Here is a 55,291-nt window from a genome sequence, read left to right as displayed (position 1 = left end):
GTCGAGACATGACCCGACTTCCCCGATCGGATTTCTTATCCGGGCCGCATTTCCCCCTGCAGAAGGCAGCCGAAATGAAGCTATCTGCGCAATTTTGTGATTTCAACCTGCAATTCTATCAGGATCTTCTCGACGACGTGTCGAGCGAAGAGGAAATGATCCGTACTGTCTTATCGCCTTTCAAGGATGCGGAAAAACGCGCAAGACTGAGGGAACATCTCGGCTCGATCACCGCAGACGAATTTTCAGACGAAGACTTGAGGAAACTGTGGTGGTCCTCGTCCGCCGATATCGTGTTTCACGACGGCGCCGAGCTGAGAGGTTTTCTCAAACGGGTGCGGGACAGATTGTAACGCCCGCCTCGGGAGCCGGCAGGGCAGCTCGGAACCGGCGAAGGCTGACGATGACGGGGATGCGGTAGAAGTTCCGGCAGGTCGCCGAGGCCTGAAGCGTGCCATGGAAGCATGGTGATCGTTCGACGGTGAAGAACGGATCCTTCCCCGGACCCGTCCGGGTTTCGAAAGGCCCGAGATCTTTCGCGGGTGCGGGCCAGGGCCCTGCATGATCCTCGGGGCTCGGCCCCGAGCCCCCCGCCAAAGGGATGATCCCTTTGGAATCCCCCGGTTTGTGGTTCTATGATCAGGGGGGGATCGATCGTCGTCACGGTCAATCACGCCCCCTCGGAATGCGTTGCCGGTCGCTTTGGGACCCTGATCGTTCGAATCGGCGGATCGATCCATGCTCACCCTCGACCACCTTGTCATCGTCGCACCGGATCTCGCCGCGGGCGTGGCTCATGTCCGCGACGGCCTCGGTGTCGACATGCCCGAGGGCGGGCGCCACCGCGAGCTGGCGACCCGCAACCATCTGCTGCGCCTCGGCCCGGCGACCTTCCTCGAGGTGATCGCGGTGGACGCGGCGGCCGCGCCGCCCGGCCGCCCGCGCTGGTTCGGCCTCGACGACGGCGTCCGCGTGCGGGCCGACTGGGAGGCCGGCCGGCGCCTGCGCGGCTGGGTCGCCCGCACCGGCGACCTCGACGGCCTGCTCGGGCGCCATCCCGGCCTGTTCGGCGATGCGCTGGCCGTCAGCCGCGGCGCCCTGCGCTGGCGCTTCGCCGTGCGCCGCGACGGCGCCTGGCCCGAGGACGGCGCCCTGCCCTGCCCGATGACGTGGGGCGAAGGCCCGCACCCGGCCGGCGCGATGCCCGATCTCGGCTGCCGGCTGGCCGGCCTCACCCTCACGCACCCCGATCCCGACCGGATCGCCGCCCTGTACCGGACGCTTCGGCTCGCGGACGCGCCGGCGGTTCGGGCCGGGGCGTTCGGCTACCGCGCCGAGATCGCGACGCCCCACGGCCTGCGCGTGCTATCCTGACGGGCAGCGCGATCGGCGCGTCGTTCCGGCCCCCTGCAGGAGATTGTCCCATGGCCCTCGTCTGCCCGGTGATCCTCGGCTCCGTCCGCTCGGACCGGCAGGGTCTTCGCGTCGCGCGATTCCTGATCGCCGAGCTGGTGCGGCGCGGCTGGGAGGCGCCGCTGGTCGACCCCGCCGAGCTGCAGCTGCCGCTGCTCGACCGGATGTACAAGGAGCACCCGAAGGACGAGGCGCCGCCGAAGCTCGAGGCGCTGGCGGCGCTCTACCGCCGGGCCGACGCCTTCGCCGTGGTCTCGGCCGAGTACAACCATTCGGTGCCGCCGGCCCTGTCGAACACCCTCGACCACTTCCTGGAGGAGTATTACTGGCGGCCCTCGGCGATCTGCTGCTACTCGGCCGGGCAGTACGGCGGCGTGCGCGCGGCGATGCAGCTTCGGGCGATGCTGGCCGAGCTCGGCATGCCGAGCATCCCCTCGCTGCTGCCGGTGCCGCGGGTCGGCAAGGCGCTGGACGAGGCGGGCACGGCCGCCGAGCCGTGGCTGACCAAGGCCGCCGGCAAGTTCCTCGACGAGCTGGCCTGGTACGCCGAGGCGCTGAAGGCCCAGCGGCAGAAGGGCACGCCATACTGAGCGCCGAGTGGCACCGCGATTGCCACGCGCCGGGGACCGCGGGTCGCAGGACGGGCGTGGCATCAACGAGAGCTGGGCATGAACGAGAGCGTGGAACGGGTCCGGGACGCCCTGGCCGAGCTGATCAAGGCGGCGCTGATCTCCGACGACCGGACGAGCCTCGCCTGCCGCGACGCGGCGCGGGAGAAGCTCGCGGCGCTGGCGGCCGACCCGCCGGAGGCGGGATCGCTGCGCATCGACGGCGCCTGGACCCTGGCGATCAAGGCGGCCGAGGCGCCGGAGCTCCAGCCGGCCGAGGGCCAGGTGAACCTGACCCTGCCTCGGGCCGCGCCGTTCGCCCTCGAGGACCTGATCGCGCCGGGCTTCGACGTGGACGCCGCCGTCGAGACGATCCGCAAGTCGGCCTCCACCGGCTAGAGCATCGTCCGTGATCCAGGGATCGCGGACGATGCTCTGTCCTGTCGTGAGGCCGTATCGTCTTCACGCGGGCCGGGATCCACCCCGCTTGAAAATGCTCACCGAGCGGAGACCGGCGACCGACGCCTGTCGAGGGCCGGCGGCGCCGATGTTGCTCCGGATCGGGCGCAGCACCATGTTGGGGAACAGACGCGCGGTCCTCGATCGCGATCCCCGAACAGAACCGTCGCCGCGCGCGGCGCGAGCGAGCTGAACAGCCTTTGGCCAAACGCATCAACACCCAGGCGGGGGAGCCGTCCCTCCCCTCGCGCGAGCAGATCGTCGCCTTCATCGCGCAGGCGACCGACACGGTCGGCAAGCGCGAGATCGCGCAGGCCTTCGGCATCAAGGGCGCCGACAAGATCGGCCTGAAGCGCATCCTCAAGGAGATCGAGGAGGACGGCGACATCGCCCGCGGGCGCGGCGGCCTGTCGAAGGCCGGGCGCCTGCCGCCGGTGGTGCTGGCCGACATCCGCTCGCGCGACCGCAACGGCGACTTCCTGGCGTTTCCCGCCGAGTGGGATGCCGGCAAGGGCGATGGGACGGGCGACGGGACGGGCAAGCCGCCGACCATCGTGCTCCACGCGCCGCGCGGCGGCCGCAAGCCGCGGGGCCTGACCGCCGGCATCGGCGACCGCGCCCTGCTCAGGGTCGAGCCCGACGGCGCCGACGGGCGCTACACCGGCCGCGTCGTCAAGGTGATCGGAAAGAACAAGGCCGAGATCATCGGCGTGTTCCGCGAGGGCGCCCAAGGTGGCCGCATCGTGCCGGTGGAGAAGCGCTCGCAGGGCCGCGAGATCCTGATCCCGCCCGGCGAGGAGGGCGAGGCCCGCGAGGGCGACCTCGTCAGCGTCACGCTGGAGCGCGAGACCCGCTTCGGGCTGCCGCGCGGCCGGGTGCGCGAGCGCCTCGGCTCGCTCGGCTCCGAGAAGGCGGTGAGCCTGATTGCGCTGCACCTCCACCACATCCCGCACGTGTTCGCGGAGGCGACGCTGGCCGAGGCCGACGCGGCCAAGCCCGCGACGATGAAGGGCCGCGAGGATTGGCGCGACCGCCCGCTGCTGACCATCGATCCGCCCGACGCCAAGGACCACGACGACGCGGTGATGGCGCAAGCCGACGACGACGCCGGCAACCCCGGCGGCTTCGTCGTCACCGTGGCGATCGCCGACGTCGCGGCCTACGTCCGCCCCGGCTCGGCCCTCGACCGCGAGGCGCTGGAGCGCGGCAACTCGGTCTACTTCCCCGACCGGGTCGTGCCGATGCTGCCCGAGCGCATCTCCAACGACCTGTGCTCGCTCCGCGAGGGCGAGGACCGCCCGGCGCTGGCGGTGCGGATGGTGGTCGCCGCCGACGGGACGAAGCGCAAGCACACGTTCCACCGGGTGATGATGCGCTCGCGCGCCAAGCTCTCCTACGCCCAGGCGCAGGCCGCCATCGACGGGCACGGCGACGACGCCGCGAATGCGCTGCTCGACACGGCGCTCCGCCCGCTCTGGGCCGCCTACGCGGCGCTCCGCGAGGCGCGCGACCGGCGCGGCCCGCTGGCGCTCGACCTGCCGGAGCGCAAGGTGCTGCTGACCCCGGACGGCGCGGTCGACCGGGTGATCGTGCCGGAGCGCCTCGACGCGCACCGGCTGATCGAGGAGTTCATGATCCAGGCCAACGTCGCGGCGGCCGAGACGCTCGAGGGCGCGCGCCAGGTGCTGATCTACCGGGTGCACGACGAGCCGGCGATCGAGAAGATGCGCGCGCTCGGCGAGGTGCTCGCCTCGGTCGGCGTCAAGCTGCCGAAGGAGGGCGCGCTCCGGCCGGCCCTGTTCAACCGCATCCTCGCGGCGGTGGCCGAGACCGAGCACGCGCTGTTCATCAACGAGGTGGTGCTGCGCAGCCAGGCCCAGGCCGTCTACGGCTCGGAGAATCTCGGGCATTTCGGGCTGAACCTGCGCCGCTACGCCCACTTCACCTCGCCGATCCGGCGCTACGCCGACCTCATCGTCCACCGGGCGCTGATCGCTGCCGGGCGCATGGGCTCGGACGGGCTCTCGCCGGACGTGACGGCCGCCGACCTCGCGCAGGTCGGCGAGCAGATCTCGGCGGCCGAGCGCCGGGCCATGGCGGCCGAGCGCGAGACCATCGACCGGCTGATCGCCCACCACCTCGCCGACCGGGTCGGTGCGACCTTCCACGGCCAGATCGCCGGCGTGACGCGGGCCGGGCTGTTCATCAAGCTGGCCGATACCGGCGCGGACGGCTTCGTGCCGATCTCGACGCTGGGCGCCGACTACTTCCGCCACGAGGAGGGCCGCCACGCGCTAGTCGGCGAGCGCACCGGCGAGACCTTCCGGCTGGGCGACAAGGTCGAGGTGAAGCTCGTCGAGGCCGCCCCCGTCGCCGGCGCGCTGCGCTTCGAGCTTTTGTCGGAAGGGCGCACCCGGGCGGGAACCAAGGCCTCCGGCACCCAGGCGCCCGGCGGCCGCGCCTTCAAGGCCGCCCCGAGCGGCCGCCCCGCCGGCATCCGCAACGCGGGCACGCGTCACCGCGGCTCGCGCCGATGAGGCGGCAGGGTGTATGGTGACGGCATGATGCGCGAGCCCCCCACCCGTACCGGCCTGGTCCGCTCGATGGCGCGGGGCTTCGTCGGCCGCTGCCCGCATTGCGGGGAGGGCCGGATCTTCGGGCGCTACCTCAAGGTCCGGCCCGAATGCGACGCGTGCGGGCTCGAGCTGCACCATCACCGCGCCGACGACCTGCCGCCCTACCTGGTGATCTTCGTGGTCGCCCACGTGATCGGCTACCTGATCCTCGAATCGGAGCTGAACTACGACGTGCCGCTCTGGGTCTCGCTCAGCGTCTGGCCGGTGGTGACGCTGGCGCTGGCGCTCGGGCTGCTCCAGCCGGTGAAGGGCGCGGTGGTCGGGCTGCAATACGCGCTTGGCATGCACGGCTTCGCCACGCTACCGGGAGCTAAGCCCGACGCGGGGCCGGAGGACGCGCACCTTGACCGACCCGGCCTCGACGGCGCGTCCCCCCTCCGGCCCTAAGCCGAAACCGTCCGCGGCCTTGCGCCCGCGCGACGCCGCGACGCTGATCGTGCTCGACCGCCGCACCCGCGCGCCGAAGGTGCTGATGGGGCGGCGCAACGCCGGCCTCGCCTTCATGCCGGGCAAGTTCGTGTTTCCCGGCGGGCGGATCGAGGCGAGCGACAGGCGCATGCCGGTGGCCGGCGCGCTGCCCGACTACGCCGAGGCCGCGCTGACCCGGCAGGTGGCGCGCCCGCCCCACCATCTCGGCCGCGCGCTGGCGCTCGCCGCCATCCGCGAGACCTTCGAGGAGACCGGCCTGCTCGTCGGCACCCGCGAATACGGGCCGCCGGAGGAGGTGCCGGCCGGCTGGGAGGCCTTCGCCGCCTACGGCGTGCTGCCGGACCTCGAGGCGCTGCACTTCGTCGCCCGCGCGATCACGCCGCCGAAGCGCGTGCGCCGCTTCGACACCCGCTTCTTCACGGTCGACCGCCGCGCCATCGCCGCCGAGGAGCCGGGCCGGGTCTCGGAGGCGTCGGAACTCACCGAGCTCGCGTGGTTCACCTTCGCCGCCGCACGCAAGCTCGACCTGCCGACCATCACCGGCATGATCCTCGACGAGCTGGAAGCCCAGGTCGCGGTCGACTTCGCGCCCTACCGCCCGATCCCGTTCCACGCCGAGCGCCGCGGCCGGCGCGAGCGCACGGTGCTGTAGGGCTCGGGCCGCGGGGCGCCCGAGCGGGTCCCCACCTTGACGGCCCCGGCCCGATCGGGCATTCACCCGCCGGTATTCGGCCGGCCACGCCCGGCCCTTTTGCGTTTCGCGCTTGCGGAATGCCGCGAAGCCCCAGGAGCGCCCGCCATGGCCAAGGCCGTCACCGTCAAGATCAAGCTCGTCTCCACCGCCGACACGGGCTACTTCTACGTCACCAAGAAGAACTCCCGCACGCAGACCGAGAAGCTGACGCAGCGCAAGTACGACCCGGTCGTGCGCAAGCACGTCGACTTCAAGGAGTCGAAGATCAAGTAAGCGTTTCGGTCCGGCAGCCCGGATCGGACGACGAGGCCGCCCCTGACCGGGGCGGCCTTTTTCGTGCACGCCGGTGCAGCGCTCCTACAGGTCCGGCGCGTCGAGCGTCTTCGCCAATGTCCGCGCGATGGCGACCAGCGCCGTGATCATCGGGGTGGAGGGCTCGCGCCGCGGCGCCACCAGGCCGATCGTGTGCTCCAGCTCCGGCGCGACGATCGGGATCGCGCGCACACCGACCATCGGCCCGAGGGCGTCGGCGAGGATCGCCGGCATCACGCTCGCCCACTTGAGCGTGCGGACATGGGTCATCAGCACGATCATCGAGTTCGATTCGAGCGAGGCCGAGGGCTCGCCGCCCGCGTCGCGGATCTGCTGGTCGATGATGCGCCGGTTCTGCATGTTCGGCGTGAGCAGGCACAGCGGCAGGCGGCCGATCTCGGCCCAGGTCACCGAGGCGCGCGCGTCGAAGGCGCCGCCTTCCGCGGTCAGCAGCCGGTAGCGCTCGCGGTAGAGCGGCACCGAGATCACCCGGCCGAGCGGCTCGTTGTCGAGGTAGGTCAGGCCGGCATCGGCCTCCAGGTTCTCGATCAACGAGAAGATGTCGGCCGAGGTGGTCGATTCCACCGTCAGCCGCACGTCGGGGTGCTTCTCGCGGTAGGGCGTGGTGAGGTTGGCCACCATCGGCAGCGCGGTCGGGATCGCGGCGATGCGCAGGTGCCCGGTGAGGCCGCGGCGCAGGCCCGCCACGTCCTCGTGCATGGCGCGGCTGTCGGCGACGATGCGCCGGCCCCATTCGAGCACGCGCTCGCCCTCCGGGGTGAAGCCCTGGAAGCGCGAGCCGCGCCGCACCAGCTGCACCCCGAAGCGGTTCTCGAGCTGCTTCACCCCCGCCGACAGGGTCTGCTGGGTGACGCCGCAGGTCTCGGCGGCGCGCCCGAAATGCTGCTCCCGCGAGAGCGCGAGCAGGAAGTCGAGCTTGTCGATCATGGCACCCTCCCCGGCGGCGTGCCGGGAAGGCTATACCCATTCGGCCGGCCGCGCCCGCTCAGCGGAACAGGATCAGCGCCTTGGCCAGCGTCGTCCACACGCCCCAGGCGATCGGGATGCCGACGACGGCCCAGGCGGCGAGCGCCGCCAGGCCGAAGCCGCCGCGGCCGATGCCGAAGGAGCCCGAGGGGATCGTCCCCGCCGCGCCCCGGCTGTTCAGCGCCGCCACGTCGGCGTCCGACATGAACCACTTGGCCTTGAGCGGGCGCACCAGCAGGTTGGCGACGAAGCCGAGCGCCAGCATGCCGGCGAGGATGTACATGGTGCCGTCGTAGAGGCGCGAGCCGGCGACGCCGGCATCGACCTGCGCCTGGCGGATGTAGTTGACCACCACCGGCCCGACGATGCCGGCCGTCGACCACGCAGTGAGCAGCCGCCCGTGGATCGCGCCGACGAACTGCGTGCCGAAGATGTCGGCGAGATAGGCCGGCACCGTGGCGAAGCCGCCGCCGTACATCGACAGGATGACGCAGAATGCGAGCACGAACAGCGCCTGCGAGCCGGCGGCGGCGAAGGACGGCGCGCCGGCATAGAGCGCGATGCCGAGCGCGAAGAAGATCGCGTAGGTGGTCTTGCGCCCGAGCTTGTCCGACATCGAGGCCCAGAAGAAGCGGCCGCCGATGTTGAACAGCGACAGCAGCCCGACGAAGCCCGCCGCGATCGCGGCGACCTGCGCCTTCTGGCCGGCCTCGAGGGCGGAAAAGCCGACATCCGGCGCGCCGACGAGGCGGCCGCCGAAGATCTCCTGCAGCATCGGCGAGGCGATGCCGATGACGCCGATCCCGGCCGAGACGTTGAGGCACAGCACCGCCCAGATCAGCCAGAACTGCGCGGTCTTGTGCGCGTCGTCGAGGTGGACCTGGCCGTTGGTGATCATCCCCGCCTTGGCCGGCGCCGGGCTCCAGCCCTCGGGCTTCCAGCCGGCCGGCGGCACGCGGTAGCCGAGCGCGCCGGCCATCATGAACACGAAGTAGCCGGCGGCCATCACCAGGAAGGTCTGCCACACGCCGACCGAGGTCGGCGACTTGAACGCGTCCATCAGCATCGCCGCCAGCGGCGAGCCGATCAGCGCGCCGCCGCCGAACCCCATGATCGCCATGCCGGTGGCCATGCCGCGCCGGTCCGGGAACCACTTGATCAGGGTCGAGACCGGCGAAATGTAGCCGAGCCCGAGGCCGATGCCGCCGATCACGCCCGAGCCGAGCCACATCATCCAGAGCTGATGGGTGACGATGCCCAGCGCCGAGATCGCCATGCCGCCGCACCAGCACAAAGCCGCGGCGATGCCGGCCTTGCGCGGCCCCGCCCGCTCGAGCCAGCCGCCGAACACCGCGGCCGAGGCCCCGAGGAAAACGAAGAACAGGGTGTACATCCAGCCGAGATCGGCCACCCGCCAGTCGCAGGTGGTGGTCACCAGCGCGGTCGCCAGCGACATGTCCGGGCAGGCCTTCGACGCGGTGATGCCGAGGGCGCGCGAGAGCGGCAGCCAGAACACCGAGAAGCCGTAGGCCATGCCGATGCAGAGGTGGATCGCCAGGGCCGCCGGCGGCACGAGCCAGCGGTTGAACCCGGGTTTCGCGACGATGTATTCGCGCGACAACCAGGATGTCGGCCGCTCGCGCAGCAAGGTGACGTCGGCGGTCCGTGCGGTCATCGGTGAGGTTCCCCCGAAGCGGCCCTGTTGAGCGGGCCGTCAATCGAGGTGAATTCTAAGGATTGAATTCAAGCGCGACTATGCGCGGATGTCGACGAGTCGGACGTTTCATCCGTCCGATCATGACAAAACCGCGTCGGCGTCAACCGGCGTCGCTCGCACCTTCGCCGAGCTTCTGCGGATCGCGGGTAGCGGACCGTACCGGGCTCTCGGCCTCGGTCCGGCCCTCGCGCATCGCGCGGACCACGAGTGGGTCGACCCGCTCGCCCATCGCCGGCAGGCAGGCCTCGAGGCTCGCGAGCATCTTCGGGGTCCAGAACGCGACCACGTGCTTGTGGATGCCGGTCACCGCCTCGTCATCCGGGTAGGACCGGAAGAAGGACGCGATCTGGTTGGCCATCCGCACCAGCTTCTCGTCGCTCGTCAGCGCGCTCATCGAAAACCTTTGCTTGCCTGCGTTGCCGAACGATGCGCGAGCAGCGCGTGTCCCTCCCCCCGCAGAGGGGGGAGGGAAAGGCCTGCCGCTACTCCGCCGCGTCGAGCTGCTGCGCGATGCGGGTGAGCGAGAAGTCCTCCTCGTAGAACTTCGCCTGCCAGTCCGACGGGCGGTTGGTGCGCCGGACCTGCACCGCCGTGACCTTGTACTCGGGGCAGTTGGTCGCCCAGTCCGAGAAGTCCGTCGTGATGACGTTCGCGCCGGTCTTGGCGTGATGGAAGGTGGTGTAGACCACGCCCGGCTGCATCCGCTCGGTGATGCGCGCCTTGAGCGCGATGTCGCCGGACCGGCTCTCCAGCGAGACCAGGTCGCCGTCGACCACGCCGCGGACCTCGGCGTCGAACGGGTGGATCTCCAGCACGTCCTCCTCGTGCCAGCGCGAGTTCTCGGTGCGCCGGGTCTGCGCGCCGACATTGTACTGCGACAGGATCCGGCCGGTGGTGAGGATGAGCGGGAACTTCGCCCCCGTGCGCTCCTCGGTGGCCACGAACTCGGTGATCATGAACCGACCGAGGCCGCGCACGAACCGGTCGACGTGCATCATCGGCGTGCCCATCGGCGCCTTGTCGTTGCAGGGCCACTGCACCGAGCCGAGCTCGTCGAGCTTGGCGAAGGAGACGCCGGCGAAGCTCGGCGTCAGCGCCGCGATCTCGTCCATGATCTCCGACGGATGGCTGTAGTCCATCTCGTAGCCCAGCGCCTTGGAGAGCAGGATCGTGCCCTCCCAGTCGCCGTAGCCGCCCATCGGCGGCATCACCTTGCGCACGCGCGAGATCCGGCGCTCGGCGTTGGTGAAGGTGCCGTCCTTCTCCAGGAACGAGGCGCCCGGCAGGAAGACGTGGGCGTACTTGGCGGTCTCGTTCAGGAACAGGTCCTGGATGACGATGCACTCCATCGCCATCAGGCCGGACGTGACGTGGTGGGTGTCCGGGTCCGACTGGGCGATGTCCTCGCCCTGGATGTACATGCCCTTGAAGGCGCCATCGACGGCCTCGTCGAGCATGTTGGTGATGCGCAGGCCCGGCGCGTTGTCGAGCTTGGCCCCCCAGAGCGCCTCGAAGCTCTCGCGGGTGGCGTCGTCCGAGACGTGGCGGTAGCCCGGCAGCTCGTGCGGGAACGAGCCCATGTCGCAGGAGCCCTGGACGTTGTTCTGGCCGCGCAGCGGGTTCACGCCGGCGCCGAGCTTGCCGATGTTGCCGGTGGCCATGGCGATGTTGGCCATGCCCATCACCATGGTCGAGCCCTGGCTGTGCTCGGTGACGCCGAGGCCGTAGTAGATGCCGGCGTTGCCGCCGGTGGCGTAGAGCCGGGCGGCGGCGCGCAGCTCAACGGGGTCGATGCCGGTGTATTGCGCCTGCGCCTCCGGCGAGTGGCGCTCGTCGGCGATGAAGCGGGCCCAGGACTCGAACTCGGCGAGGTCGCAGCGCTCGCGCACGTAGGCCTCGTCGATCAGCCCCTCGGTGACGATCACGTGCGCCATCGAGTTGATGAAGGCGACGTTGGAGCCGGGCTTCAGCGGCAGGTGGTGCGTCGCCTTGATGTGGGGCGACTTCACCAGGTCGATCTTGCGCGGGTCGGCGACGATGAGCTTGGCGCCCTGGCGCAGGCGCCGCTTCATCCGCGAGCCGAAGACCGGGTGGCCGTCGGTCGGGTTGGCGCCGATCACCAGGATCACGTCGGACTGCTCGACCGACTTGAAGTCCTGCGTGCCGGCCGAGGTGCCGAGCGTCGACATCAGGCCGTAGCCGGTCGGCGAGTGGCAGACGCGGGCGCAGGTGTCGACGTTGTTGTTGCCGAAGGCGGCGCGCACCAGCTTCTGGACGAGGTAGGCCTCCTCGTTGGTGCAGCGCGACGAGGTGATGCCGCCGACCGAGTCCCGGCCGTAGGTCGCCTGGATGCGCTTGAACTCGGAGGCCGCGCGGCCGATCGCCTCCTCCCACGACACCTCGCGCCACGGATCCGTGATCTTCTCGCGGATCATCGGCTTGGTGATGCGGTCCTTGTGGGTGGCGTAGCCGTAGGCGAAGCGGCCCTTGACGCAGCTGTGGCCCTCGTTGGCCTTGCCGCCCTTGTAGGGCACCATGCGGATGATCTTGGTGCCCTGCATCTCCGCCTTGAACGAGCAGCCGACGCCGCAATAGGCGCAGGTCGTGACCTCCGAATGCTCGGGCTGGCCGTGCTCGTGGATCGACTTCTCCTGGAGCGTCGCGGTCGGGCAGGCCTGCACGCAGGCGCCGCAGGACACGCACTCGGATTCCATGAAGTTGGTGTTGCCGGCCGCCACGCGGCTGTCGAAGCCGCGGCCCTCGATGGTGAGCGCGAAGGTGCCCTGCACCTCCTCGCAGGCGCGGACGCAGCGGTTGCAGACGATGCACTTCGATGGATCGTAGGTGAAGTACGGGTTCGACTCGTCCTTCGGCAGGTACTTCTCGGCGGTGGGCACGACGTGGTTGTCGCCGTCGTAGCCGTAGCGCACGTCGCGCAGGCCCACGATCCCGGCCATGTCCTGCAGCTCGCAGTCGCCGTTGGCGGCGCAGGTCAGGCAGGTCAGCGGGTGGTCGGAGATGTAGAGCTCCATCACGCCCTTGCGGAGCTTGGCGAGCTTGTTGGTCTGCGTCCGCACCACCATGCCGTTCTCGGCCGGCGTGGTGCAGGAGGCCGGCGTGCCGCGCCGCCCCTCGATCTCCACGAGGCAGAGGCGGCAGGAGCCGAACGGCTCCAGCGAGTCCGTCGCGCACAGCTTCGGGATCTGCGTGCCCGCCGTCATCGCGGCGGCCATCACAGACGTTCCGGCCGGGACGGTGACGTCCATGCCGTCGATGCTCAGCGTCACCGTCTGATCGCTGACGCGGATCGGGGTGCCGTAGTCGATCTCTTTGATGAGGGCCATGGACGCCTCCCTATTCCGCCGCGACGGGCAGGTCGCCCGCGCGCGAAAAGTCTTCGGGGAAATGGGTGATCGCGCTCATCACGGGCATCGGCGTGAGCCCGCCCATGGCGCAGAGCGAACCGTCGGTCATGACCTCGCAGAGGTCGGCGATGACGGTGAGGTTCTTCTCCGGGCTGATCCCGGCGATGACCTTGTCCATCGTCTCGACGCCGCGGGTCGCGCCGATGCGGCACGGGGTGCACTTGCCGCAGGATTCCGTGGCGCAGAACTCGAAGGCGAAGCGGGCCTGCTTCGCCATGTCGACGGTGTCGTCGAACACGACGATGCCGCCGTGGCCGACGAGACCCTTGTTGGCCGCCATCGCCTCGTAATCGAGGGGCGTGTCGAGCAGGTGATCGGGGAAATAGGCCCCGAGCGGGCCGCCGACCTGCACCGCGCGGACCGGCCGGCCGGAGAAGGTGCCGCCGCCGTAGCCCTCGATCACCTCGCGCAGCGTGATGCCGAAGGCGGTCTCGATCAGGCCGCCGTGCTTCACGTTGCCGGCGAGCTGGATCGGCAGGGTGCCGAGCGAGCGGCCCATGCCGTAATCGGCGTAGGCCTTGGCGCCGTGCTCCAGCATCCAGGGCGTCGCCGTGAAGGTCATCACGTTGTTGACGAGCGTCGGCTGGCCGAGGAAGCCCTTCAGCGCCGGGATCGGCGGCTTGGCGCGGACGATGCCGCGCTTGCCCTCGAGGCTCTCCAGCAACGAGGTCTCCTCGCCGCAGATGTAGGCGCCGGCGCCGAGCCGGACCTCGAGGTGGAAGCTCTTGCCCGAGCCCATCACGTCGTCGCCGAGGACGCCCGCCGCGATGCCGTTGGCGATGGCCTCCTTCAGCGTCGCGAAGGCCTGCGGGTACTCGGAGCGCAGGTAGATGTAACCCCGCGTGGCGCCGACGGCGACGGCGGCGATGGTCATGCCCTCGATGAGGTTGAAGGGGTCGCCCTCCATCATCATCCGGTCGGCGAAGGTGCCGGAATCGCCCTCGTCGGCGTTGCAGACCACGTATTTCTGGTGCGACTGCGCCAGCATCACCGTGTTCCACTTGATGCCGGCGGGAAAGCCGGCGCCGCCGCGGCCGCGCAGGCCGGATTCGCGGACCTCGCCGACGGTGCCCTCGGGGCCGAGCCGCAACGCGGCCTCGAGGCCGCGATAGCCGCCATGGGCCTTGTAGTCGTCGACCGAGACCGGATCGATCACGCCGCATCGGTGGAAGGTGAGCCGCTGCTGGCGGGCCAGGAACGGGATCGCCTCCGGGTCGCCGAGGCGGAGCGGGTGGTCGCCGCCCTCCGCCAGGCCGGCATCGAGGAGCGCGTCGACGTCGGCGGGCGTCACCGGGCCGTAGGCGACGCGGCCCGCGGGGGTCGCGACCTCGATCATCGGCTCGAGCCAGAACAGGCCGCGCGAGCCGGTGCGGACGATCGACACGTCGAGGCCGCGGCGCTCGGCGCCGGAGAACAGCGCGCGGGCGACGCGGTTGGCGCCGAGGCCGAGGGCCACGGCGTCGCGGGGGACGTAGAGGGTGATGCTCATGGGGGTGCTCATGCGCGCGCCTCGCTGAGGGCCGCGTCGAGGCTGTCGGCGGTGAGGCGTGCGATCGGCTCGCCGTCCACCAGCGCCGCTGGGGCGTTGGAGCACAGGCCAAGGCAGTAGACCGGCTCGACCGTCGCGTTCCCGTCGGCGGTGGTGCCGTGCCAGCCGGTGCCGAGGCGCGACAGGATCTCGGCGTGCAGCCGGTCCGAGCCCATGGCCTGGCAGGCCTCGGCGCGGCACAGCTTCACCGCGTGCCGGCCGGTCGGGTGGGCGCGGAAGTCGTGGTAGAAGGTGATGCAGCCGTGGACCTCGGCCCGCGACAGGTTGAGCGCATCGGCGATCAGCGGCACCGCGCCGGCATCGACGTAGCCGAAGGTCTCCTGCAGCGCGTGCAGGATCGGAAGGGTGGCGCCTTCCAGGTGACGGTGCTCGGCGATGATCCCGGAAGCGCGCTGCGCATCCCAGGGCTCGAAACGCGGCATGATTTCCTGCCCAGATTGTTCCCGTTCTAAGTGGCGACTGGAACAGAAATGCCGATTGCATTCAATCGTGCAGATCGGTCGCTCGACAAAGGTCTTCTGTCGAAATCGAGGGTCCGGCCCTCTGCTTCCCTACGGACGAACCCGCGAGCGCGGCATTTTCAACGCGTCCGATTTGTCATGCTGCACCGCAACAGAACGGAGCGTCGGAGCGCACGTCATGCTGCCGTGCAATAAACTACCGGTTCGCATTCCGGCCTCAACCCTCGGATGGTTCGGCCCGCGTTCGTCTGCAACCATCGACGGGCACACCGAAACTTTCTTTTCGCCGGCATGAAACCCTGGACCAAAGCACGACTTGACAAGCCCTAAGGGCAGTCTTGGAGCTGTCCGTCAGGCTTACGACGGCGCTGGCAACGGGATGAATAGGGCGTCGAAGGTGACGAATTCCATGGTCAAGAGCGATCTCCACCCGCCGCATTCCGGGCCCGGGTCCGATCCGGTGCTCTACGGGGTGGCCGCCGGGCTCGCCGAGCTGTTCCCGCCGGTGACGGCGCACCCGCGCCCGGTCCACGATCGCGACCGGGCCGAGACCGACGAGCCCGACCAGGACTGAGGCGACGCGCCCCGAGCGCGAAACCCGACGCGTCTTCCGTCGGAGCGCGTCCCGCGGCGATCGTGATCAGAGCGCGTCCCGCGCCGTGTCCTGCCAGCGCACCAGCGGGGTCGTGAGCGCGACCAGCAAAGCGTCGGCGAGCTTGCCCGCCACCGCGAAGGCGATGATCGCGGCGAGGATCTGCTCGGGCTTGGAGAATTGCTGGCCGTCGATCAGCAGGTAGCCGAGACCTTCGGACGCCCCCATCAGCTCGGCCGCGACCACGAACAGGAAGCCGAGCCCGAGGCCGGTGCGCAAGGCCGTGACGGTGGCCGGCAGCACCGCGGGCAGCAGGATGCGCCGCACCTGCGCCGCCCGCGACAGCCGGAAGATCCGCCCGACCTCGACGAGCTTGCGGTCGACCGAGGCGATGGCGCCCGCGACCCCGACATAGACGGGGAAGAACACCCCGACCGCGATCAGCATCACCTTCGGCGTCTCGAGGATGCCGAACCACAGGATGAACAGCGGCACCCAGGCGAGCGACGGCACCGCGCGCAACGCCTGCAGGCTCGGGTCGACGAGCCGGCGCAGGGTCGGCAGGGTCGCGGTCAGCGCGCCCGCGACGATCCCCGCCGCCGCGCCGAGCGCGAAGCCGAGGCCGACGCGCACCAGCGTCGCGGAGACGTGCATCCACAGGTCGCCCGAGCGGGCGAGCTCCCACAGCGTCGCCGCGATCCGGCTCGGCGGCGGCAGCAGCCGCCCCTGCGCCAGGCCGGCACGGACCGCCGCCTCCCAGCCCAGCGCCAGCGCCAGCGGAAGCAGGAGGCCGAGGCCGGCCCGGCCCAAGCGCGGGGAGACCGCGCGTCCGGCCCGTGGAGCGGCGCTTGGCGCGAGGTTGGAAGCGGCGTTCGCCGCCGGAGCGGCCGCGGGTCCGGTCATCGGGCGTCGAGCTCGGAAAGGTGTGGCATCGGACCGTCGGGAGCTGGAGGGTCGGCGGCCCAATAGCACCGCCGCGGGCTCAGCGCCGCGCCTCGGTCGCCATCCGCACCGCGAGGCCGGCGAGCACGGTGCCCATCAGCCAGCGCTGCGCCACCATCCAGGCCGGGCGCCCGCCGAAAAAGGCGGCCACCGACCCGGCGGTGACGGCGAGCAGCGCGTTCACGCCGACGCTGATCCCGGTCTGCACCGACCCCAGCACCAGCGATTGCACCAGCACGCTGCCGTGCCCCGGCGTGATGAACTGCGGCAGCAGCGACAGGTACATCACCGCGATCTTCGGGTTGAGAAGGTTCGTCAGGAACCCCATCGCGAACAGCCGCCGCGGCCCGTCGGGCGGCAGCATCCGCGGCTGGAACGGCGAGCGCCCGCCCGGCCGCACCGCCTGCCAGGCCAGCCACATCAGGTAGAGCGCGCCGGAAAGGCGCAGGGCGTCGTAGGCGAAGGGCACGGCGAGCAGCAGCGCGGTGATGCCGAAGGCCGCCGCCAGCATGTAGACGAGATACCCCGCCGCGACCCCGCCGAGCGAGACCAGCCCGGCGCCCGCCCCCTGCGAGAGCGAGCGCGAGACCAGGTAGACCATGTTCGGCCCCGGCGTCAGCACCATGCCGAGGGAGACCAGCGCGAAGCCGAGGAGGTTCGTGATCTCGGGCATGCCTCCGGTCGCTCCTGCTGTGTGCGTCGACCGAACCGTGGGCATATCGCGGCGCGGGCCCCCTCTCCCAGGGGGAGAGGGACAGGGTGAGGGGTGTGACCTTTCCGTCTGAGGCACGCCCCTCATCCCACCCTTCTCCCCCTGGGAGAAGGGGCCGCGCTGCGGATCGCGCGGACGATACGGCTCTGCGACGAACGATGCGAGCGGGGCTCGATACGCCCTCGCCTACCGCGCCGGGTTGAAGCGCGTGTCGATCAGCCCGTCGACGGCGGCGGGGACGTCGGTGCCGGCGGGGATGATGCCGGCCTGCTGCAGGGCGAGGCCGGCCGCCTGGATCGAGGCCGCCTGGGCCTTGCCGACCGCCGGCTCGGAGAGGTCGGTGCGGGCGACCTGCCGGGCGATCACCGGCTCGGGCAGCTTCGTCGCGGCGACCAGGGCCGCCTTCAGCGCGTCCGGGTTCTGGATCGCGAACAGACGCGCCCGCTCGTAGGCGGCGATCACCGTGCGGACGAGCTCGGGGTTCTCCTGGGCGAACGCCTCGCGCACGTCGAGCAAGCCCCAGGTGTTGGCGCTCGCGTCGCGGAAGAACAGCACGTCGTCGTTCTCGATCTCGGCCGCGGCCATCATCGGGTCGAGGCCGGCCCAGGCGTCGACGTCGCCGCGGTCGAGCGCCGTGCGGCCGTCGGCGTGCTGGAGCAGGACGAGCTTGGCGTCGCGCTCGGTCAGGCCCGCGCCCTGGAGGGCGCGGATCAGGAAGATGTGCGGGTCGGTGCCGCGGGTCACGGCGATGCGCTTGCCCTTCAGGTCGGCGACCCGGGCGATGCCGCTGTCCTTGCGGGTGACGAGCGCGGTCCATTCCGGCCGCGAGAAGGCGTAGACCGCCTTGATCGGGTTGCCGTTGATGCGCGCCACGAGGGCGGCGGCGCCGGCCGAGGAGCCGAAGTCGATCGCGCCGGCATTGAGGAATTCGAGCGCCTTGTTGGAGCCGAGCGACTGGACCCAGCGCACGGTGATGCCCCTCGGCTTCAGCGCCTCCTCCAAAAACCCCTTGTCCTTCAGGACCAGCCCGACCGGATTGTAGGTCGCCCAGTCCAGGCGGACCTCCTTGACCTCGGCGGCGCCGGCGGGCGCGGACAAGGCGGTGGGCAGGGCGACCGGGAGAGCGAGCGCGAGGGCGGCACCGAGAAGCGCGCGGCGGGCAAGGCGCATGAGGACAGTCCTTTTCGGATCGGGCGTTTGATCCGAGCTAGGCCGGTGCGTTCTTTATGTCAAACGACAATTCCGCAATATAGGACGCACAGCCGTGGACGATCGGCATCAACCGAGTTGCAGGAACGCCGCGATCTTCGCCTTCACATCATCGATCACGGCCGCCCGCGCGACGTCGACGAAGCGCGCGTAGCGCTCGGCCCAGGCGAGCGGCTTGCCCTGGTCCGCAAGGACGAAGCCGTGGATCTTCAGCCCGGACGGCAGGACCACCTCGTAAGGGTAGCCACGTCCGCGGCTGGTGACCGGACACGCGAAGCAGCGCCCGACGAGGCCGTTGTAGGACCGCGGCGTGAGAACGAGCCCGGGCCGGGTGAAGCCCTGCTCGGTCCCAAGATGCGGACTGAACTCGAGAAAGATCAGGTCGCCGAGATCAGGGCAATAGGGCGGCTCACCAGATCTCGTCACCGACCGTCCGCCCCTCGAACTGGTCGTCGTGCAGGTTCTCTTTGGTGATGCCGGCAAGCAGGCCGTCGAAGGTGTAGCGCGGCGGCTCTGCGCGCGGCGCGATGACGATCCGCCCCTCCTCGACACTCAGTTCGGCCGTGCTGCCTTCCGCAGCGCCGACGTCTCGCAGGATCTGCGCCGGAATGCGGAGGGCGAGACTGTTGCCCCATCGGGAGAACTGAACGATCACGCGCACCTCTCCTGGCATGGCTGTGACCAAGCTTCGAACGGCACCGTGCCGCGCTCGCATCAACGTATCGCCTTCGTATATACGATCCCCGGGACGGCGCGTCAAAGCTCGCCCACCGGCACCCCGCCCGCTCCGGCGGATCCGGATCGAGCGTGGCTTCGGCGTGGCTCTTGCTCGCGGCCCCTCGCCCGAGGCCCTTCGTTGACGAGCCCCGGCTCGAGGACCCTGGCTCGACGCCGCGCGCCGGTCCGGAAGCCCGTCCCCGCTGGCAGCACCGGCAGTTCATGCTAACGGGTACCCATGTTCGATGCCGTCGCTGCCCTGGACAAGGTTCTGGATGCCCTGGATCGCGAGGCTCGTGAGCCGACGAAGCTCCGCGCCGTTCTGGTGCCGGAGCTGAAGCGGGTCATCGAGGCCGGCCACGCGGCGGCCGAGGCGCAGCTTCTGAAGGACCGGGACGGCATGCGCTGCGCCCGCGCCCTGTCGAACCTCACCGACGCGGTGGTGCGCGCGATCCACGACGCGGTGGTCTGGCGGCTCTATCCGAACGACAACCCCTCCACCGGCGAGCAGCTCGCGGTGGTGGCGACCGGCGGCTACGGCCGGGGCACGATGGCGCCGGGCTCCGACATCGATCTCCTGTTCCTGCTGCCCTACAAGCAGACCGCATGGTCGGAGAGCGTCGTCGAGGCGATGCTCTACGTGCTGTGGGACCTCAAGCTGAAGGTCGGCCACGCCACCCGCTCGGTCGAGGAATGCCTGCGCGAGGCCCGCGCCGACATGACGATCCGCACGGCGCTCCTGGAGGCGCGCTTCCTGTTCGGCACGCGGGTGCTGTTCGAGGAGCTGGTGACGCGCTTCGACGCCGAGCTGGTGATGGGCACCGCGCACGAGTTCGTCGAGGCCAAGCTGCGCGAGCGCGACGGCCGCATCACCAAGGCCGGCTCCTCGCGCTACCTGGTCGAGCCCAACGTCAAGGACGGCAAGGGCGGCCTGCGCGACCTCAACACCCTGTTCTGGATCGCCAAGTACACCTACCGGGTTCGCGACCAGGTCGAGCTCGTCGCCGCCGGCCTGTTCACGGCGGAGGAGTACCGCCTGTTCGAGCGCTGCGACGAGTTCCTGTGGCGGGTGCGCTGCCACCTGCACTTCGTCACGCGGCGCGCGGAGGAGCGGCTGTCCTTCGGGCTGCAGCCGAAGATCGCCGAGCGCCTCGGCTTCGGGCCGCGCGGCGGGCTGTCGGGCGTCGAGCGCTTCATGAAGGCGTACTTCCTGATCGCCAAGGACGTCGGCGACCTCACCGCCATCGTCTGCGCCGAGCTGGAGGCGCGCCACGCCAAGCGCACGCCGGTGCTCGACCGCTGGATCGGCAAGTTCCGCGACCGGTTCCGCGCCACCGCGATCGAGGCGGAGGATTTCTGGCTCGACCACGGCCGGGTCAACGTCCGCGCCGAGGACGCGTTCGAGCGCGATCCGGTCAACCTCCTGCGCCTGTTCTGGCTCGCCGACCGGCACAACCTCGCGATCCATCCCGACGCCAAGCGCCTGGCGAACCGCTCCCTGCGCCTGATCGGCCACGCGCTGCGCGCCGACGAGGAGGCCAACCGCCTCTTCCTCGAGATCCTGACCTCGAAGAACTCGCCGGAATCGGTGCTGCGGCAGATGAACGAGGCCGGCGTGCTCGGCCGCTTCATCCCGGATTTCGGCCGCATCGTCGCGATGATGCAGTTCAACATGTACCACCACTTCACGGTGGACGAGCACCTGCTGCGCTCGCTCGGCGTGCTCGCGGCGATCGATTCCGGGCGCACCGAGGAGCAGTTCCCGCTGGTCTCGCGCCTGGTCAACGCGATCCACAACCGGCGCGCGCTCTACGTGGCGATCCTGCTCCACGACATCGCCAAGGGCCGGCCCGAGGACCACTCGATCGCCGGCGCGGCGATCGCGCAGAAGCTGTGCCCGCGCTTCGGCCTGACCCAGGCCGAGACCGAGACGGTGGCCTGGCTCGTCGAGCACCATCTCCTGATGTCGATGACCGCCCAGAGCCGCGACCTTTCGGATCCGAAGACCATCGAGAAGTTCGCCGCCGTGGTGCAGACGCTGGAGCGCCTGCGCCTGCTGACGATCCTCACCGTCGCCGACATCACCGCCGTCGGCCCCGGCGTCTGGACCGCGTGGAAGGGCACGCTGATCCGCACCCTCTACGACGAGACCGAGGTGGTGCTGTCGGGCGGCCATTCCGAGATCGCCCGCACCGACCGCGTCCGGCTGATCCAGATGGGCCTGCGCGAGCAGCTGCCCGACTGGTCGTCGGAGGTGTTCGACGCCTACGCCGCGCGCCACAACCAGGCCTACTGGCTGAAGGTCGACGGCGTGCGCCAGTTCAAGAACGCCGGCTTCATCCGCCAGGCGATCGAGGCCGGCCGCACCAGCGCCACCGACGTCGAGACCGATCCGGTCCGCGGCGTCACCGAGCTGACGGTGTACTCGCCCGACCACCCGCGGCTGCTCGCCATCGTCACCGGGGCCTGCGCGGCGGCCGGCGGCAACATCGTCGACGCCCAGGCCTTCACCACCAGCGACGGCTTCGCCCTCGATTCGATCTTCATCTCCCGCGCCTTCGAGCGCGACGAGGACGAGATGCGCCGCGGCCGGCGCATCACCGCCTCGATCGAGCGCTCGCTCAAGGGCGAGATCAAGATCGCCGAGCTCGTGGCCGACAAGCACCCGCCCTCCACCGGCCGGGCCAAGACCTTCCTGGTCCCGCCGGACGTGGCGATCGACAACGCGCTGTCCAGCCGCGAGACGGTGGTCGAGGTCACCGGCCTCGACCGGCCGGGCCTGCTCTACGAGCTGACCACGGCGCTGAACCGCCTCAACCTCAACATCACCTCGGCGCATGTCGCGACCTTCGGCGAGCGGGCGGTGGACGTGTTCTACGTCACCGACCTGACCGGCACCCGCGTCACCCAGCCCGACCGCCAGGCGGCGATCCGCAGCGCGGTGATGGAGGTCTTCGCCGGCGACGTGGCGGTGATGAAGGCCGAAGGGCTCGAGGCGCTCGTCGCCGCGCCGCCGCCGCGGGAGGCGTGATGTGCTTCGCCGGGTTGATTTCGCGGCCCGCGCGCCTGATATCAACGCCGACCCCGAAATCACCCGGCGAGCCCTTTTCGCGATGACGAGCAACGACATGCAGCATGACGACCCGCGCCAGAGCACGGTCGAGGCCGGGGCCGGCGTGGCGCACGAGGCGCCGCACGACGCCCCCGCGTCCCAGGACGGGTCGGCCGCCGACGCGAAGCTCGCGGCGATGACCGCCGAGCGCGACGAGCTGAAGGACCGCACGCTGCGCACGCTGGCCGAGATGGAGAACCTGCGCCGCCGGACCGAGCGCGAGGTCGCCGACGGCCGGACCTACGCGGTCACCAACTTCGCCCGCGACGTGCTCAACGTCGCCGACAACATCCGCCGCGCGCTCGACAGCGTCCCGGCCGAGGCGCGGGCCTCGGCCGAGGGCGCCCTGAAGGGCCTGATCGACGGCATCGAGCTGACCGAGCGGGATCTCGCCAAGACCCTGGAGCGCCACGGCGTGAAGGTGGTCGAGCCCAAGGGCCAGCGCTTCGACCCGAACCGCCACCAGGCGATGTTCGAGGTGCCCGACCCGGAGGTGCCGGCCGGCACCGTCGTGCAGGTGGTCCAGTCCGGCTACGTCATCGGAGACCGGACCCTGCGCCCGGCCCTGGTCGGCGTCGCCAAGGGCGGCCCGAAGGCCGGCGCGCCGGCGGACGCCGCGCAGGCGTAAGGCGGCCGAGGCAGGCCGGGCCTCGTCCGGCCTGCGTCCCGCCTCGGGGGCGTCGCCGCGACGCCTTCCTGCCCGGCCCGTCGGTTCGCGGCTGCGCGGGGTCTCGGCGCCGGATCGATCGCGCCACGCACCGCGCCGCCTCTCTCGAACGGGAAAGGCGCCCTTCCCCCCGCCGGGCGGGAGGGACGGGCGATCGGGCGTCGCAGGACAGTCCGACAGCGGCCCGCGCGGGTCGGGCGCCGGCAGCGCACGCCATCCGGGAACGGCCACGCCATCGCCGTGCGCGAACGCACGGCGCGTCCGCCGAATCCTCGCCCGCACGGCTTCCGGATGCAGGCGACAGTTGAACATTCGGAAACGCTTGGGCCATAACTTCGCCATCGGCCGGGCGCATCCCGGACGAGTCGGCGCGGCGCGCGAAGCGTCGGGGCCGGGCTCGCGGGCGCATCGCCCCAGCGTCGCGCATCGGAATCGTCATGCAGGTCGTCGACGCGGTCGAGATGAACGGGTACGCCCAGGCGAGCGGTCGGACCGACCTGCGCCGCACCCGCGCCCATGCGCGCGCCCATCGCCACAGTGCCCAGGTGCGCACGCTGCGCCGGGTGCTGCCCCTGGTCGCGGGCGGCGCGGTGATCGCGCTCGGAGCCTGGCTGTTCAACCCGTTCGCGGCCGTCATCCCCGGCGTCAGCGTCGGGCCGGTGACGCTGTCGGGCACCAAGGTGCGGATGGAGAACCCGAAGCTCTCCGGCTTCCGCAAGGGCGACCGCGGCTACGAGGTCACCGCCACCGCCGCGCTGCAGGACATGCGCAAGCCGAGCCTGATCGAGCTCGAGGCGATGCGCGGCCACGTCGCCACCGACGACAAGGGCGGCCTCGCCTGGATCGAGGCGGCGACCGGGCTGTTCGACACCACCCGCGAGGCGCTCGACCTCAAGCAGGACATCCGGATCTGGACCGACAAGGGCGAGGAGGCGCGGCTGCAATCGGCCGCCGTCGACTTCAAGGCCGGCAGCGTGAAATCCGCCGAGACCGTCACCGTGTCGGTGCCGAGCGGCCAGGTGGTCGCCGACGGGCTCGACGTGGTCGAGAACGGCCGCGTGATCTCGTTCATCGGCAACGTCCACACCGTGTTCCACCAGGACAAGGCCAAGGACGCGAAGGCCGACGACAAGGCCGAGCCGGCCAAGGCGCCCCTGCGCGTCCTCACCTCCTCGGCCGAGCCGACGGACGGCCGCCCATGACCGGCCTGTCCGGTCTGCCGGCGCGGCTCGCCGCCGCCTTCGCGGCCGCGTCGCTTCTCTCCGTTGCGCTGCCGGTCGCGCCCGCCCGGGCCGAGAAGCCGGCCGTCGCGGCGGCGCCGAAGAAGGATCCGACCTCGCCGTTCGGATCGATGGGCGGCGGCAAGGAGCCGATCAAGATCGACGCCGACCGGCTCGACGTGTTCGACCGCGAGAGCAAGGCGATCTTCGCCGGCAACGTCGTGGCCGTGCAGGGCGAGAGCACCATCCGCTGCTCGACGATGACGGTCCACTACAAGCGCGGCAAGGACAAGGACGCCAAGGACAAGGCGAGCCCGGCCGCGGAGGCCGAGGACAAGCCGAAGGATGCGGCCGGCATGGGCGAGAACGGCATCCAGAAGGTGGAATGCGCCGGCCCGGTCACGGTGGTGCAGAAGGACCAGGTCGCCACCGGCGACAGCGCGGTGTTCGACCAGGCAGCCAAGCGCATCGTGCTCACCGGCAACGTCGTGCTGAGCCAGTGCCAGAACGTCACCCGCGGCCAACGCCTCGTCTACGACATGAACACCGGCCGCGCGAACATGGACCCGGTGCCGGGCGGGCGCGTCTCCGCCCTGTTCGTGCCGGGCGAGAAGGCCGAGAAGGACAAGCCCGCCAAGGGCTGCGCGCAGCCCGCCGGCATCGCCAGGACCGCGCCGAAGCCGGCCGACGCAGCCAAGGGTGACGCAGCCAAGACGGATGCCGCCAAGGGCGACGGCAAGTCCGACGGCAAGACGCGGGCCCAGGCCAATTGAGCGGTTCGATCGGCGTCCCCGGCGGTCAGGCCCTCTCCCCGCACCGGTCCGAGACCGCGAGCCCGCGCCCGTCCTGGCTCGGGCGGGTGCTCGGCCGCGCCCGGCCCGAGGCTGCGCCGTCCGAGGTCGAGGGCGGCCCCGGCATCCTCAGCGTCCGCGGCCTGCGCAAGAGCTACGGCGCGCGCACCGTCGTGCACGAGGCCGGGCTCACGGTGCGGACCGGCGAGGCGGTCGGCCTGCTCGGGCCGAACGGCGCCGGCAAGACCACGATCTTCTACATGATCACCGGGCTGGTGGCGGCCGACCGCGGCCACATCACGCTGGACGGCCTGGCGATCACCCACCTGCCGATGTACCAGCGCGCGCGCCTCGGCATCGGCTACCTGCCGCAGGAAGCCTCGATCTTCCGCGGGCTGACGGTGGAGGACAACATCCGCGCCGTGCTCGAGGTCGCCGAGCCCGACCGCAAGGCGCGGGCGAGGAAGCTCGATTCGCTGCTCGAGGAATTCGACATCGCGCGCCTGCGCAAGTCCCCGTCGATCGCGCTCTCGGGCGGCGAGCGGCGGCGCTGCGAGATCGCCCGGGCGCTGGCCTCGTCGCCGACCTTCATGCTGCTCGACGAGCCCTTCGCCGGCATCGACCCGATCGCGGTCGGCGACATCCAGGACCTCGTCAAGCACCTGAAGCAGCGCGGCATCGGCGTGCTGATCACCGACCACAACGTCCGCGAGACGCTCGGCCTGATCGACCGCGCCTACATCGCCCATTCCGGCCGCATCCTCACCGAGGGCACCCCGGAGGAAATCGTCGCCAACGCCGACGCGCGTCGGCTCTACCTCGGCGAGGATTTCCGGCTGTAGCGGCGGCGGCTCCGGTCGGGCCCGGTGTCGTGACCGGAAGGACGGCTCGGGGTGGGAAGCCTCATCCGGTCGGCTCCGTGAACGACGCGATGGCCGCGTCGACAAGAGGATTGCTGCGGGCGTCCGACCAGACCAGGGCCGCCGCGACGATCTCGACGTTCTCGGCCAGCGGTCGGATCACGACCTGGGGCGGGGCGAGCCCTTCGAAGCGCAGGGGCACCAGCGCAACACCCTGCCCGCAGGCCACGAAGGCGATCTGCGAGGTCACGGCGCGGACCTCGTGCACGATGCGCGGCGCGAACCCCGCCGCGTGGCAGGCTGCCGTCACCCGGTCGAAGTAGACCGGGCTGGAGCGGCAAGCGAACATCGCGAAATCCGCATCGGCCAGCAGCGCCAGCGGGACCGCCGCCATGCCGGTCAGCCGGTGATCGCGCGGCAGGGCGACGGCGAGACGATCGGTGGCGACCGGCCGCGAGCGGATGTTCGGGCCGAGTTCCCCTTCCAGGCGCGCGAAGGCGAGATCGATCTCGCCCGCCTCGATCAGCGGCACCGCCTCGACGCTGTCGATCTCGCGCACGGCGATCGTCAGCCCCGGCCGGGCCGCACGCAGGCGCGCCACCATCGGCGGCAAGTCCTCCAGAAGCGCCGAGTTGATCGCGCCGACGGTCAGCGTGCCGGTCCGGCCTGCGACCGCCTCGCGCACGGCCCGCTCCAAGCGCTCCACCTGGCCGGCGAAGACCTGCACCGCCGGCAGGATCGCGGCGCCCGCGGGCGTGAGCCGCACGCCGCGGCGGTCGCGGTCGAACAACCGCGCGCCCAGCATCCGCTCCAAGGTCTGGATGCCCTCGCTCAGCGGGGGCTGCGACATGCCGAGCCGCTGGGCGGCACGCCCGAAATGCCGTGCCTCGGCCACCGCCAGGAACAGCCAGAGGTGCCGGATCAACCGGACGTCCACGGTCACTTCGATAGCCCAGCCGTATCACAGGGATCTTGAGATGGTATTTTACCGATCGAAGGGCGGATGGGAAATCCGGGGCTGCGCCGCCACGAAGCGTGCGGCAGGAGCCCGACGATGCCCGACCATCCCACCCTCGTCGCCTACGGCGCGGTGATCCTCGGCTTGGCGATCACGCCGGGGCCGAACATGATCTACCTGATCTCGCGCTCGATCGCGCAGGGGCGCCGGGCCGGCTTGGTCTCGCTGGTGGGCAGCGCGCTAGGGTTTCTGCTCTACATGACCTGCGCCGCCTTCGGGATCACGGCACTGCTTGCGACGGTGCCCTACGCCCACGATGCCCTGCGGCTCGCCGGGGCGGCCTACCTGCTGCTCCTCGCCTGGTCCGCAGTGCGCCCCGGGGGCGTCTCGCCGTTCCAGGCCGCGGACCTGCCGCAGGCCGGCCCATGCCGGGTGCTCGCGATGGGGCTGGCCACGACCTTGCTGAACCCCAAGGCGGCGCTGCTCTACCTCGCGCGGCTGCCGCAATTCGTGATCCCCGGCCACGGCAGCGTGCTGGCTCAGACCCTGGTGCTCGGCCTGATGCACATCGCCCTCAACCTCGCCTTCGGCGTCGTCATCGCCACCACGGCCGGGGCGCTGGCGGCCGGCCTCGCCCGGCGCCCGTCCTGGATGCGGGCGCAGCGCTGGCTGATGGGCGGCATGCTCGGTGCGTTCGCGGCCAAGCTGCTCGCTGAGGCCTGAGGCGAGCCCGACGACCCGCCCGGCGATCGACGGGCCGCCGGGCGGTCCCGATCACCACCACGGCGCCGGGCCGAATGACGCAAGCGGGCGGCGCTCAGCACCGGCTCGCGGAGCGGCCGCCCTCACGCCGTCGGCTCGTAGACCGAGACCAGCCCGGCCGGCGCCGTGGCGCGCCAGGCGGCGAGCAGGGCGTCCCGCAGAATCTCCTCCTCGCAGGCGTCGAGGTCGAGGTTGGTCCAGCCGCGACGGCCCCAGGCGCCGTCGATGGCCGAGAACAGGTCCGGCTCGGCCTCCAGCAGGCGCTCCTGGTCCTCCGGCGACAGCCGCAGCACCAGCCGGTCCTCCTCGGACCACAGCGTCGCGAAGACCCGGCCGCCCACGCGAAAATCCGGGTTGCCCTTGTGCGCGCCGGGGATCGCTTCCGGCAGCATCAGCGCGAGGGCGCGCACGTCCTCCGGCAGCACCGCTCAGGGCCCGGCGGGCGCCCGCGACAGGCTGGTCGGCCAGGTGCTGCCGGGATGCTCGCGGACGTCGCCGGGGTTCGATCCGGTCGCGGCATCGCTGGCCCACTCGCCCGGCTCGGCCACCGCCTCGATCCGGTCCTCGGGGTAGTGCGCCTCGAGGAACAGCAGCGCCTCGGCCTCCGAGGCCGCGCGCACCGTGACCAGGGGGCGCGGGCCGGACGGGGTCCGGACGTCGGCGATGAACAGGCGCGTCATGTCAATCTCGCTCGGTGGAGGCTGTGCAGGCAACGCCCGGAACGGCGATTGTGTCCGCAGGACCGCATCGGCGACGTGCAGGATTGCGCACCTCAAACAATCCATAACGCTAAGTTTTAACGTTAAGCCAGCTTTAAGACCTTGCCGCCATGGTCCGGGAGGTCACCAGAGCCGGCACCGAAAGCTTCCGGCACATTTAAGCGTGAAGGAATTCTTATGGCCCGCTCCAAGCTCGTCGCTTTGGTGCGCACCCTGACGCTCGCGGCGAGCGTCGGCGCGCCCTCACTGGCCGCAGCCGCCGACCTGCTGCCGCCCCCGCCCCCGCCGCCCTATGCCCCGCCGATCGAGGTCGGCGGCGGCTGGTACCTGCGCGGCGACGTCGGGGCCAGCGTCTACGACCGGGCGAAGTACAGCACGTCCTACGACTATGCCGGCTACCCGGAGGCGAACCGCTCCTACGGCAACGAGGTCGGCGGCGGCGGCTTCGCCGGGGTCGGCGTCGGCTACCAGTTCACCCCGTTCCTGCGCGGCGACGTGACCGGCGAGTACCGCTACTCCACCGGCCTGCGCGGCAGCGAGTACTACAGGGGGCCCGACTACGACAACGGCCTCGGCTCGTACGGCATCAACAAGTCGAGCGGCCACTTCGATTCGGCCGTCGTCCTCGCCAACGCCTACTTCGACCTCGGCACCTGGTACGGCATCACGCCGTTCATCGGCGCCGGCGCCGGCTACGCCTTCAACCACGTCTCCGGCTACGGCACGAACGGCCAGTTCACCAGCCCGACCTACGCCTACGATTACGGCAACCCGCAATACGGCGGCTGCCCCTGCGCCCCGCCGACCTACAACTACACCCCGACCTACACGGTCGACGCGAACGGCAACGCGACGCCGGTCTACAACAGCCAGGCGACGACCAAGTCGTACAAGGACAAGACCACCGGCAGCTTCGCCTGGGCGCTCCATGCCGGTCTCGCCTACAACGTCACCGACGCCTTCAAGGTCGAGCTCGCCTACCGCTACCTGAACCTCGGCCACGCCTCGACCGGCGCCAGCTTCTCCACCTGCTGCGGCGAGGCCGGAGCCGGCGTGAAGATCAAGGACATCGAGGCCCACGACGTGAAGATCGGCGTGCGCTACCTGCTCGGCGGCCTCGTCGCCGCGCCGCTGCCGCCGCTGGTGCCCGACTATCAGCCGGCCCCGGGCCCGCTCGTCCGCAAGTACTGAGACACGTACCGAACCTGCACGGCCTCGACATCGAAGACGGCGCGGATCCGATCCGCGCCGTCTTCTTTCGTTTCAGGGTCGAGACGCACGCCACTGACCAAGAAATACGGTTAAGCCGTTCACAAGATTTGGGGTTTAGAGTCCTCGTCAAGTCGTCCTACGGGATGCAACCGTTGATCTTGCGTGAGGACTTTCCCCATGGCTGCGCTCGAACGCCGCTTCGCCGCCGCGGCGCTGCTTCTCCTCGGGATCGGCCGCGCCGAGGCCGCCGACCTGCTGCCCCCGCCCCCGCCGATGGCGCCGCCGGTCGCGGTCGGCGGCGGCTGGTACCTGCGGGCCGACTTCACCGAATCGGCCTACGCGCGCCCGCACGACGACACCCGGGCGGACGCGAACGACCCGGGCATGCCGCCGCTCGTCGGCCTGCGCCTGAGCGATGCGGCCGGCTACGGCGGCGGCGTCGGCTACCGGATCACCCCGTGGCTGCGCGTCGACGCGACCGTCGACCAGCGCGAGCCGGCCCGCTACGGCGCCGCCTCCTCGCGCTCGAACTTCGCCACCGGCTACAATGTCGAGGCGGCCCAGGTCTCCGCGCTCACCGCCCTCGTCAACGTCTACGCCGACCTCGGCACCTGGTGGGGGCTGACGCCCTATGTCGGCGCCGGCATCGGCCTCTCGGACATGGGCGTGGCGCGGGGCTACACCCAGACCACCTGCACGGTCGACGCCTGCGACGGCAACCCCGGCACCGGCCTGCGCACCGCCGTGGCGCGCCCGAACCGCTCGGTCGCCTCGCTCGCCTGGGCGCTGACCGGCGGCGTCTCCTACGCGATCGGCGGCGGCTTCAGCCTGGACGCGGCCTATCGCTACGTCGATTTCGGCAACGCCAAGAGCGGGCTCGACGCCTACAACGCCGGCACGCGGCTGAAGGACATCGCCGCCAACGAGTTCCGCCTCGGCCTGCGCTACGACCTCGGCGGCTTCGGCAGCGGCCCGAGCCTCGCCGGTCTCGGCGGCAGCGCCTACGGCAACTGATCCGCGACCGGGCGATCGCCGACGGCCGCGAAGCGGCCGCGGGCCTCGCGCGGCCCCTTGCCCTGCGGAGAGATGGCTGGATCGGGGGCGTGACCGCCCCCGGGCGGTATCGGATTTCCCACCTCGCGACCGTCATATGCCGGCGCTCGTCCGCGGCACGGCGGGCGAGCCGACGCCCGAAGCGACGGGCGTCGGCGGTCGGGGTGGCGTCGCGATCCGCAGATCGAAGCCTCGGCCCGGTCGCCGGGCGCGGGCGTGCGGTAAAATCCCGTCTTCGTTCCGGTTTTCGCGTCGCATCCCCGCATTGACACGGCACGCCGGCCGATATCGAAACCAGCCATTAAGGTTACTCTCCTATCAAGAGAGAACAGGTTTCGTAGTGCGGTCGTGTTGCCGCCCCGAGGACGACCGCGATGCGTAAGACTTCCCGCGCACTTCTTGCCGCCCTGAGCCTGGCCGGCCCGACCACGGCCCGCGCCGCCGACCTCGACTACGATTTCCTCCGCGGCCCCGACTACGACCCGCCGGTCGCGGTCACGGCGATCGACTGGAGCGGCGTGTATGTCGGCGGGCACGGCGGGTACAGCACGACAAGCTTCAACTTCGGAAGTGCTGGACAATCCGACATCGCGCACATCTTGCGGACATCCACGATCCAGAACGAGTTCGATGTTTCGCGGTGGAACACGCTTCGCCCTGGGCGTGCGCACGACGTCTCGTTCGGCGGATTTGCCGGCTACAACATCCAAATCGACGATGCCGTTTTCGGTATAGAGGTCGACTACACGAACGCCAATCAGAAGGCGCGATCGGAGGACAGCCTCACCCGCAACGTGACGACGAAGGATAACTACTTCTACGATGCCTTCGTTCACACGGCGGCGCGCGCTACTTTGGAAGATTACGGAACAATCCGGGCTCGTGCCGGGTATGCCTACGGTCAGTTCTTGCCCTTCGTGACAGGCGGACTTGCGTATGGTCGAGCTCTCGTTGGCGATACCGTCAACGTCGCGACCGCACAATACACCGACTCGACGCGGAACACCCTCGTTGCAACGCTGGTGCAAAGTGGCGGTAGCTTGAAGGAGAAGTTCGCTCTCGGCGGCGCGCTTGGCGCGGGAGTCGATGTCTCGATCACACAGAACGTGTTTCTACGCGCCGAATACCAGTATGTATGGTTCAGCGCCTTCGGCGACAACAAGATGAACGTCAACACGGTCCGCGGCGCCCTCGGCGTGAAGTTCTGAGCGCTTAGCTCGCCGACCGAGTCAGCGCATCGCGCGGCGATCCTCGCTTCCCTACGCGTCGGAAACCCATCATGCCCGTTCGGATCTCGCTCCCCCTCGTCACCCTCGCGGGCCTGCTGGCGACGCTGTCGCTCGCCGGCCCCGCCGCGGCCGAGGGGCCGGGCTACGCCGAGGCGGCCCCGCGCGCCGCGCCGCGCCGCCTCGCGCATCGCCCCCTCCCCCCGGCCGGCCTCGACCGCCGGTACGGCGCCTATGCCGGGCCGCGCGTCTACGGCCCGGTCGTGCGCGCCTACCTGCCGCGCAACGACAACGTTCCGATGTACAACGAGCCGCCGCCGCGCTGAGGCGGCTTTCGCAGCGCGCCCGACCCGAACGGGGACGTGCCGCCCTTCCCCCCCTCTGCGGGGGGAGGGAAAAGCATGTTGCGCCGGCCTCTTCCGCCCGCCGCTCGTTCCGCTAGACATCGGGCTCCGCGCCGCGCGCGCGGGGCTTGGCGGGAGCGGGCGATGCGGATCCAGGGTCTCTCGGCGATCGTGACGGGCGGCGCCTCCGGGCTCGGGGCGGCGACGGCGCAGGCGCTGGCCGAGGCCGGCGCGCGGGTGGCGCTGCTCGACCTCGACGGGGCAGCGGCGCAAGCCCGGGCCGCCACGCTCGGCGGGATCGGCATCGCCTGCGACGTGGCGGACGCGGCGAGCGCCGAGGCCGCCGTGGCGCGGGCGGCCGAGGCGCACGGCCCCGCCCGCATCCTCGTCAACTGCGCCGGCATCGCCCCGGCCGCCCGCATCGTCGGGCGCGACGGCCCGGCCTCGCTCGACGGCTTCGCCCGGGTGATCCAGGTCAACCTCGTCGGCTCGTTCAACCTGATGCGGCTGGTGGCGGCGGGCGCCGCCGGGCTCGATCCCCTCGACGGGGGCGAGCGTGGGGTGATCGTCTCCACCGCCTCGATCGCCGCCTACGAGGGACAGGTCGGCCAGGCCGCCTACGCCGCCTCGAAGGCCGGCATCGTCGGGCTGACGCTGCCGGCGGCCCGCGAGCTCGCGCCGCTCGGCATCCGCGTCTGCGCGATCGCGCCCGGCATCTTCGGCACGCCGATGCTGCTCGGCCTGCCTCAGGACGTCCAGGACAGCTTGGGGGCCGCGGTGCCCTTCCCCGCCCGCCTCGGCCGGCCGGAGGAATACGCTGACCTCGTGCTGGCGATCGTCCGCAACCCGATGCTCAACGGCGAGACCATCCGCCTCGACGGCGCGTTGCGCATGCAGGCGCGCTGATCCGCGCACGAATCCTGCGTCGCAACGAAGGGAAGTCCGATGGGATCGTCCCTTCGGCGGGGGCCGGGCGGAGCCCGACGAACCGACCGGGCTTCGCCCTCGGCCCCGGACAAGGGATCACCCCTTATCGAAACCCGGACGTCACGCGCCGACCCTCAGTGAGCTGACCCGACATGTCGCAAACCTTCGACTGGACCTCCGCCTATCCCTGGATTCGCATGCCGATGTTCGGCCGCAACGTGGTCGCGACCTCGCACGCGCTGGCGGCGCAGGCCGGGATGCGGATGCTGTGGAAGGGCGGCAACGCGGTCGACGCGGCGATCGCCACCGCCGCGGCGAAGACGCTGACCGAGCCGTGCAGCAACGGGCTCGGCTCGGACGCCTTCTGCATCCTCTGGGACGGCCAGGAACTGCACGGCCTGAACGCCTCGGGCGGGGCGCCGGCCGCCTGGACGCCGGACTACTTCGCCCGGAAATACGGCCCGGCCACGCGGCCGCCGATGCGCGGCTGGGATTCGGTGACGGTGCCGGGCGCCGTCGGCGCCTGGGTCGCCCTGTCCGAGCGCTTCGGCAAGCTGCCCTTCGCCGACCTGCTGGAGCCGGCCATCGAGATCGCCGAGCGCGGCTACCTCGCGCCGATCGTGGTGCAGCAGAAATGGGCCGCCGCGGCAGCGGTCCCCGACCTCGTGCGCCAGCCTGGCTTTTCCGAGTTCTTCCTGCCCCGCGGCCGCGCGCCGGATGTCGGCGAGCTGGTGACGCTCAGGGCCGCCGCGCGGACGCTGCGCGCCATCGGCGAGACGAAGGGCAAAGCCTTCTACGAGGGCGAGATCGCCGAGGCCATGGCGCGGCACGCGGGCGCGAACGGCGGCGCGATGACGCTCGCGGACCTATCCGCCTACCGCCCGGAATGGGTGACGCCGACGCGCAAGGACTACCGCGGCTACACGCTGCACGAGATCCCGCCGAACGGGCAGGGCATCGCCGCGCAGATCGCGCTGGGCATCCTCGAGAGCTTCGACCTCGCCGGGATGGCGGTGGACGGGGCGGAGGCGCAGCACCTGCAGATCGAGGCGATGAAGCTCGCCTTCGCCGACACCTACGCCCACGTCGCCGACGGGCCCGCGATGCGGGTGAGCCCCGAGGCGATGCTCGACGACGCCTACCTCGCGTCCCGCGCCAAGCTGATCGACCCGCGCCGCGCGCAGGATTTCGGCGCCGGCAACCCGGTGCGCGGCGGCACGATCTACCTCACCGCCGCCGACGAATCCGGGATGATGGTGAGCTTCATCCAGTCGAACTTCATGGGCTTCGGCTCCGGCGTGGTGGTGCCGGAGTGGGGCCTGTCGCTGCAGAACCGCGGCTACGGCTTCGTCCTCGACGAAGCGAGCCCGAATTGCGTGGCGCCGGGCAAGCGCCCGTTCCACACCATCATCCCCGGCTTCCTCACGCAGGGGGGCGCCCCGGTGATGAGTTTCGGCGTGATGGGCGGCAACATGCAGCCGCAGGGCCACGTGCAGACGCTGGTGCGGATGATCGACCACGCCCAGAACCCGCAAGCCGCCTGCGACGCCCCGCGCTGGCGCTTCAACCAGGGCCTCGAGATCAACGCCGAATCCGCGATGCCGGCGGACACGCTCGACGGCCTCGTCGCCCGCGGCCACCGGGTCGCGGTGATCCGGGACAGCTACCAGGATTTCGGCGCCGGCCAGTTCATCTGGCGCATGGGCGACCCCGGCGTCGAAGGCTACGCCGCCGCCAGCGACCCGCGCCGCGACGGGCAGGCGGTGGTCTGGTGAGGCCGAAGCGCCCCGACGCGGCATCCCGGGTCGCCGCTGGCGATCGCGCGCCGAGCGGTTAGGCTGGCGCGGCGAAACATCCGTCCGCCGAGGCTCCCGGCCATGAACCCGTTCCTGTTCCAGACCACGCCGAACCTGCTGTTCGAGGCCGGGGCGGCGGGCAAGATCCCCGAGCTGGTCGCCAAGTTCGGCGCGCGAACCATCCTGCTGGTGACCGACCGGGGCGTGCGCGCCGCCGGGCTGACGCGGGCGGCCGAGGCGGCGCTGGCGCAGGCCGGCTGCCGCATCGACGTGTTCGCGGACGTGGTCGCCGACCCGCCGAGCCACGTGGTCGAGACCGCGGCGGCCTTCGCGCGGGCGTCGGGCGCGGAGCTGGTGCTCGCGATCGGCGGCGGCTCGGCGCTCGATACCGCCAAGCTCGTGGCCTACCTCGCCCGCTCGGACGACGCCCTGGACGCGATCTACGGCGTCGGCCTCGCCACGGGCGAGCGCCTGCCGCTGATCCTGGTGCCGACCACCGCCGGCACCGGATCGGAGGTGACGCCGATCGCCATCGTCACCACGCCCACGCAAGAGAAGAAGGGCGTCGTCGCCCCGCGCCTGCTGCCCGACTGGGCGGTGCTCGACCCGGAGCTGACGCTGGGCCTGCCCGCCGCCGTCACCGCGGCCACCGGCATCGACGCGATGGTGCACGCGATCGAGGCCTATACCAGCCGCCACCGCAAGAATCCGATCTCCGACGGCCTCGCCCGGCAGGCCCTGGGGCTGCTCGCCTGCCATATCCGGATCGCCTGCACCGACGGCGGCGATGTCGAGGCGCGCTCCGGGATGCTGCTCGGGTCGATGCTCGCCGGCATGGCCTTCGCCAACGCGCCGGTGGCGGCGGTGCACGCGCTCGCCTACCCGATCGGCGCGCTGTTCCACGTGCCGCACGGGCTCTCGAACGCGCTGGTGCTGATGGGCGTGCTGCGCTTCAACCTGCCGGAGGCGCGGGCGCTCTACGCCGAGCTCGCGCCGATCCTCGACCCGGACGCCCGCGACCGGCCGGCGGCGGAGGCGGCCGACCGCTTCGTCGCGGCGCTCGCCGCGATCTGCCGCGATTGCGGCGTCCCGCCCTCGCTCGCGGCGGTCGGCATCGCGGAGACGGACCTCGACCGCCTCGCCGACGACGCGATGAAGCAGACGCGGCTCCTGGTGAACAACCCGCGGACGGTGACCCGCGCCGACGCGCGCGCGATCTACGCCGCGGCGCTGGCGGGCACCGCCTGAGGGCGCCTTCGAGGAGGCGATCCCGGCTGTCGCCGACGGCCTTGGCCGCGATCCAGCCACCGCCCTCATCCTGAGGCGCGGCCGCTTCCGTCGCTCTCGCGCTTCGGCCGGTCCTTTTCGGGTCGATGTCCGTATAGGGGGGGCACACAGGAGCGACGCCACCCACCATGCCAGCCATCGAGACGGTCCCGAACCGCGTCGTCGCCGCCGTCCGGCGGTCCTTCCGGCAGTTCCTGGCACTGCCGCTCGCGACGATCGTCGGCTTCGTCGGGCTCAATGCGCTGGTCTACCTCGCCGACCGCTCGTGGTCCGGCGGCGCGGCGCCCACGGGCTTCCGCTGGCTCGGCGCGCTGCTCGGAGACCGCGCCGCGCTCGGCGGCCTGCTCACCACCGTGGCGTCGAGCATCATCACCGTGACGTCGATCACCTTCTCGCTGCTGCTCATCGCCGTGCAGCAGGGCGCGGCCTCGCTCACCGCGCAGGTCACCGACCAGTTCATGGCCCGGCGCACCAACCAGTTCTACTTCGGCTACTTCGTCGGCCTGTCGGTCTTCGTGCTGATGACCCTGGTGACCAACACCGAGTTCCACCGGCCGGTCTTCGGCACGAGCCTGGCGCTGGTAATGACGACCTTCGCCCTCTGCCTCGTCATCGTGATGCTCTACAACACCATCGATCAGATGCGGCCCGAGCGCATCGTCCAGTTCATCCACGAGCAGATCCTCGAGGCCCGCGCCGACGACGAGCGCCTGCTCGCGCGCACCCGCCGGACGCCCCGGCCGGGCTGGGACGTCCGCGCGGTGGTGCGCGCGACCGAGCGCGGCTACGTCGTCGGCCTCGACGCAGACCGGATCCAGGCGGCGATCGCGCGCGCCGCGCCGGACGCCGTCGAGGTTCGGATGCGGGTTCCGGTCGGCACCTTCCGGGCGCTCGGCGACCCGCTCTTCGACATCCGGGCCCGGCCGGGCTTCGTGCTGGAAGCGGAAGCGCGGGAGGCGGTCGAGGCCGCGTGCGGGCGGGCGCTCACCTTCGACGACGGGCGCGACCTCGGGCACGATGCCGGCTACGGCCTGCACCAGCTCGCGACCATCGCCTGGACCTCGGTCTCGACCGCGAAGTCGAACCCCAGCCCCGGCCGCGTCGTCCTCCTGGCTTTGCGCGACATCGTCGCCCGCTGGAGCCCCGGCGAGGTCGACCCGCCGGAGGCACTGGGCGCGCACGTGATCCTGGCCGACCACGCCCCGACCGCGGCCACCGATGCGCTGGAGGCGGTGATCGTCGTCGCCTCGGAATCGATCCAGTGCCAGACCCTCGCCGAGGCGATGGACAGCCTGGCGATCCTGCTCGGCCACGTCGCCGCGCCGACGGCCGACCGCCTCGCCGGCATCGCCCAACGCTCGCTCTCCGCCCTCGGCGAGCACGTGCTGACCCGCGAGCTCGAAGCCGCCCTCGACGGCCTCGCCGCGGCGTTGGCCACGCGCGGCTTCGACGACGGCGCGGCGGCGGTCGCGGCGGCGACGCGGGCGCTGGCCGAAAGCCACGGCACGCTCAACTCGCGATCGACCCGCGTGCCGGGAACCACCGGCTGACCCGCCGCGGACAGCGGGCCCGTTCTCGGGAACTTCCGGCCACTCGTCCCGCCCGCGCCCTCATCCTGAGGTGCTTGCGCGAAGCGGACGCCTGGAAGGAGGCTCCCGGGGATCGCGCGACCACTGGAAGGCTCCTTCGCGGCGGCCGCCGCGCGGCCGCACCTCAGGATGAGGGGGTGGTTTGGGGCGAGGCGCGTTCGCCAGAACGCCGCGCCGCTACTTCGGCGCGGTCGCACCCGCCGGCTTGGCGGCCGCGGGCTTCGGCGCGGCTCCGGGCTTCCCCGCCCATTCCGGGTCCGAGCGCGGGCCGCCGGGGGTGTCGGTCGCGGCGGTGAGCTGGCCGGGCACCACGTCGCCCACCCGCGTCCAGGTCTGGGTCTGGCACAGCACGGAGATCAGGCAGCCCTTCACCGACAGCTCGGCGGGGGTCTCGCTCCAGATCGTCACGTCGTAGGACTTGCCGTTGTCGCCGTTGTAGATCTTGCCGACGAACCGGCCCTCCTCGTTGCGCTTCAGGCCGAGGATCATCTGGTGGCCGAGGAGCGGCCGGGCCTGCCGCTTCGGGTCGGGGTTGTAGCGGTCGATCTTCGGCTTGCCGTCCTCGCCCAGCGGCTTCGAGCCCCAGACGACGTAGCCGCACAGGTTCGCGCCGCCCGGCCCGCAATGCTCGGTCCGCACCCGGGCGCGCCCGTCCTCGGTGAACCAGGTGCCGGTGGGGTCGGCCGCGGCCGCCGGGCTGGCCCCGAGGGCGGAGGCGGCGGCGAGGCCGAGGAGGGCGAAGGTCGAGACGCGGGCGGACATGACGGTCATTCGGTTTCCTCAGGGGGAAGGGGAGGGATGGGCCGCGGGCGCGGTGCCGGCCTCGTCGCGGGCGCCGACGAAGCGGCCGAGCACCCGTCCGAGGACGCGGCTCAAGCCCTCCATCAGCAGGAACACCGCCGGCACGAAGACCAGCGAGAGCAGGGTCGAGACGATCAGCCCGGCGATCACCGCGACCGCCATCGGCGCGCGGAACTCGCCGCCGACGCCGAGCGCCATCGCGGAGGGCACCATGCCGGCGGCCATGGCGATCGTCGTCATCACGATCGGGCGGGCACGCTTGCGGCCGGCCTCGACGATCGCGGTAACGGGATCGACGCCGCGTCCCATCTCCTCGACGGCGAAATCCACCAGCATGATCGCGTTCTTGGTCACCAGCCCCATCAGCATCAGGATGCCGATCACCACCGGCATCGAGATCGGCATGCTCATCACGAGCAGGCCGAGGATCGCGCCGCCGATCGAGAGCGGCAGCGAGAACAGGATCGTCAGCGGCTGCAGGAACGAGCCGAACAGCAGCACGAGCACGGCGTACACCATCATGATGCCGGCGCCCATCGCCAGAAGGAAGCCGGAGAAGACCTCGCCCATGATCTCGGCGTCGCCGGTCTGGCGGATGGTGACGCCCGGCGGCAGGCTCTTGGCGGTCGGCGTCTCCAGCGCCTGGGCGATCAGCGAGCCCAGCGCGTCCGAGCCCTCCATGTTGGCCTCCACGGCCACGCGCACGACGCGGTCGTAGCGGTCGATCGCGCCCGGGCCCTGGTCGAGCTCGATGTCGGCCACCGCCGCCAGCGGCACCGCGGTGCCGTTGTTGGCCGGCACCTTCAGGTTCTCCAGCCGCGAGACCGTGCCGCGGGCGCTGTCGGGCAGCTGCACCCGGATCGGGATCTGGCGGTCGGCGGCGTTGAACTTGGCGAGGTTCAGGCCGATGTCGCCGATCGTTCCGACCCGCACCGTCTCGGCGATGGCGTCGGTCGAGACGCCGAGATCGGCCGCGACGCCGGGCTTCGGGCGGATGCGGACCTCGGTGCGGTTCAGGGGCGCCGTCGACATCACCGCGACGAGATGGGGGATCGCGGCCATGTCGCGCTGGAGCCTGGCGGCGACCTCGGTCACCACGCCGGCATCGGGGCCGCCGACCACGAGGGCGAGGTCGCGCTGGCCCGAGTCGCGCAGGGACCACGAGCGGATGTCGGGCTCCTGCGCGATCAGCCCGGCGATCTCGGTCTCGACGGCGGCCTGCGACTGGGCGCGGGCGTTCTTCGGCGTCAGGTTGACGGTGAGCGTGGCCAGCCGCGTCTCCCGCTTGCCGCCGACCTGCCGGCCGCCGTCGACGAAGACCGAGACCACCTCGGGCAGGGCGCGGATGCGCGCGACCACCCGGTCGGACACGGCGATGGTGTCGGCGAGCCGCGCGCCCGGCGCCAGCTCGAGCATGAACAGGGTGCGGGCGTTGTCCTGCTTCGGCACGAAGCCGGAGGGCAGCAGGCCGGTGGAGGCGAGCGAGCCGGCAAACAGGGCCAGCCCGACGAGGAGGGTGACCACCCGGTGGCGCACCGACCAGCCGACGAGGCGGCCGTAGGCGCGCATCACCGGCCCCTCGCGCTCCGCCTGGTGGGCGTGGTCGCGCAGGAAGTAGGCCGCGAGCATCGGCGTGATCAGCCGCGCGACCAGCAGCGACATGAACACCGAGACCGCGATGGTGAGCCCGAACTGGATGAAGTAGCGCCCGGCGATCCCCGGCATGAACGACACCGGCGCGAACACCGCGATCAGGGTCGCGGTGATGGCGATGACGGCGAGCCCGATCTCGTCGGCGCCCTCGATCGCCGCCCGGTAGGCGGACTTGCCCATCCGCATGTGGCGGACGATGTTCTCGATCTCGACGATGGCGTCGTCGACCAGGATGCCGGTCACCAGGGTGATCGCCAGCAGGCTGATGCCGTTCAGGGTGAAGCCGAGCGCGTCCATCGCCCAGAAGGTCGGGAACACGGAGAGCGGCAGGGCCAAGGCCGCGATCAGCGTCGCGCGCCAGTCGCGCAGGAACAGGAACACCACCAGCACGGCGAGCGCCGCGCCCTCGATCAGGGTGTGCATCGCCGAATCGTAGGAGCCGATCGTGGCCGAGACCGAGGAGTCGATCCTTTCGAATTTGACGTCGGGGTAGCTGGTCGCGAACTCCGAGATCTTCCTTTCGACGCCGGCGGCGACCTCGGCGTCGCTCGCGCCCGAGCCGCGCGAGACCGCGAAGGCGACCACCGGCCGGCCGTCGAAGCGGGCGAAGGTGCGCGGCTCCTCGATCGCGTCCCGCACGGTGGCCAGATCCGCGAGGCGCACCTTGCGGCCGCCGGGCAGGACGATGGAGGTGGCCTTGAGGTCGGCGAGCGTCCGCGAGGCGGCCAGCGTCCGGATCGACTGCTCGCGCCCGCCGACCTCGCCGCGTCCGCCGGCCATGTCGGCCGAGGTCAGGCGCACCTGCCGGTTGACGTCGGCCGCGGTGATGCCGAGCGCCAGCAGCCGGTCGGGCTGCAGCTCGATGCGCATCTCGCGCGCCACGCCCCCGACCCGCTCGACGCCGCCGACGCCCTTCACCCCCTGGAGGATGCGCGCGAACCTGTCCTCGACGAGCCAGGACAGGTCGGCGGGCGTCATCGCCGGCGCGGTGACGCCGTAGATCAGGATCGGCAGGCCGGCGATCTCGACCCGGCTGATCACCGGCTCGTCGATGGTGCGCGGCAGGTTGATGCGGATCTTCGAGACCGCGTCCTTGACGTCGTTGACGGCCCGGTCGGTGTTCACCTCGAGCCGGAACTCGACGGTGGTGACGGACGAGCCCTCGGTGATCGCCGAGGTGATGTGCTTGACCCCGCGCACGCCGGCGATCGAGTCCTCGACCCATTTCGTGACCTGGGTCTGGAGCTCGGAGGGCGCCGCGCCCGACTGCGTGATCGCCACCGAGACGATCGGCACGTCGACGTTCGGCATCCGCGTCACCGCGAGCCCGCGGAAGCTGACGAGGCCGAGCACGATCAGCACGAGGAACAGGACCAGCGGCCCGATCGGGTTGCGGATCGCGTAGGCCGAGACGTTCAGGCGCATCGGGCGGCCCGTTCCTTCTGCATCACTTGGCGGGGCGGCGTCGGCTCAGGGGGCGCCGGCGTCGGCGCTCGCCTCGGGCGACGGCGCCTCGGCCACGGCCGGGGCAACGGCCGCCAGCGGAACGGGGCGGACCTTGTCGCCGTCCCGCAGGAAGCTGCCGGCGCGGGCGACGACGCGCTCGCCCTCGGAGAGCCCGCTGCGGATCTCGATGTCGTCGTCGTCGGACAGGCCGGTGCGGACCTGGCGGGCCTCGACCGTGTCGCCGGCGACCACGAGGACGCTGCTGCGCGCCGGGCCGCCGTAGAGAACCGCGGCCTGGGGAACGGCGACGCCGCGGGTGCGGGCGATCTCGACCGCGCCGCGGGCGAAGGTGCCGATGCGCAGCCGCGGGTCGGCCTCGAGCCGGACGCGGACCTTGCCGAGCCGGCTCGCCCGGTCGACCTCCGGGTAGACCGCGCGGACGCTGCCCTGGACGCGTGCGCCCGCGCCGATCTCGATCCAGGCCGGGCGGCCCTCCCGCAGCAGCGGCAGCTTGGTCTCGACGACCTCGCCTTCGAGCTCGATCTCGCCCCGGGCGATCAGGCGGAACAGCGGCTCGGCCGCGGACGAGGCGGTGATGCCGACGCGCGCGGTGCGGCGGTTGACGATGCCGGCTTCCGGCGCGCGGATCTCGGTGCGGGCGAGCCGCAGCTCCAGCTCGTCGCGCACCGCCTTCGCCTGGGCCAGCTCGGCCTTCGCAATGACCAGGCCGTTGCGGGCGAAGGCGAGCTTGCCCTCGGCCTGGCGCAGGGTGGAGGTGCGCCCTTCCAGGATCGCCGCCGTGCCGTTCCCGGTCTGCATCAGCTGCTTGGCGCGGTCGAACGCGAGGCGCGCCTCGACGGCGGCGGCTTCCGCCTGCTCGATGGTGCTCTCGGCCTGCGGGACGGCGGCGGTGGCCTTGTCCACCAGGGCGGATTGCTGGGCGAGCTGGCGGTCGATCAGGTCGTGCGACAGGCGGGCGAGCACCTGGCCGCGGGCGACGCGCGCGCCCTCCTCGACCAGGACCTCGGTGACGCGGTAGCCGTCGATCTCGGGCGTCACCAGGATCTCGTCGCGCGGCACCAGCGTGCCGGTGACGACCACGCTCTCGACGATCTCGCGGCGCGCCGCCTCGACCACGCTGACCGCGGGCGCGGGGCTCGCCGCGGCGGGCGCCGGGGCGGTCTCGGCCCGTGCCGGCAGGGACAGGGGGAGCGCGAGGGCCAGGGCGGCGAGGCCGAGGCGATGGGCGCGAACGGTCATCGGCCGGTCTCCGCGGGCGTCGAGGCGAGGGGAAGGCGCCCGTCGAGGCCCGCATCGAGCAGGGCGAGGAGCTGGGCGACGGCGGCGGCCGGGTCGTAGCCGGGCAGCAGCGCCCGGTCGACGATGATCCCCTTCATCAGGGGGCCGAGCAGGGCGTAGAGCGCGGCCGGGTCGCAGGCGGGGGACCGCGCCAGGGCGGCGAAGGTCTCGACGAACCAGCCCCGCGCCTCGGCCTCGGCCCGCGCGGTCATCGCGGCGATCGCCGGGTTGCGCGTCGCCTCCGACCAGATGTCGACCCGCAGGATCGCGGTCTCGCGGGTGATCGAGACGAAGTAGCGGGTGATGATGCCGAGCAGCGCCGCGCGGCGGTCGCCGTCGCGCTCCAGCTCGGCCACGAGCAGGGCGCCGCGGGCGCGCTCGCACTCGGCGAGCCCGAGGACGAGGTCCTCCTTCGAGGCGAAGTAGCGGTAGACGTTGCCGGCGCTCATCGCCGCCTCGCGGGCGAGGTCCTGCATCGTGGTGCGGTGGAAGCCGTTGCGCACGAAGCAGGCCTCGGCCGCCGCCAGGATGTGCTCGCGCCGGGCCGACGGCTCGATCCGCGCCGCGACGGCGCTGCCGGCGCTCATCGTGCGAGGCTCGCCGCCAAGACGTGGGGCACGATGCGGCTCGCGTCCTTCGCGGGCGGGACGCCCTGGCAAGCAGCGGAACGAACCGCGAGCCCGGCACAGGACCGCGCCTGCCATCCGTCGGGACCGGCCCCGGTCCAGCCGATCAGCGCGACCCAAGCGAGCCCGAGGATCCCGACGAGCGCGAGGTTCGCCGGCGTGGCCACGGCGCGAAGCTCCGCGAGGCGGAGGGCGGTGCCGGGATCGGAAACGGAAAGGCCCATGGCGGATTCCTGTGTGCCGCCCCCGTGTAATGAACGTTCATTCTCACGTCAATGAACGTTCATTCTCAGATCGGCTCAGGAAGCGCGTCGTCGCCGCAGCCCGTCTTCCCTCCCCCCCCCCGGGGGGAGGGAAGACGGGATCGCTCAGGCCGAAACGCTCACGCCGCGGCGCGGGTCACCGCGTCGACGACCGCGTCGACGACGTCGTTGACGAGGCCGCGGTCGTCGCCCTCGGCCATCACGCGGATGACCGGCTCGGTGCCGGACGGGCGGATGACGAGGCGGCCGGCGTTGCCGAGGCGCTCGCGGGCGTGCTCGATCGCGGTGACGACGCTGTCGGCGCGCAGCGGCTCGCCGGAGCGATAGCGCACGTTCTTCAGGATCTGCGGCAGCGGGTCGAAGCAGTGGCAGACCTCGCTCACCGGCCGCGCGCTGCGCTGGACCACGCTCAGCACCTGCAGCGCGGCCACCAGCCCGTCGCCGGTGGTGGCGTAGTCCGACATGATGATGTGGCCGGACTGCTCGCCGCCGAGGTTGTAGCCGTGCTCGCGCATGTGCTCGAGCACGTAGCGGTCGCCCACCGCCGTGCGGGCGAGCGAGAGGCCGATCCCGCCGAGGTAGCGCTCCAGCCCGAGGTTGGACATGATCGTGGCCACGATCCCCGGCTGGGTCAGGAGGTCGTCCTCCTTCCACGAGCGGGCGACGACGGCCATGAGCTGGTCGCCGTCGACGACCTGCCCCTTCTCGTCGACGATCAGCACCCGGTCGGCGTCGCCGTCGAGCGCGATGCCGATGTCGGCGCGCAGCTCGCGGACCTTGCCGACCAGGGCGGCGGGCGCGGTCGAGCCGACGTCGCGGTTGATGTTGAAGCCGTCCGGCTCGACGCCGATGGCGATGACCTCGGCGCCGAGCTCCCACAGGGTCTCGGGGGCGACGCGGTAGGCGGCGCCGTTGGCGCAGTCGACCACGATGCGCAGGCCGTCCAGCGTCACGTTGCGCGGCAGCGAGCGCTTGGCGAACTCGATGTAGCGGGCATGCACGCTCTCGATGCGCTTGGCCCGGCCGAGCGACATGGAGCCGGCGAGCCGGGTGTGCAGCTCGCCGTCGATCAGCGCCTCGATCTCGCGCTCGATCGCGTCGTTCAGCTTGAACCCGTCCGGCCCGAACAGCTTGATGCCGTTGTCCTCGAACGGGTTGTGCGAGGCGGAGATCATCACGCCGATGTCGGCGCGCATCGAGCGGGTGAGCATCGCCACCGCCGGCGTCGGCATCGGCCCGAGCTGCAGCACGTCCATGCCGACCGAGGTGAAGCCGGCGATGAGCGCGGTCTCGATCATGTAGCCCGACAGGCGGGTGTCCTTGCCGATGACGACGCGGTGGCGATGGTCGCCGCGCTGGAACACCAGGCCCGCCGCCTGGCCGACCTTCAGCGCCAGCTCCGGCGTGATCACCCCGTTGGCCCGGCCGCGAATGCCGTCGGTGCCGAAATACTTTCTCACGAAACTCTCCGTCCCATCGGGCACGCGACGTTGCGGGCAACCTATCATCGATCGCACGGCACGCGCGGATCGCGTCCCGTTACGGTGAATCGACGCCGCCTCTTCCCTCCCCCGCAGAGGGGTGAGGGAAAACCCGCGCTGCGTCTCCCATGCCTGTCCGTCTCAGATGCTGGACATACGAAAAAGGGCGCCGTCGTGGCGCCCTTCCCGTTCGTCGGTGGTGAGGCTCTCAGCCCTGCGGCTGCGGCTCGAGGCCGCCGTCGCTCTCCTTCGGGCGGCCGCGGCCGGCCGACGGGACCGAGGAACCGCGGGCCGGCGTCGGGGGCACGTCGCCACCGTCGCGGACCGGGGGACGGCCCTTGAGCAGGTTCTTGATCTCGTCGCCGGACAGCGTCTCGTACTCGAGCAGCCCCTGCGCGAGCGCCTCGAGGTCGTCCTTCCTGTCGGCGAGGATGCGGCGGGCCTCCTCAAGGCCGGTCTCGACCAGGCGGCGGACCTCCGCGTCGATCTTCTGGGCGGTCGACTCGGACACCGTCTGCTGGCGGCCCATCGACATGCCGAGGAAGACCTCGTCGTTGTTGTCGCCGTAGGCGACGGTGCCGAGCTCAGGCGAGAAGCCCCAGCGCGTGACCATCATCTTGGCGAGCCGCGTCGCCTGCTCGATGTCGGACTGGGCGCCCGACGTCACCTTGTCCGGGCCGAAGGTCATCTCCTCGGCGATGCGGCCGCCCATCATGATCGCCAGCCGCGAGGTCATCTGCTCGAACGACATCGACAGCTTGTCGCGCTCGGGCAGCTGCATGACCATGCCCAAAGCCCGGCCGCGTGGGATGATCGTCGCCTTGTGGACGGGATCGGTGGCCGGCACGTTGAAGGCGACGATGGCGTGGCCGCCCTCGTGGTAGGCGGTGAGCCGCTTCTCGTCCTCGGTCATGACGAGGGTGCGCCGCTCGGCGCCCATCATCACTTTGTCCTTGGCGTCCTCGAACTCGTGCATCGTGACGATGCGCTTGCCGCGGCGCGCGGCCAGCAGCGCCGACTCGTTGACGAGGTTCATCAGGTCGGCGCCCGAGAAGCCGGGGGTGCCGCGGGCGATGACCTTGAGGTCGACGTCCGGCGCCAGCGGCACCTTGCGGACGTGGACGCGCAGGATGCGCTCGCGGCCGGTCACGTCCGGGTTCGGCACCATGATCTGGCGGTCGAACCGGCCGGGACGCAGCAGCGCGGGGTCGAGCACGTCGGGGCGGTTGGTCGCCGCGATGATGATCACGCCCTCGTTGGCCTCGAAGCCGTCCATCTCGACGAGCAGCTGGTTGAGGGTCTGCTCGCGCTCGTCGTTGCCGCCGCCGAGGCCGGCGCCGCGATGGCGGCCGACCGCGTCGATCTCGTCGATGAAGATGATGCAGGGGGCGTTCTTCTTGGCCTGCTCGAACATGTCGCGCACGCGGCTGGCGCCGACGCCGACGAACATCTCGACGAAGTCCGAGCCGGAGATGGTGAAGAACGGCACGTTGGCCTCGCCCGCCACCGCGCGGGCGATGAGGGTCTTGCCGGTGCCGGGGGGGCCGACCAGGAGCACGCCGCGCGGGATGCGCCCGCCGAGCCGCTGGAACTTCTGGGGGTCGCGCAGGAACTCGACGATCTCCTGCAGATCCTCCTTCGCCTCTTCCACGCCGGCGACGTCGTCGAAGCTGACGCGCCCGTGCGCTTCATTGAGGAGCTTGGCCTTCGACTTCCCAAAACCCATGGCGCGGCCGGCGCCCGACTGCATCTGCCGGGACAGGAACACCCAGGCGCCGATGAAGACGAGGATCGGCAGCCAGCTCACCAGCAGCTGGATGAACCAGGGCGTGTTGTCCGACGGCGGGCGCGCGGTGATCTGCACGCCCTTGCCCGAAAGCTTCGAGACGAGGCCCGGATCGTTCGGCGCGTAGGAGGTGAAGCTGCCGCCGCCGACGTAGGAGCCGGACACGTCCTGGCCCGAGATCACGACGGACTGGATCTTGCCGGCATCGGCGTCGTTGAGAAGCTGGCTGTAGGCGATCTCGCTCCCGCCGCCGCGGTGACCCGGATTCTGGAACAGGGTCACCAGGGCCAGGACGAGGAGGAAGATGACGACCCACAAGGCAAAATTGCGAAAATTCGGGTTCATCGATCAATCCCTGGGGCGTGTGGGCCGGCTGCCCGCCGCTGCGGGTTCGTCCGCGCACGCCAAGCCAATGTAGGCAGAGCCCTCCCCCTTGCCAAGTAAGTCGGGCGCCCCTGCGGCAAGGCCGTCCCCTCGCCTGGGCGGAGCGGGCCGGATCGTCACCCGGCGGGCCGGGTCGGCGGCGATGGCGAGCCCGCGCAGGGTGCGCCGCACCGCGCGCCCCGATCTTAGCGCCGGCAGCAGGTCGACGAGGACCAGCCGCTCCAGCCGCTCCAGCCGCCGCGGCAGCGTGCCGCCGGCCCGGTCGAGGGCGAGGTCGAGGACGCGCAGCGCGACCGCGTCGGGGAGCGCGGCGAGGATTTGGCCGTCGAGACGAAGCGGGACGATCGCCGCAGCACCCCCTCCCCCCACTGCGGGGGGAGGGAGAGGCGCGGCTCCCTCTCCCCCTGGGAAAGGGGGCCCGTGCGCGTTCGTTGACACGAGATCTGAATGCACGCTCGCGAAGGCCGCCGCCGCCGCCTCTCCCAAGGCCGCCTCGTCGCGGGCCGCGCGCTCGGCCAGGCGGACGAGGCGATCGACGCTGAGGCCTTCGCGTTCCAGCAATCGGCGCAGGCGCACCCGGCCGTAGCGCTCGTCGGCGTTCGAGGGGTCGCGCGCGAAGCCGACGCCCTGCGCCTCGCACCAGGCCACGAGGTCAACCTTGGCGATGTCGAGGAAGGGCCGCGCCAGCGCCAGCCCCGGCTCGAGCGGGCGCTCCCGCCGCATCCCGGCGAGGCCCGCCGGGCCGCTGCCGGCGATCAGGCGCATCAGCACCGTCTCGGCCTGGTCGTCGCGAGTGTGGCCAGTGAGCACGAGGCGTGCGCCGACCGTGCGCGCATGCGCGGCGAGCAGGCGGTAGCGGGCGGCCCGCGCCTCCGCCTGGATCGCGGCTCTGGGACGGACGCCCTCCCAGGGCAGGGTCGCGTGGGGCAGGCCGAGCGCCGCGGCGGCGCGGGCGACGGCGCGGGCCTCGTCAGCGGATTCGGGGCGCAGGCCGTGGTCCACCGTCGCGACGAAGAGCGCGCCGGCCCGGCACGCGGCGGCGGCGTGCATCAGGGCGGTGGAATCGGGCCCCCCGGAGACGGCGAGCACCACGGGCGCGTCCCCGGCGAGCCAAGGTGCGAGGGCGTTGGCGAGGGCGCGACGGATCCGGTCACCGGGATCGTCGCGCGGGTCGCTCACGCGGTGCAGCGCGCGCGCTTCTGCTCGCGCGCCACGCTCTGGCGCACGTTCGAGCCGGCGGCGGGGAACTTGCGGTCGAGCTCGGCCAGGGTCGCGCAGGCCTGCTCGCGCGCGCCCAGCGCGTTGAGCGATACGCCGAGCTTCAGCATCGCCTCCGGCGCCTGGGGCGAGCGGGCGTAGTCGGTCGAGACCTTCAGGAACTGCTCGGCCGCCTCGCGGTTGCGGTTGCGCTGCAGGTAGCTCTCGCCGAGCCAGTAGGTCGCGGCCGGGACGTGGCCGTCACGCGGGTGCGACTGGATGAACTGGCGGAAGGCCATCTCGGCCTGTTCGTAGCGCTTCTCGCGGATGTGGCCGACGGCGGCCTCGTAGTCGCTCGTCGCGTCCCCGCTGCCGGTGGCGGCGACGCTGGCCGGGGTGCGGGCCGGGCTCGGGAGCGCGCCGGTGGTGCCGACCCGGGCGGGCGGCGACAGGTCGACGGGCTCGTCGTAGCCGGGGGCGCCGCGGGTCTCCGCGTCCTCGCCGTCGTCGATCGCCGGCTCCGGCAGGCGCCGGGTCTGGGCCATCGGCGCGGCGGGAGCCGGCGCAGGCGCCGCGGCCGGGGCGGAGGGCTGGGTCGCGCCGAGCTGCATCGGCGCACCGGGGCGGCCGGGGCTCTGATCGGGGTCGAAGGCGTCGCCGCGCTTCTGCGGGCGGGCGGCGCCCGGATTGCCGCCGTTGACGGCGCCGGCCGGCTCGCGGCTCGGCGCGGGCGCGGCCTTGCCGCCGCCCTTCTCGTTGAGGCGGAACTCGACGTCCTCCTGGAACTTCCGAAGCTGCTCCTTGAGCTGCCGGTTCTCGTATTGCAGCGTCTCGATCTGCCCGGCCATCATCCGGGACTGGTTCTCGATCCGGTTGAGGCGCACGACGAATTCGGAGGCGTCCTGCGCCGCGGCCGGGGCGGCGAGGCTGAGGACGGCGCAGGAGGCGAGAAGCAGGCGGCGGAGCATGGTGGCACCGGTCGTGACAGGGAGCGCGCAAGGTCGGCGCGAGGCCGGTAGCAGATGCGCTCCAGCACGGCAAAGTTAAGGCGATGCCGGCTCGGGGGCCCTCGAGCCGCACGGCGAGGGCGGGCCTAGGGGGCCGGCCGCATGCGGCGGCGCCCCGGAAGTTGCCGCCACGACCGGCCTGGTGTGAGATGCCCGCCGCTAAGTCCCGAACGGCCGGATGCGAAGCCCCCATGCCGCAGGAACGGATCATCGTAGAAGCGACGGCGTCCGCGCCGGTCGGCGTCGTCCGGGACGCCTACACGATGCCGGATCGGATCACGCAGTGGAATTTCGCGTCCGACGACTGGCATTGTCCGACGGCGACCGTCGACCTTCGGGAAGGCGGCACGTTCACGGCGCGCATGGCGGCGAAGGACGGCAGCCTGGGCTTCGATTTCGTGGGAACCGACACCAGGATCGTCCCGAACGAACGGATCGAATACGCCTTCGGCGACCGTCATGCGGTGGTCGAGTTCACCGCGTTGGGCGACCGGACCGGCGTCACGGTCGCGTTCGATCCCGAGACCGATGTCCCCATCGCGCAGCAGCGCAGCGGCTGGGCCGCCATCCTCGGCAACCTCTGCCGACACGTGGCGAGAGGGTGAGCCGCGCCGGACGCGTCGGCCGGACGCGTCGCGGCGGGTGCCGTCCCCTGCTCGCCCCTGCCCCGATACGCCCGCCCGAGGAGGCCGCGGGGTGGTGGAGGCAGGATGGCGGGGTCGTCGGGCGACGAAGGTCGCGCCTGCGGTCAGCTTCCGGCGCCGCGATCGAGCACCGTCACGGCGCGGCGGTTCTGCGACCAGCACGAGATGTCGTTGCAGACCGCGACCGGGCGCTCCTTGCCGTAGGAGACGGTGCGCATCCGCCCGGCGGCGATGCCGCGCGAGGCGAGGTAGTCGTTCACCGCCTGGGCGCGGCGGGCACCCAGCGAGAAGTTGTACTCGCGGGTGCCGCGCTCGTCGGCATGGCCCTCGATGAGGAAGCTGTAGCGCGGGTAGCGCTGCAGCCAGGCCGCCTGCTTGTCGAGGGTGCCGGTGGCGGTGGGCGTCAGGTCGGTCGAGTCGGATTCGAAGAACACCCGGTCGCCGACGTTGACGACGAAGTCCTGCGCGCTGCCGGGGGTGGAGGCGCCGCCGCCGAAGGCGGAGGCGTCGGCGAGGTCCTTGTCGCTGCTGCAGGCCGAGACGGCGAGGCCGGCGCAGAGGGCGAAGCTCAGGGAGGCGGCGCGGAAGGTGGCGGCGCGGAAGCGCGCGGATCGGGGCATGTCTGTCACTCCACGAGCGGACGGTGTGCGCCGGCCCAGTCCCGGGTCGCGGCAGGTCGGCGCGTTGATGTCCGCGCGATCAAACGAGATTGGGCTTTAGGCCTGTCGGGTTAAGCGAAGGTTCCATCAAGCTTGACGCCGGGTTTCCAACGGAGCCGGCCCGCCGCCGATGTGTCGTGGCGCACGCAGGACTCGCGGCGCGCGGACCGACGTCGCGGGCCCCGTCAGGCACCCGCATTGCGGCGGCCGCGCGGCCCGGCCTCGCGCAAGCGTCGATTCGACCGGAGCGTTGCGGCGGCGCAACAACGGCGCGTCGCGGGCGAGCCCGCGCGGGCATGCGGGGCCGGGGGCGGCGCGCGTTAGGGAAGCGTTAACGCTCGCGGCCTCCACTGAGGCGAAACCTGCCGACCGGATCCACCCCGATGCATCCCGCCCAGAGCGTGCTCATTGTCGAGGACAGCTACCTGCTCCTCGAGATCGTCGCGTCGCTGTGCGAGACGCAGGGCATCCGCGTCATCGAGGCGTCGAGCGGCGAGGCCGCGCTGACGATCCTGCGCGAGCGCGGCCGCACGATCGACTGGCTGTTCACCGACATCCGCCTGCCCGGCCTGATCGACGGCTGGAGCGTGGCCGAGGCCTTCCGCGCGATGCATCCCGACCGGCCGGTGGTCTACACCTCGACCGCCCCCGGCCTGCCGCCGCGCGCCGTCCGCGGCGGCCTCTACCTGCGCAAGCCGTTCCAGATCCGCGACATCGAGCAGGTGGTGCGGATGATGGCGCAGGGCGTCACCGACGAGCCGCTCCGCGCCGCGATGTGATCGTCGCCCGGTCGCGCCGGGGCGTCACGCGACCCGCCCCGGCTCACACGGCCTCGGCGCGGAACATCGCGACGATCTCCGGCGCGCCGATCCAGGCCTCGACCCGCGCGCAGGCGAGGTCGCTCGGCTCCGCGGCGTCGTACAGGGCGAAGCTCGCCGCCAGGAAGCCGGGCAGGTCGTACAGGACCGGGAAGGCGTCGCCGCGGGGCTTGGTCTTGAACAGGTACGAGCCGGTGAGCCCGTAGATCTCGGCGATCGGCGGATAGACCGGCCAGACCACGTCGCGGGCGAGCTCGTCGCCGAGGTAGTCCTCGATCTCCACCGGCTCCGGCGCGAAGCCGCTCTCGACCAGCAGGCGCCGGGCGATGTCGGCGACGACGAAGACCTTCGGGTGGTTGATCACGTGCATGAAGGCGCCGCGCCGGCTCCAGCGGCTCATCTCGCGCTCGAGCCCGAAGGCGACCGTGGCCCCGCCGCCGATCAGCTCGCGGACCGCCGGCTCCCACTGGTCGAGATAGCCGAGCCGCCGGAACACGTCCTCGCGGAACAGCCGCCCGGCCTGGGTCGCGGTGAGGCCGAGGCGGTGGGCGCACAGGGCGATCGCCGAATGGTACTGCCCGAGCGGCGAGCGCGCGAGCTTCAGCGCCGCGAGGTCCTCGACCCGGCCGGCATAGACCATGTCCGGATGGAAGGCCGAGAACACGATCGTCGGAAACAGCTTGGTGCGCGGGTCGCGCCGGCGCAGGACCGCGATGTCGCCGCCGGGGAGCAGCCCGGCCGGGAACAGCTGCGAGAACACGTGGTCGGAGGCGGCGAGCGTCGACACCAGCCCGTCGATGTCGCCGTGGTCGCGCCCGAGCGTCCCCATCGGCAGGAAGCGCACCGGGCTGTTGGGCGCCAGCAGCCGCATCGCCTGGGCCACGCCGCGCGCCTGGCAGTTGCCGAGCACCGCGATGCGCGGGCCGCGCCGGCCCGCATCGGCAGCGGGCTTGGCGCGCCACGGTGTCGCCCAGGATGGCGGCGACAACGAGAACGCGCCGCGGGCGCGCCTAGGCAGATCGGACAGGGCCACGTTACGCGCCGGGTGCATCGGGTGGGGCGAAGAAGCTCGGGGCGCGTCGCCGAGGCGGTTGCGCCGGAGGTCGGAGGAAGGGTCTACAGATGACGTCCAATCCCTATAGCGGTCTACCGGCCGAGCGTTTCTGGCGCAAGGTCGTGACCAACGTCGCCCCCTTCGCCGTCGATCCGCGGCCGCGCGCGCCCTTCGCGATCGGCCAGGCCGACAAGGTCGCCACCGGCGGATCGTGCTTCGCCCAGCGCGTCGCCGAGGCGCTTCGGGCGGAAGGTTTCAACTACTACGTGACGGAAGCCGCCCCCGAGGGCACCGCGCCGGCGGAGGCCGACGCGCGCCAGTTCGGCACCTTCTCGGCCCGGTACGGCAACCTCTATTACACGCGCCAGTTCGTGCAGCTGTTCGATCGGGCCTACGGCCGGTTCGAGCCCGAGCTGAAGGCGTGGCTGCGCGAGGACGGCCGCTACGTCGACCCGTTCCGCCCCACCGTCGAGCCCGCCGGCTTCGCGGACGAGGCCGCGGTGGTCGCCGCGCGCGACGCGCATCTGGCCGAGGTGCGCCGCCTGTTCGAGACCCTCGACGTGTTCGTGCTGACGCTGGGCCTGACCGAGGGCTGGCGCTGGCGCGCCGACGGCGCCGCCCTGCCGCTCGCGCCCGGCGTCGCCGGCGGCAGCTACGATCCGGCGCTCTACGAATGCGTCAACGCCGGCGCGGCCGAGGTGCTCGCCGACCTGCAGGGCTTCCTCGAACGGCTCTGGAGCGTGAACCCGACCGCCCGCATCATCCTCACGGTCTCGCCGGTGCCGATGATCGCCACCTACATGGACCGGCACGTGATGGAGTCGAACAGCTACTCGAAGTCGGTGCTGCGCGTGGCGGCCGGCGAGGCCTGCGCCTCCGGCGACCCGCGGGCGGTGTACTTCCCGGCCTACGACATCGTCACCAGCAACGTGAATGCCGGCCGCTACTACAACGACGACCTGCGCACCATCAACGACGCCGGCGTCCGCCACGTGATGCGCTCGTTCCTCGCCACCTTCGCCGCCGACCGCACCGCCCCGGCCCCGGTGCAGGCCGCCCACGACTTCGCCGCCGAATACGAGGGCACGGCGGGCGTGATCTGCGACGAGGAGCAGATCGAGCGCAGCGTGGCGTGAGGGGACGACGCGACCCGTCCCTTCCCTCCCCCGCAGAGGGGGAGGGAAGCGCGCGTCGCGGATAGCCCCTACTGCAGGTGCTTCGTGTAGACCTCGCCCGCCGCCGCCTTGATCGCCGCGCCGCAGTCGCGCCCGATCCGCTCGGCGTCGGCGACCGGGCCCGCGCGCGAGGCGGCCCAGTGGCGGCTGCCGTCGGGGAGGAAGAGCAGGCCGTCGAGGCTGAGGGTGTCGCCCTCGATCCGCGCCAGCGCCGCGATCGGCGTGCGGCAGGATCCGTCGAGCTCGGCCAGGAGCGCGCGCTCGGCGCCGATCGCCGTGGTGGTGCGGGCGCAGGCGAGCGGCGCCAGCAGCGCGTGGATCTCGGCATCGCCCGCGCGGGCCTCGATGCCGAGCGCCCCCTGCGCGACCGCCGGCAGCATCTCCTCGACCGAGAGCACCGAGCGGGCCATGCCCTCCAGCCCGAGGCGCTCGAGGCCAGCGAGCGCCAGCAGCGTCGCGTCGCACTCGCCGGCCTCGAGCTTGCGCATCCGGGTGTTGGCGTTGCCGCGGAGCGGCACGATGCGCAGGTCGGGGCGCCGCATCAGCACCTGCGCCGCGCGCCGGAGCGACGAGGTGCCGACCCGCGCGCCCGCGGGCAATTCCGAGAGCCCGGCGGCCCGCGGCGACAGGAAGGCGTCGCGCGGGTCGTCTCGGGCGAGGATGCAGGCGATGACCAGCCCCTCGGGCAGCCAGGTCTCGACGTCCTTCATCGAGTGGACCGCCACGTCGACCTCGTCGGAAAACAGCGCCTGCTCCAGCTCCTTGGTGAACAGCCCCTTGCCGCCGATCTCGGAGAGCGGCCGGTCGAGGATCTTGTCGGCCACCGTGGTGACGACCACGAGCTCGGTCTCCAGGCCCGGGTTGGCCGCCACGATCCGGTCGCGGACCATGCCGGTCTGGGCCAGCGCCATCGGGCTGCCGCGGGTGCCGATGCGGAGGGGACGCTGGATCATGTGCTTCTTGTCTCGCCCGAGCTTTGCGCGAGCATCGTCGGCGGCGGCGGGCGACGCAAGCGCTCGATCCGCTCCGACCCCGTCATTCCGGGGCTGCGAAGCAGAGCCCGGAATCCAGAGCCGCCGACAATGCCCATGACTTTCGCGTCGGCGTGTCCGGACTCCGGGCTCGCCTGCGGCGCCCCGGAATGACGGTGGAGGGGGCCGTCAGCGTCGCGCGCGTCCTCAGAACGCCTTCAGCACCCGTTCCGTGTGCTCCACGGCCGGCGGGCTCGCGAAGCAGGGGGAGACCAGGGCGCGGTAATCCTGCCACGGCTGCGAGCCGGTGAAGTCCCGGGTGTGGGCCTCGAGCGTGTCCCACTCGATCAGCAGGCGGTAGCGCTGCGGATGCTCGACCGAGCGCCGCACGTCGAAGCTGCGGCAGCCGGCGGCGACCCGGAAGATCTCCGCGGCCTCGGCGATGCCGGCCTCGAACGCCGCCTCCATCCCGGGCTTGATCTCGACCTGCGCGATTTCGAGGATCATCGGTGTCGTGTCCTTTGCGGCGGGAGGCCTACTGGAGCGGGCGGCCGAGCTTGCGCGCCAGGATCCGCTGCGGGCTCTTGTCCGGGTCGGCCTGGGCGGAGACCGGCAGGTAGGCGGTCTGCTCCAGCATGTAGC

General features: G+C 71.6%; 54 protein-coding genes. 26 read left to right on the top strand and 28 right to left on the bottom strand.

The features are described from left to right. The first annotated feature begins 8 nt into the window (after nucleotides 1–8). From MKK60_RS25140 to rpmG, 8 genes are all read left to right on the top strand, one after another. Nucleotides 9–353 (top strand): hypothetical protein, encoded by a 345-nt coding sequence (locus tag MKK60_RS25140; protein ID WP_243988943.1) that lies wholly within the window; start codon nucleotides 9–11, stop codon nucleotides 351–353. Nucleotides 354–738: 385 nt separating this feature from the next. After that, nucleotides 739–1,374: a VOC family protein gene (locus MKK60_RS25135; protein ID WP_243988942.1), complete on the top strand. Its 636-nt coding sequence runs from the start codon at nucleotides 739–741 to the stop codon at nucleotides 1,372–1,374. 50 nt (nucleotides 1,375–1,424) lie between these two features. Then, entirely contained in the window at nucleotides 1,425–2,003 is a 579-nt protein-coding gene (locus MKK60_RS25130) for an NADPH-dependent FMN reductase (protein ID WP_147842851.1), read from the top strand. A 78-nt stretch (nucleotides 2,004–2,081) separates the two neighbouring features. After that, entirely contained in the window at nucleotides 2,082–2,420 is a 339-nt protein-coding gene (locus MKK60_RS25125; protein ID WP_243988941.1) for a hypothetical protein, read from the top strand. A gap of 260 nt (nucleotides 2,421–2,680) precedes the next feature. Beyond that, complete coding sequence (gene rnr / locus MKK60_RS25120; protein WP_243988940.1) at nucleotides 2,681–5,017, top strand: ribonuclease R; 2,337 nt, start codon at nucleotides 2,681–2,683, stop codon at nucleotides 5,015–5,017. A gap of 24 nt (nucleotides 5,018–5,041) precedes the next feature. Continuing rightward, nucleotides 5,042–5,503 carry a DUF983 domain-containing protein gene (locus MKK60_RS25115; protein WP_243950693.1) on the top strand — a complete coding sequence of 154 codons (462 nt, stop codon included), beginning with the start codon at nucleotides 5,042–5,044 and terminating at the stop codon, nucleotides 5,501–5,503. Continuing rightward, nucleotides 5,460–6,197, top strand: a complete 738-nt coding sequence (locus tag MKK60_RS25110; protein WP_243988939.1) for an NUDIX hydrolase — start codon at nucleotides 5,460–5,462, stop codon at nucleotides 6,195–6,197. The genes MKK60_RS25115 and MKK60_RS25110 overlap by 44 nt, the downstream gene beginning before the upstream one ends. 147 nt (nucleotides 6,198–6,344) lie before the next feature. Further along, nucleotides 6,345–6,512, top strand: a complete 168-nt coding sequence (rpmG, locus tag MKK60_RS25105; protein ID WP_147726819.1) for a 50S ribosomal protein L33 — start codon at nucleotides 6,345–6,347, stop codon at nucleotides 6,510–6,512. 84 nt (nucleotides 6,513–6,596) lie between these two features. Here the strand turns inward: rpmG and MKK60_RS25100 are convergent, their stop codons facing one another. The 6 genes from MKK60_RS25100 to MKK60_RS25075 form a co-directional block, all read right to left on the bottom strand. Then, nucleotides 6,597–7,499: a LysR family transcriptional regulator gene (locus tag MKK60_RS25100; RefSeq protein WP_147726817.1), complete on the bottom strand. Its 903-nt coding sequence runs from the start codon at nucleotides 7,497–7,499 to the stop codon at nucleotides 6,597–6,599. A gap of 58 nt (nucleotides 7,500–7,557) precedes the next feature. Then, on the bottom strand, nucleotides 7,558–9,213 hold the full coding sequence (locus tag MKK60_RS25095; RefSeq protein ID WP_147726816.1) for an OFA family MFS transporter: 1,656 nt from the start codon (nucleotides 9,211–9,213) through the stop codon (nucleotides 7,558–7,560). 142 nt (nucleotides 9,214–9,355) lie between these two features. Continuing rightward, nucleotides 9,356–9,649, bottom strand: coding sequence for a formate dehydrogenase subunit delta (locus tag MKK60_RS25090; RefSeq protein ID WP_147726813.1), 294 nt, complete (start codon nucleotides 9,647–9,649; stop codon nucleotides 9,356–9,358). Nucleotides 9,650–9,737: 88 nt separating this feature from the next. Continuing rightward, complete coding sequence (fdhF, locus tag MKK60_RS25085; protein ID WP_243988938.1) at nucleotides 9,738–12,599, bottom strand: formate dehydrogenase subunit alpha; 2,862 nt, start codon at nucleotides 12,597–12,599, stop codon at nucleotides 9,738–9,740. Nucleotides 12,600–12,609: 10 nt separating this feature from the next. Then, the gene (locus MKK60_RS25080) at nucleotides 12,610–14,169 is read right to left on the bottom strand and encodes a formate dehydrogenase beta subunit (RefSeq protein WP_243988981.1); all 1,560 of its coding nucleotides are present in this window, start codon (nucleotides 14,167–14,169) and stop codon (nucleotides 12,610–12,612) included. 8 nt (nucleotides 14,170–14,177) lie between these two features. After that, entirely contained in the window at nucleotides 14,178–14,651 is a 474-nt protein-coding gene (locus MKK60_RS25075) for a formate dehydrogenase subunit gamma (RefSeq protein ID WP_147726809.1), read from the bottom strand. A 448-nt stretch (nucleotides 14,652–15,099) separates the two neighbouring features. On the opposite strand from MKK60_RS25075, the gene MKK60_RS25070 reads away from it, so the two are divergent. Further along, nucleotides 15,100–15,264: a hypothetical protein gene (locus tag MKK60_RS25070; protein WP_243933661.1), complete on the top strand. Its 165-nt coding sequence runs from the start codon at nucleotides 15,100–15,102 to the stop codon at nucleotides 15,262–15,264. A 66-nt stretch (nucleotides 15,265–15,330) separates the two neighbouring features. On the opposite strand, the gene MKK60_RS25065 is transcribed toward MKK60_RS25070, so the two are convergent. The 5 genes from MKK60_RS25065 to MKK60_RS25045 all read right to left on the bottom strand — a co-directional run bounded on the left by MKK60_RS25065 (nucleotide 15,331) and on the right by MKK60_RS25045 (nucleotide 18,800). Further along, nucleotides 15,331–16,185, bottom strand: a complete 855-nt coding sequence (locus tag MKK60_RS25065) for an ABC transporter permease (RefSeq protein ID WP_243933663.1) — start codon at nucleotides 16,183–16,185, stop codon at nucleotides 15,331–15,333. 79 nt (nucleotides 16,186–16,264) lie between these two features. Continuing rightward, on the bottom strand, nucleotides 16,265–16,897 hold the full coding sequence (locus tag MKK60_RS25060) for a LysE family translocator (RefSeq protein ID WP_243950698.1): 633 nt from the start codon (nucleotides 16,895–16,897) through the stop codon (nucleotides 16,265–16,267). A gap of 225 nt (nucleotides 16,898–17,122) precedes the next feature. Next, nucleotides 17,123–18,106, bottom strand: coding sequence for an aliphatic sulfonate ABC transporter substrate-binding protein (locus MKK60_RS25055; protein ID WP_243988937.1), 984 nt, complete (start codon nucleotides 18,104–18,106; stop codon nucleotides 17,123–17,125). Nucleotides 18,107–18,214: 108 nt separating this feature from the next. Further along, complete coding sequence (locus tag MKK60_RS25050; RefSeq protein WP_243988936.1) at nucleotides 18,215–18,571, bottom strand: type II toxin-antitoxin system PemK/MazF family toxin; 357 nt, start codon at nucleotides 18,569–18,571, stop codon at nucleotides 18,215–18,217. Next, complete coding sequence (locus MKK60_RS25045; protein ID WP_210246691.1) at nucleotides 18,555–18,800, bottom strand: AbrB/MazE/SpoVT family DNA-binding domain-containing protein; 246 nt, start codon at nucleotides 18,798–18,800, stop codon at nucleotides 18,555–18,557. The genes MKK60_RS25050 and MKK60_RS25045 overlap by 17 nt, the downstream gene beginning before the upstream one ends. A 300-nt stretch (nucleotides 18,801–19,100) precedes the next feature. Here MKK60_RS25045 and MKK60_RS25040 point away from each other — a divergent pair, with 300 nt between their 5' ends. The 5 genes from MKK60_RS25040 (at nucleotide 19,101) to lptB (ending at nucleotide 25,494) form a co-directional block, all read left to right on the top strand. Further along, nucleotides 19,101–21,893: a [protein-PII] uridylyltransferase gene (locus MKK60_RS25040; protein ID WP_147728175.1), complete on the top strand. Its 2,793-nt coding sequence runs from the start codon at nucleotides 19,101–19,103 to the stop codon at nucleotides 21,891–21,893. A gap of 97 nt (nucleotides 21,894–21,990) precedes the next feature. Then, a complete protein-coding gene (gene grpE / locus MKK60_RS25035) occupies nucleotides 21,991–22,602 on the top strand; it encodes a nucleotide exchange factor GrpE (RefSeq protein ID WP_147843215.1) in 612 nt (203 codons plus the stop codon). A 476-nt stretch (nucleotides 22,603–23,078) separates the two neighbouring features. Further along, a complete protein-coding gene (gene lptC / locus MKK60_RS25030) occupies nucleotides 23,079–23,843 on the top strand; it encodes an LPS export ABC transporter periplasmic protein LptC (RefSeq protein WP_147728819.1) in 765 nt (254 codons plus the stop codon). Continuing rightward, nucleotides 23,840–24,634: an LptA/OstA family protein gene (locus MKK60_RS25025; protein ID WP_147843208.1), complete on the top strand. Its 795-nt coding sequence runs from the start codon at nucleotides 23,840–23,842 to the stop codon at nucleotides 24,632–24,634. Before lptC ends, MKK60_RS25025 begins: the two co-directional genes overlap by 4 nt. A gap of 86 nt (nucleotides 24,635–24,720) precedes the next feature. Continuing rightward, the gene (lptB, locus tag MKK60_RS25020) at nucleotides 24,721–25,494 is read left to right on the top strand and encodes an LPS export ABC transporter ATP-binding protein (protein ID WP_243950730.1); all 774 of its coding nucleotides are present in this window, start codon (nucleotides 24,721–24,723) and stop codon (nucleotides 25,492–25,494) included. Between the two features lie 61 nt (nucleotides 25,495–25,555). Here lptB and MKK60_RS25015 read toward each other — a convergent pair whose 3' ends face one another. After that, nucleotides 25,556–26,449 carry a LysR substrate-binding domain-containing protein gene (locus MKK60_RS25015; protein WP_243988935.1) on the bottom strand — a complete coding sequence of 298 codons (894 nt, stop codon included), beginning with the start codon at nucleotides 26,447–26,449 and terminating at the stop codon, nucleotides 25,556–25,558. A gap of 117 nt (nucleotides 26,450–26,566) precedes the next feature. On the opposite strand from MKK60_RS25015, the gene MKK60_RS25010 reads away from it, so the two are divergent. Continuing rightward, a complete protein-coding gene (locus MKK60_RS25010) occupies nucleotides 26,567–27,193 on the top strand; it encodes a LysE family translocator (RefSeq protein WP_243988934.1) in 627 nt (208 codons plus the stop codon). 122 nt (nucleotides 27,194–27,315) lie between these two features. Here the strand turns inward: MKK60_RS25010 and MKK60_RS25005 are convergent, their stop codons facing one another. Together MKK60_RS25005 and MKK60_RS25000 are read right to left on the bottom strand one after the other, a co-directional pair. After that, nucleotides 27,316–27,624, bottom strand: coding sequence for an MmcQ/YjbR family DNA-binding protein (locus MKK60_RS25005; protein WP_243988980.1), 309 nt, complete (start codon nucleotides 27,622–27,624; stop codon nucleotides 27,316–27,318). A 36-nt stretch (nucleotides 27,625–27,660) separates the two neighbouring features. Next, nucleotides 27,661–27,912 (bottom strand): hypothetical protein, encoded by a 252-nt coding sequence (locus MKK60_RS25000; RefSeq protein WP_147729946.1) that lies wholly within the window; start codon nucleotides 27,910–27,912, stop codon nucleotides 27,661–27,663. Nucleotides 27,913–28,128: 216 nt separating this feature from the next. Between MKK60_RS25000 and MKK60_RS24995 the strand changes: the two genes are divergently transcribed. From MKK60_RS24995 to MKK60_RS24960, 8 genes are all read left to right on the top strand, one after another. Next, complete coding sequence (locus tag MKK60_RS24995) at nucleotides 28,129–29,142, top strand: outer membrane protein (protein WP_147858285.1); 1,014 nt, start codon at nucleotides 28,129–28,131, stop codon at nucleotides 29,140–29,142. A 198-nt stretch (nucleotides 29,143–29,340) separates the two neighbouring features. Beyond that, the gene (locus tag MKK60_RS24990; RefSeq protein WP_243938189.1) at nucleotides 29,341–30,177 is read left to right on the top strand and encodes an outer membrane protein; all 837 of its coding nucleotides are present in this window, start codon (nucleotides 29,341–29,343) and stop codon (nucleotides 30,175–30,177) included. A gap of 413 nt (nucleotides 30,178–30,590) precedes the next feature. Continuing rightward, nucleotides 30,591–31,424 (top strand): outer membrane protein, encoded by an 834-nt coding sequence (locus MKK60_RS24985; protein WP_147844473.1) that lies wholly within the window; start codon nucleotides 30,591–30,593, stop codon nucleotides 31,422–31,424. Nucleotides 31,425–31,495: 71 nt separating this feature from the next. Beyond that, on the top strand, nucleotides 31,496–31,768 hold the full coding sequence (locus tag MKK60_RS24980; protein WP_243988933.1) for a hypothetical protein: 273 nt from the start codon (nucleotides 31,496–31,498) through the stop codon (nucleotides 31,766–31,768). Between the two features lie 162 nt (nucleotides 31,769–31,930). After that, on the top strand, nucleotides 31,931–32,692 hold the full coding sequence (locus MKK60_RS24975) for an SDR family NAD(P)-dependent oxidoreductase (protein WP_243938193.1): 762 nt from the start codon (nucleotides 31,931–31,933) through the stop codon (nucleotides 32,690–32,692). Nucleotides 32,693–32,865: 173 nt separating this feature from the next. Further along, a complete protein-coding gene (locus tag MKK60_RS24970) occupies nucleotides 32,866–34,488 on the top strand; it encodes a gamma-glutamyltransferase family protein (protein ID WP_243988932.1) in 1,623 nt (540 codons plus the stop codon). A gap of 102 nt (nucleotides 34,489–34,590) precedes the next feature. Next, nucleotides 34,591–35,757 carry an iron-containing alcohol dehydrogenase gene (locus MKK60_RS24965; protein WP_243988931.1) on the top strand — a complete coding sequence of 389 codons (1,167 nt, stop codon included), beginning with the start codon at nucleotides 34,591–34,593 and terminating at the stop codon, nucleotides 35,755–35,757. Nucleotides 35,758–35,924: 167 nt separating this feature from the next. After that, on the top strand, nucleotides 35,925–37,346 hold the full coding sequence (locus MKK60_RS24960) for a DUF2254 family protein (RefSeq protein WP_243933682.1): 1,422 nt from the start codon (nucleotides 35,925–35,927) through the stop codon (nucleotides 37,344–37,346). Nucleotides 37,347–37,562: 216 nt separating this feature from the next. Here the strand turns inward: MKK60_RS24960 and MKK60_RS24955 are convergent, their stop codons facing one another. The 9 genes from MKK60_RS24955 to ybgF all read right to left on the bottom strand — a co-directional run bounded on the left by MKK60_RS24955 (nucleotide 37,563) and on the right by ybgF (nucleotide 49,289). Continuing rightward, nucleotides 37,563–38,156, bottom strand: a complete 594-nt coding sequence (locus tag MKK60_RS24955) for a DUF2147 domain-containing protein (RefSeq protein WP_243933683.1) — start codon at nucleotides 38,154–38,156, stop codon at nucleotides 37,563–37,565. Nucleotides 38,157–38,165: 9 nt separating this feature from the next. Continuing rightward, nucleotides 38,166–41,264: an efflux RND transporter permease subunit gene (locus MKK60_RS24950; protein ID WP_243988930.1), complete on the bottom strand. Its 3,099-nt coding sequence runs from the start codon at nucleotides 41,262–41,264 to the stop codon at nucleotides 38,166–38,168. Nucleotides 41,265–41,309: 45 nt separating this feature from the next. Continuing rightward, nucleotides 41,310–42,545, bottom strand: a complete 1,236-nt coding sequence (locus MKK60_RS24945) for an efflux RND transporter periplasmic adaptor subunit (protein ID WP_243988929.1) — start codon at nucleotides 42,543–42,545, stop codon at nucleotides 41,310–41,312. Further along, nucleotides 42,542–43,171: a TetR/AcrR family transcriptional regulator gene (locus MKK60_RS24940; RefSeq protein ID WP_243988928.1), complete on the bottom strand. Its 630-nt coding sequence runs from the start codon at nucleotides 43,169–43,171 to the stop codon at nucleotides 42,542–42,544. Before MKK60_RS24940 ends, MKK60_RS24945 begins: the two co-directional genes overlap by 4 nt. After that, the gene (locus MKK60_RS24935) at nucleotides 43,168–43,434 is read right to left on the bottom strand and encodes a hypothetical protein (protein WP_243988927.1); all 267 of its coding nucleotides are present in this window, start codon (nucleotides 43,432–43,434) and stop codon (nucleotides 43,168–43,170) included. The genes MKK60_RS24940 and MKK60_RS24935 overlap by 4 nt, the downstream gene beginning before the upstream one ends. Before the next feature lie 158 nt (nucleotides 43,435–43,592). Continuing rightward, nucleotides 43,593–44,933, bottom strand: a complete 1,341-nt coding sequence (gene glmM / locus MKK60_RS24930) for a phosphoglucosamine mutase (RefSeq protein ID WP_147728677.1) — start codon at nucleotides 44,931–44,933, stop codon at nucleotides 43,593–43,595. Between the two features lie 229 nt (nucleotides 44,934–45,162). After that, entirely contained in the window at nucleotides 45,163–47,085 is a 1,923-nt protein-coding gene (ftsH, locus tag MKK60_RS24925) for an ATP-dependent zinc metalloprotease FtsH (protein WP_147728678.1), read from the bottom strand. Nucleotides 47,086–47,088: 3 nt separating this feature from the next. After that, nucleotides 47,089–48,303 (bottom strand): tRNA lysidine(34) synthetase TilS, encoded by a 1,215-nt coding sequence (gene tilS / locus MKK60_RS24920; protein ID WP_409567453.1) that lies wholly within the window; start codon nucleotides 48,301–48,303, stop codon nucleotides 47,089–47,091. Then, nucleotides 48,300–49,289, bottom strand: a complete 990-nt coding sequence (gene ybgF, locus MKK60_RS24915; protein WP_243988926.1) for a tol-pal system protein YbgF — start codon at nucleotides 49,287–49,289, stop codon at nucleotides 48,300–48,302. The genes tilS and ybgF overlap by 4 nt, the downstream gene beginning before the upstream one ends. 230 nt (nucleotides 49,290–49,519) lie before the next feature. Between ybgF and MKK60_RS24910 the strand changes: the two genes are divergently transcribed. Beyond that, nucleotides 49,520–49,933 (top strand): SRPBCC domain-containing protein, encoded by a 414-nt coding sequence (locus MKK60_RS24910; protein ID WP_243988925.1) that lies wholly within the window; start codon nucleotides 49,520–49,522, stop codon nucleotides 49,931–49,933. 143 nt (nucleotides 49,934–50,076) lie between these two features. On the opposite strand, the gene pal is transcribed toward MKK60_RS24910, so the two are convergent. After that, complete coding sequence (pal, locus tag MKK60_RS24905) at nucleotides 50,077–50,592, bottom strand: peptidoglycan-associated lipoprotein Pal (protein WP_147729567.1); 516 nt, start codon at nucleotides 50,590–50,592, stop codon at nucleotides 50,077–50,079. A 422-nt stretch (nucleotides 50,593–51,014) separates the two neighbouring features. Between pal and MKK60_RS24900 the strand changes: the two genes are divergently transcribed. Then, nucleotides 51,015–51,410, top strand: coding sequence for a response regulator (locus tag MKK60_RS24900; protein WP_147729566.1), 396 nt, complete (start codon nucleotides 51,015–51,017; stop codon nucleotides 51,408–51,410). Nucleotides 51,411–51,453: 43 nt separating this feature from the next. Here MKK60_RS24900 and MKK60_RS24895 read toward each other — a convergent pair whose 3' ends face one another. After that, nucleotides 51,454–52,482 carry a WcbI family polysaccharide biosynthesis putative acetyltransferase gene (locus tag MKK60_RS24895; protein ID WP_243988924.1) on the bottom strand — a complete coding sequence of 343 codons (1,029 nt, stop codon included), beginning with the start codon at nucleotides 52,480–52,482 and terminating at the stop codon, nucleotides 51,454–51,456. 89 nt (nucleotides 52,483–52,571) lie between these two features. Here MKK60_RS24895 and MKK60_RS24890 point away from each other — a divergent pair, with 89 nt between their 5' ends. Next, nucleotides 52,572–53,639, top strand: a complete 1,068-nt coding sequence (locus tag MKK60_RS24890; RefSeq protein WP_147860066.1) for a GSCFA domain-containing protein — start codon at nucleotides 52,572–52,574, stop codon at nucleotides 53,637–53,639. Between the two features lie 68 nt (nucleotides 53,640–53,707). On the opposite strand, the gene hemC is transcribed toward MKK60_RS24890, so the two are convergent. From hemC to MKK60_RS24875, 3 genes are all read right to left on the bottom strand, one after another. Next, nucleotides 53,708–54,631: a hydroxymethylbilane synthase gene (gene hemC, locus MKK60_RS24885; protein WP_243988923.1), complete on the bottom strand. Its 924-nt coding sequence runs from the start codon at nucleotides 54,629–54,631 to the stop codon at nucleotides 53,708–53,710. Between the two features lie 225 nt (nucleotides 54,632–54,856). Continuing rightward, nucleotides 54,857–55,156 (bottom strand): antibiotic biosynthesis monooxygenase family protein, encoded by a 300-nt coding sequence (locus MKK60_RS24880; RefSeq protein WP_147729054.1) that lies wholly within the window; start codon nucleotides 55,154–55,156, stop codon nucleotides 54,857–54,859. Between the two features lie 28 nt (nucleotides 55,157–55,184). Continuing rightward, nucleotides 55,185–55,291: Kdo hydroxylase family protein (locus MKK60_RS24875; RefSeq protein WP_243986802.1), on the bottom strand; the 107-nt coding region annotated here is incomplete at its 5' end.

It is taken from the genome of Methylobacterium sp. J-092 (genome assembly GCF_022829325.1).
In the GTDB taxonomy this organism is placed as follows: domain Bacteria; phylum Pseudomonadota; class Alphaproteobacteria; order Rhizobiales; family Beijerinckiaceae; genus Methylobacterium.
Note: the sequence above shows the minus strand (reverse complement) of the source record. Positions and strands in the feature narration are given on the sequence as shown.

Excerpts from the sequence above, each read along its gene's own strand:
- MKK60_RS25140 (WP_243988943.1), top strand. The coding sequence starts at position 9 with ATGACCCGACTTCCCCGATCGGATTTCTTATCCGGGCCGCATTTCCCC.
- MKK60_RS25135 (WP_243988942.1), top strand. The coding sequence starts at position 739 with ATGCTCACCCTCGACCACCTTGTCATCGTCGCACCGGATCTCGCCGCG.
- MKK60_RS25130 (WP_147842851.1), top strand. The coding sequence starts at position 1,425 with ATGGCCCTCGTCTGCCCGGTGATCCTCGGCTCCGTCCGCTCGGACCGG.
- MKK60_RS25125 (WP_243988941.1), top strand. The coding sequence starts at position 2,082 with ATGAACGAGAGCGTGGAACGGGTCCGGGACGCCCTGGCCGAGCTGATC.
- MKK60_RS25115 (WP_243950693.1), top strand. The coding sequence starts at position 5,042 with ATGATGCGCGAGCCCCCCACCCGTACCGGCCTGGTCCGCTCGATGGCG.
- rpmG (WP_147726819.1), top strand. The coding sequence starts at position 6,345 with ATGGCCAAGGCCGTCACCGTCAAGATCAAGCTCGTCTCCACCGCCGAC.
- MKK60_RS25100 (WP_147726817.1), bottom strand. The coding sequence starts at position 7,499 with ATGATCGACAAGCTCGACTTCCTGCTCGCGCTCTCGCGGGAGCAGCAT.
- MKK60_RS25095 (WP_147726816.1), bottom strand. The coding sequence starts at position 9,213 with ATGACCGCACGGACCGCCGACGTCACCTTGCTGCGCGAGCGGCCGACA.
- MKK60_RS25090 (WP_147726813.1), bottom strand. The coding sequence starts at position 9,649 with ATGAGCGCGCTGACGAGCGACGAGAAGCTGGTGCGGATGGCCAACCAG.
- fdhF (WP_243988938.1), bottom strand. The coding sequence starts at position 12,599 with ATGGCCCTCATCAAAGAGATCGACTACGGCACCCCGATCCGCGTCAGC.
- MKK60_RS25080 (WP_243988981.1), bottom strand. The coding sequence starts at position 14,169 with ATGAGCATCACCCTCTACGTCCCCCGCGACGCCGTGGCCCTCGGCCTC.
- MKK60_RS25075 (WP_147726809.1), bottom strand. The coding sequence starts at position 14,651 with ATGCCGCGTTTCGAGCCCTGGGATGCGCAGCGCGCTTCCGGGATCATC.
- MKK60_RS25070 (WP_243933661.1), top strand. The coding sequence starts at position 15,100 with ATGGTCAAGAGCGATCTCCACCCGCCGCATTCCGGGCCCGGGTCCGAT.
- MKK60_RS25065 (WP_243933663.1), bottom strand. The coding sequence starts at position 16,185 with ATGACCGGACCCGCGGCCGCTCCGGCGGCGAACGCCGCTTCCAACCTC.
- MKK60_RS25060 (WP_243950698.1), bottom strand. The coding sequence starts at position 16,897 with ATGCCCGAGATCACGAACCTCCTCGGCTTCGCGCTGGTCTCCCTCGGC.
- MKK60_RS25055 (WP_243988937.1), bottom strand. The coding sequence starts at position 18,106 with ATGCGCCTTGCCCGCCGCGCGCTTCTCGGTGCCGCCCTCGCGCTCGCT.
- MKK60_RS25040 (WP_147728175.1), top strand. The coding sequence starts at position 19,101 with ATGTTCGATGCCGTCGCTGCCCTGGACAAGGTTCTGGATGCCCTGGAT.
- grpE (WP_147843215.1), top strand. The coding sequence starts at position 21,991 with ATGCAGCATGACGACCCGCGCCAGAGCACGGTCGAGGCCGGGGCCGGC.
- lptC (WP_147728819.1), top strand. The coding sequence starts at position 23,079 with ATGCAGGTCGTCGACGCGGTCGAGATGAACGGGTACGCCCAGGCGAGC.
- MKK60_RS25025 (WP_147843208.1), top strand. The coding sequence starts at position 23,840 with ATGACCGGCCTGTCCGGTCTGCCGGCGCGGCTCGCCGCCGCCTTCGCG.
- MKK60_RS25010 (WP_243988934.1), top strand. The coding sequence starts at position 26,567 with ATGCCCGACCATCCCACCCTCGTCGCCTACGGCGCGGTGATCCTCGGC.
- MKK60_RS25005 (WP_243988980.1), bottom strand. The coding sequence starts at position 27,624 with ATGCTGCCGGAAGCGATCCCCGGCGCGCACAAGGGCAACCCGGATTTT.
- MKK60_RS25000 (WP_147729946.1), bottom strand. The coding sequence starts at position 27,912 with ATGACGCGCCTGTTCATCGCCGACGTCCGGACCCCGTCCGGCCCGCGC.
- MKK60_RS24995 (WP_147858285.1), top strand. The coding sequence starts at position 28,129 with ATGGCCCGCTCCAAGCTCGTCGCTTTGGTGCGCACCCTGACGCTCGCG.
- MKK60_RS24990 (WP_243938189.1), top strand. The coding sequence starts at position 29,341 with ATGGCTGCGCTCGAACGCCGCTTCGCCGCCGCGGCGCTGCTTCTCCTC.
- MKK60_RS24985 (WP_147844473.1), top strand. The coding sequence starts at position 30,591 with ATGCGTAAGACTTCCCGCGCACTTCTTGCCGCCCTGAGCCTGGCCGGC.
- MKK60_RS24980 (WP_243988933.1), top strand. The coding sequence starts at position 31,496 with ATGCCCGTTCGGATCTCGCTCCCCCTCGTCACCCTCGCGGGCCTGCTG.
- MKK60_RS24975 (WP_243938193.1), top strand. The coding sequence starts at position 31,931 with ATGCGGATCCAGGGTCTCTCGGCGATCGTGACGGGCGGCGCCTCCGGG.
- MKK60_RS24970 (WP_243988932.1), top strand. The coding sequence starts at position 32,866 with ATGTCGCAAACCTTCGACTGGACCTCCGCCTATCCCTGGATTCGCATG.
- MKK60_RS24965 (WP_243988931.1), top strand. The coding sequence starts at position 34,591 with ATGAACCCGTTCCTGTTCCAGACCACGCCGAACCTGCTGTTCGAGGCC.
- MKK60_RS24960 (WP_243933682.1), top strand. The coding sequence starts at position 35,925 with ATGCCAGCCATCGAGACGGTCCCGAACCGCGTCGTCGCCGCCGTCCGG.
- MKK60_RS24955 (WP_243933683.1), bottom strand. The coding sequence starts at position 38,156 with ATGACCGTCATGTCCGCCCGCGTCTCGACCTTCGCCCTCCTCGGCCTC.
- MKK60_RS24950 (WP_243988930.1), bottom strand. The coding sequence starts at position 41,264 with ATGCGCCTGAACGTCTCGGCCTACGCGATCCGCAACCCGATCGGGCCG.
- MKK60_RS24945 (WP_243988929.1), bottom strand. The coding sequence starts at position 42,545 with ATGACCGTTCGCGCCCATCGCCTCGGCCTCGCCGCCCTGGCCCTCGCG.
- MKK60_RS24940 (WP_243988928.1), bottom strand. The coding sequence starts at position 43,171 with ATGAGCGCCGGCAGCGCCGTCGCGGCGCGGATCGAGCCGTCGGCCCGG.
- MKK60_RS24935 (WP_243988927.1), bottom strand. The coding sequence starts at position 43,434 with ATGGGCCTTTCCGTTTCCGATCCCGGCACCGCCCTCCGCCTCGCGGAG.
- ftsH (WP_147728678.1), bottom strand. The coding sequence starts at position 47,085 with ATGAACCCGAATTTTCGCAATTTTGCCTTGTGGGTCGTCATCTTCCTC.
- ybgF (WP_243988926.1), bottom strand. The coding sequence starts at position 49,289 with ATGCTCCGCCGCCTGCTTCTCGCCTCCTGCGCCGTCCTCAGCCTCGCC.
- MKK60_RS24910 (WP_243988925.1), top strand. The coding sequence starts at position 49,520 with ATGCCGCAGGAACGGATCATCGTAGAAGCGACGGCGTCCGCGCCGGTC.
- pal (WP_147729567.1), bottom strand. The coding sequence starts at position 50,592 with ATGCCCCGATCCGCGCGCTTCCGCGCCGCCACCTTCCGCGCCGCCTCC.
- MKK60_RS24900 (WP_147729566.1), top strand. The coding sequence starts at position 51,015 with ATGCATCCCGCCCAGAGCGTGCTCATTGTCGAGGACAGCTACCTGCTC.
- MKK60_RS24890 (WP_147860066.1), top strand. The coding sequence starts at position 52,572 with ATGACGTCCAATCCCTATAGCGGTCTACCGGCCGAGCGTTTCTGGCGC.
- hemC (WP_243988923.1), bottom strand. The coding sequence starts at position 54,631 with ATGATCCAGCGTCCCCTCCGCATCGGCACCCGCGGCAGCCCGATGGCG.
- MKK60_RS24880 (WP_147729054.1), bottom strand. The coding sequence starts at position 55,156 with ATGATCCTCGAAATCGCGCAGGTCGAGATCAAGCCCGGGATGGAGGCG.